Genomic DNA, 57671 nt, shown 5'->3' with positions numbered 1-57671 from the left:
CAGCAGCTTGCGGTCGGCCTCCGACGGGTCGTCGGCGGTCACGCGCAGCTCACCGGTCTGCTCGTCGATCAGCAGGCGCCACAGGCGCTGCAGGAAGCGGTGCGCGCCGACGACGTCCTTGGTCGCCCAGGGACGGGACATGTCCAGCGGGCCCATGGACATCTCGTACAGCCGGAAGGTGTCGGCGCCGTAGGTGTCCGACATCTCGTCGGGCGTCACGGCGTTCTTCAGGCTCTTGCCCATCTTCCCGTACTCCTGGGTGACCTCCTCGTCACCCAGGAAGAACTTGCCGTCGCGCTCCACAACCTCTTCGGCCGGCACGTGCACGCCGCGCTTGTCCTTGTAGGCGTACGCCTCGATGTAGCCCTGGTTGAACAGGCGCCGGTACGGCTCCTTCGACGACACGTGGCCCAGGTCGAACAGCACCTTGTGCCAGAAGCGCGAGTACAGCAGGTGCAGCACCGCATGCTCGACCCCGCCGACGTACAGGTCGACGCCGCCAGGGTCGTCCACGCCGTGCTCGGCCGGGCGCGGGCCCATCCAGTAGGCCTCGTTCTCCGGCGCGCAGAACACGTCGGGGCTGTCCGGGTCGACGTAGCGCAGCTGGTACCAGCACGAACCCGCCCACTGCGGCATCACGTTGGTGTCGCGGCGGTACTTCTTCGGCCCGTCGCCCAGGTCCAGTGTGACCTCGACCCACTCGGTCGCACGCGACAGCGGCGGCGACGGCTCGGAGTCGGCGTCGTCCGGGTCGAAGGTCTTCGGCGAGTAGTCGTCGACCTCCGGCAGCACCACGGGCAGCTGGTCCTCTGGCAGCGCGATCGGCATCCCGGTCTCGTCGTAGACGATGGGGAACGGCTCGCCCCAGTAGCGCTGGCGGGCGAACAGCCAGTCGCGCAGCTTGTACTGCACGGTGCCCTCGCCGGCGCCCTGCTCCTCCAGCCACGCGATGATCGTCTTCTTCGCGTCGGCGACACCCATGCCGTCCAGCGAGACGGTGTCGTTGGCCGAGTTGATCGCCGCGCCCTCGCCGGTGAACGCCTCACCGTCGAAGCCCTCGCCCGGGTCCACCGTGCGGACGATCTCCAGCTCGAACTTCTTGGCGAAATCCCAGTCGCGCTGGTCCTGCGCCGGCACGGCCATGATCGCGCCGGTGCCGTAGCCCATCAGCACGTAGTCGCCGATGAAGACCGGGATGTCCTTGCCGTTGACCGGGTTCACGGCATACGCGCCGGTGAAGACGCCGGTCTTCTCCTTGTTCTCCTGACGGTCCAGATCGGACTTGCGCGACGTCGCCAGCCGGTACTCCGCGACGGCGTCGGCCGGCGACTTCGCGCCGCCGGTCCACACCTGCGGGTGCTCGCCGGGCCACTCGGCCGGCGTCAGCTTGTCGACCAGCGGGTGCTCGGGCGCCAGCACCATGTAGGTGGCGCCGAACAGCGTGTCGGGCCGCGTGGTGAAGACCTCGATCTTCTCGCCCCCGGAAGCGCCGGCGGCGAACGCCACTCGCGCACCCTGCGAACGCCCGACCCAGTTGCGCTGCATGGACTTGACCTTTTCGGGCCAGTCCAGCAGGTCCAGGTCGTCGACCAGCCTGTCCGAGTACGCGGTGATCCGCATCATCCACTGGCGCAGGTTCTTGCGGAACACGGGGAAGTTGCCCCGGTCGCTGCGCCCGTCGGCGGTCACCTCTTCGTTGGCGACGACCGTGCCCAGGCCGGGCGCCCAGTTCACCGGCGCCTCGGAGATGTAGACCAGGCGGTGGTCGTCGATGACCTTGCGGCGCTCGACGTCGCTCAGCTCGCTCCACGCGCGCCCGTCGGGCGTCGGGCGCTCACCGGACGCGTACGCCTTCTCCAGGTGCTCGATCGGGCGCGCTTTGCCGGCCTGCTCGTCGTAGTAGGAGTTGAAGATCTGCAGGAAGATCCACTGGGTCCACTTGTAGTAGTCCGGGTCGATCGTCTCGATCGACCGGCGCTCGTCGTGGCCCAGGCCCAGGCGCTTCAGCTGGCTGCGCATCGTGGCGATGTTCGCCTCGGTGGTCGTGCGCGGGTGCGTGCCGGTCTGCACCGCGTACTGCTCGGCCGGCAGGCCGAACGCGTCGTACCCCAGCGTGTGCAGCACGTTGCGGCCGATCATGCGGTGGTAGCGCGCGTAGACGTCCGTGCCGATGTAGCCCAGCGGGTGCCCGACGTGCAGGCCCGAGCCGGACGGGTACGGGAACATGTCCTGCACGAACAGCTTGTCCGACGGCACCGGCTCGCCCTCGACCGCCAGCGCGCCCGTCGGGTTCGGCGCGTGGTAGGTGCCGTGGTCGGACCAGTAGTCCTGCCAGCGGCGCTCGATCTGCCCCGCGAGCTCCGCGGTGTAGCGGTGCGGCGGGGTGTTCTCGGCGCCGGGAGCGCCGTCACCCGTGGTCGGGGTGGGCGCCGTGGACTCTGTCATCGCCGTCTTCCTCCGTGATCGGACCACTCCAGAAACAACTCGACCCCTCAAGCCCGAAGGCATGAGGGGTCGCCGCGCCGGCCGGGCCAAGGGTTGGCCGAGTCAGCGCGGCAGGCCAAGGAGCAGCCGAGCCGTGTTCATGAGCTCATTTTAACGTGGTGGTCAAAGCTGTTCCGACGGGACTGCCAAAGCGATGACCTGCGTCACCTGGCTCGCGGAGAAGTTGTTGTCGCTCACGAAGACCAGGCTGCGCTCACCGTTCGGCAGCGCCGGGCCCCAGGCCATGCCTTCGACGTTGTCCACCGCGGAAACGTAGTCCGACAAGTCCGCGATCAGCTTCTTCTTCACCGGCTTCACGCCCTTCGCGCCGGCGAGCGATTTCACGTTCAGCACAGTGGTCGCGCCGGATGTGTCGATCTCGTACACCCGCACCTTGTTACCCACACCGGTGACGAACGAGCGCTCCATCATGAGGAACTTCGTCGGGTCAAGCTGGTTCACGGCGAGCATCGAGGACACGCCGGTGTCGGCGAACGCGTCGGCCGGCACCGGGGTCGCGAACAGCTTCTCCTGCGGGTACGCGTACTGCGCGAGCACCTGGCCCGTCCGCGCCTGCAGGGTGACTCGCGAAAGCGCGCCGGACGTCGGGGTCGGCGGCTGGCCGTCCTGCAGCAGCGGCGCCTCGACCTCGCTGGCCAGCAGCGCGCCGAAGCCGGTGTACGCGAGGCCTTCGAGCACGTAGTTGCGGCGCGGGCCGGCGTCGGCGGTCATCTTCTCGTCTGCCGGCAACGGCAGGTCACGCACGTAACGGCCGTCCCGGGTCGCCTCTCGGATGGAGGGCTGGATGAACGAGTCCGCCAGCCGGTCGCCTTCCTGCGACCAGGTGTACCCGCCGGTCCACGGGTCCACGCGCAGCTCTTCGGGGTCGATCGTCTGCTCGTTCTGCGGCGCAGTCGGGTCGTTCTGCGCGAGCGGCGGGTACGGCGTGCCGTCGGGACGCAGCAGCGGCTTCGTACCGGTGAACGTCACCGGGCCGAGGTGGTGGGCGTCGAGGGAGAACTTCGCCGTGTAGAAGCGGGCGGGGTTGATCGCGGAGCGGTCGTCGCAGATGAAGGCGTAACCGCCGGTGCGCGGGTCGAAGTCGATCGACGAGAGGCCGCCGACGGTGGTGCCCTGGAACTGGAGGGCGTTGGGCACGATCTGTTCGCCGATGAGCCGAACGGGGCGGGCGTGACTCTCCGAAAGAACCTCAGCGCTCGCGGCCGGAGCGGCGAGCAGGGAAAGGGGCAGTGCCCCGATCAAGGCAGCGGTGAGCACGCGGCGTCGCTGGGACGAAGACATGGCGTGTAGCACAACGGACGAGGGTATCCACCACGTTGCCGGGAGGTCACGCTTATCCTCAAGGGGTGTTCGCTATCGCGCTCGTCCCGATCGTGCTGGGTCTCGTCGTCGGCTGGGGTGGCTTCCTCGGCTTCCGCGAACGGCTGACCCGCGAAAGCGGTACTGGTGTCCGCACGGCGGCTTCGCTGCGCAGTGACGCCGCCTTCAAGCTGGCCAACCGCGTGGCGAGCGTCCCGACGCTCGCCGGCGGCGCTGTCGGCGTGATCGCCGGGCTGGCGGGCATCGCCACGGGCACCACGGCCGGGATCATCGCCGCGGCTTTCGTCGGTGTGCTGGGCCTGCTGGTGCTGGTCGTGGGTGGCGGGGTGCTCGGCGCCCGCGCCGCGTTGACCGTGCCCGCCCCGGCTCCGGCCGCCCCCGCGGGCTGCAGCGGCTGCGCGTGCGGCTCGGGTGGCTGCGGCGTGTTCCAGAAGGCCGACAGCTAGTTCCGCTGCAGGTCACCCGGGTGGGTGGCCAGCAACGCGATCGGCACGCCCTGGCGGCGCAGCACCTGGCCCCAGAGGTCACGGTTGGGCGAGGCCAGGATGTCGCTCGGCAGCGCGGGCACGATGACCCAGTCGTCGCGCTCGATCTCGCCCGCCAGCTGCCCGGAGTCCCAGCCCGCGTAGCCGGCGAAGACGCGTACGCCACGCACCTTCGGCACGAGCGCTTCCGGATCCGTGTCGAGGTCCACGAGCGCCACCGGCCCGCGCACCGCGATCACGCCGGGCACGCTCGCCGCCGTCTCGCCCGTGCGCAGCGCGGCTAGGCACAGAGCCGTTTTCTTCTCCACGGGACCGCCGACGAACACCGACTGCGGCTCCGCCACGTGCCCGCCCCAGTTGGGGAGCACGTCGTGCACGGGGACGTCGCTCGGGCGGTTCAGGACTACGCCCAGCGTGCCCTCGTCGCGGTGGTCGATGACGAACACCACGGTCCGCTTGAAGTTCGGGTCGAACATCGTGGGTGCGGCGACCAGGAGCGTTCCCGGTTCAACCTCGGCGTCCGCTGGCACGCCGCCAATCCTCCCACTTCCCGCCCCGAGAATTTCGTCGGCACGGGAACACCAACCACTGTGCCCCGTTGGGAACAGTAGGCCGGCGCACTCCGTGTCCCCCGGGCTCACTGAAGAACAGCCTTTGTGGAATACCAGTTCGGCTGGAGCCACACTGCGCCAAGCCGCCGAGAGGCGACCAAGTGCGCCGGCCCCCAACCCCTCAGCCGTGCCACGTCCGCGGCCGCAGCGGCAGGCCCGACGTACCTCCGTCCGGAGTCCGCACCGCCAGGACCTGGTTCACACCGATGTGGTTGCTCTCGAACGCGAGCGCCGAAGCCGCCATGTACAGCTGCCAGACGCGGGCGCGGCCGGCTCCGACGAGCCCCGCGGCCCGGTCCCAGTCGGCTTCCAGGTTGGCGACCCAGCGGCGCAGGGTCAGCGCGTAGTGCTCGCGCAGCGCTTCGACATCACGCACCTCGAACCCGGCGCGCTCCAGCTGCGTCACGGTCGTGCCGACCGGGGCGAGCTCGCCGTCGGGGAAGACGTAGGCGTCGATGAACCCGTCGAGCTGGTACTCGGATTCTTCCTCGCGCGGCCGGCGGCCGATCTGGTGGTTGAGCAGCTTGCCGCCCGGACGAAGCAAGGCGTATAGGTCGCGGGCGTACTCCAGGTAGCTCTCGGCGCCGACGTGCTCGGCCATGCCGATGGAGGAGATCGCGTCGTAGGGGCCGTCGGAGACGTCGCGGTAGTCCTGCACGCGGATCTCCACGCGGTCGGTCAGCCCCGCCTCCGCCACGCGCTTGCGGGCGTACGTCGCCTGCTCCTCCGAGAGCGTGACGCCGACGACGCGCACGCCGTGCTCGCGCGCCGCGTGCAGCGCCATCGAGCCCCAGCCGCAGCCGACGTCGAGCAGGCGCTGGCCCTCGCGCAGGCCGAGCTTCCGGCAGACGAGCTCGAGCTTGTCTCGCTGGGCCGTCTCCAGGGTGCTGCTTTCGGACCAGTACGCGCACGAATAGACCATCGACGGGCCGAGGACGAGCTCGTAGAAGTCGTTGCCCACGTCGTAGTGGTGGCTGATCGCCCGCTTGTCGCTGCGCCGGGTGTGCCGGTGGCGAGGCCGGCGCACCTCCTCGGGCGGCCTCGGGGGCGGCAACGGCGGTCCGGCGAGCTTCAGCAGCTCGCCGATGGCGCCCCGCACATCCGGGTCCCGCAGGGCGCTGAGGACGCTGCCGCCCTCCACCTCGTCGCGCTCCCAGATCAGCCCCGAAATGGCCCCGAGCGCGGTGTAGAGGTCCCCTTCGAGGCCGAGGTCGCCGGATACCCAGGCGCGGCCCAGGCCCAGCTCGCCCGGCTTGAACAGCAGGCGACGGAGGGCCCGGCGGTTGCGCACCACGAGCACGGGCGCGCCCTCCGGACCGGCCTGGGAACCGTCCCACGCTCGGATCTGCAGCGGGAGCTCAGCTCCGAGCAGCTTCTCAGCGGCACCCACCAGCCGCGACGCGGCGCCGGTCATGGCCACACCCCTCTCCCGTAGACGACAATCGGACGTCTGCCCTCTACGTAAAACGCTTTCACACCCTTTCGCAGTCCCCCATAGGCGTCACAGCTCAGTAAAATACCGCCGGTTCACTGGGCGAAGTGCGCTCATTAGGACCTTCTGGGCCGTTCACCCCGTAGCTACGCTGGCCCCCGTGACGATCAGCGCGACAACGGAGCGGATCGGGCCGAAGCTCCTGGTCCGTGATCGCGAGTTCCGCAGGCTGCTCTACACCCGGTTCGCCGCGCAGTGGGGCGACGGCGTGTACCGGGCGGGCCTCGCGGGCGCCGTGCTGTTCAACCCCGAGCGCGCCGCCGACCCGCTGGCCATCGCCGAGGGCTTCGCGGTGCTGCTGCTGCCGTACTCCGTGGTGGGACCGTTCGCGGGCGCGCTGCTCGACCGGTGGGACCGCCGGCGCGTGCTCGTGTTCGCGAACCTGTTGCGAGTGGTCGCCATCCTCGCGTCGGCCGCCGCCGTGGGCACGGGCCTCGGCGGACCGGGGCTGTTCTCGCTCGCGCTGCTGGCCGAAGGCTTGTCGCGCTTCATCGGCTCGGGTCTGTCGGCTTCGCTCCCGCACGTGGTCCCGGCGTCGAGCGTCGTGTCCGCCAACGCCTTCGCGACCACGCTCGGGTCGGCGCTGGCCGTGGTCGGCGGCGGGTGCGCCATCCTGCTGCGCGCGGTCTTCGGCGCGGACAACCTCGGCTCGGCCGAGACGACGGCGTTCGCCGCGCTGGGCGCGCTCGTCTCGGCGCTGATCGCCCGGCGGTTCACGCGCGGGGTGCTCGGGCCGACGGTCGTCGACGAGCCGCCGAACCCGTTCCTCGCCGTCGCCCGCGGTCTCGCGGACGGCGCCCGCCACGCCTGGCGCGCGCCGAGCGTGACGGCCGGGTTCATCGCGCTGTTCGCCCACCGCGCGGCCTACGGCATCTCGCTGCTGGTCACCGTGCTGCTGATGCGCAACTACTTCACCGACAGCGGGGTCTTCCGCGCCGGCCTGCCCGGCCTCGGGCAGATGGCCGCGCTCGCCGGCGCGGGCATCCTCGTGGCCGGACTGCTCACCGCGCGGCTGGTCCGCGGCTTCGGCCGGCTGCGCGCGATCCTCGGCGCGCTGCTGGTGGCCGCCGTCGCCCAGTCGGCACTAGGGCTGCCGATGGTGCTGCCGCTGGCGTTGCTGGCGTCGTTCCTCATCACCGGCGCGGGTCAGGTGCTCAAACTGTGTGTCGATTCATCGATCCAGCTCGACGTCGCCGACGAGGCTCGCGGCCGCGTGTTCGCCCTGTACGACACGCTGTTCAACATCACCCAGGTGGCCGCGGTGGCGATCGGCGCGGTGTTCATCCCGGACAACGGGTACTCGCCGGGCCTGATGATCACGGCCACGATCTGCTATTTCCTCGGCGCCGCCGGTTACCTCGTGGCGCGCCGCCGCGCGGTGCCGGACCGGCCGAACTGATTCGCTGCCGCAAACCGTTGGACCGAACGGGGTCAGTGATCGTCGCATTGGCATTAGAGTGACGCGTGACCCAGCCGGGTTAACTCCGGCGAGTGCAACCGACACGGGGGGCCACCGTGAGTACCGCAGGGGACGACCGCGCCCTGGAAGCCGCTCCTGCAGTGCTGACGTCTCCTGACGGGCTGGTCCGGGCCACCGTCGGCAGCGGCGGCACGCTGGGCCGGCTGGAGTTCGCCCCGGACACGTTCCAGCGCACCACTCCCGCCCAGCTCGCGTTCACCGTCCAGGCCCTGGTGCAGCAGCTCGCCGAGGCCCCGCTCACCGACGCCGCGCCGCAGCAGATGCCGTCCCCTCGTCCGACGCCGCGCCGCGTGCGCCCGCGTACGGCGTCGCAGAGCCCCGCCACGCAGGGCGCTGTGAAGCCGCAAGGACCGCTGCCTCCGCGAAGCGCCGTGCCACAGCACCGGCGCCGCGGCTACTAACGCCGCGCACCCGGATGTGCTGAGACCTGTGGAACCACCACTTTCCGAGTCCGACCAACACGGCCGGCTGGTCGAGATCGGGCGGCTGATCCGCGCCCACCAGCCCGACGAGGGCGCCCCCGCCGGCATCGGCTTCGCGCAGGTCGGCGACCACACCGAGGTCCAGCCGCGCAACACCGAGGCCGGTCCCGAGCTGGTCGAGATGTTCCACGCGCTGCGCGCCGGCATGTACCGCCAGGGCCGCGGCACGTGGCTGCAGGCGCGGTTCGTGCTCGCGTCCGACGGCACGTTCGACTTCGACTTCTTCGTCGACGGCGAACCCCAGTGGACGACCCCGCCCGACCCCGCTGCCTACCGCGACGAGCTCGAAACGTTCCCCCGCGAGGACGAGCACATCCCCGACTGGTGGCGGCTGCGCACCGGCCTGCCGCTCGGCGTCGAGTTCCGCCGCGCCCGCCCCGCCGAGGTGGGGGAGGAGCGCGAGCCGCTGGCCGACGAGGAGCTGCCGCTCGTGCTGCAGTACCTCGAACGCGAGGCGCTGGTCGGCGACGCGCACCGCACCGACGGCACCTGGCTGTGGCCCGAGACCGTGTCCCATCAGCTGCGCCGCCACGGCATCGCGCCGGAGCCGGAGCTCGTCGCGCACATCCGTGAGCTGGGGTTCCAGCCGCCGTACGTCGAACACCTCGTGCGCCGCACGGCGGAGGCCGACCTGCTCGGCCGTCCGCGGCCGCGCCCCGCCGCCGAGGACGGCCGGCGCACCGCGGGCGACGTCGCCGCCGAGCTGGAGACCAGCCCCGACCCGGAACTGGCCGACGAGCAGCTGCTAGCGGTCCTCGTGCAGCGGCTCGGCTCGTTCGGCGTGTGGCCGCAGGCCTACCGGATCGGCGCCATCGAGGCCGGCAAGTGGTGCCTGACCAGGGGTGACGACGGCTGGACCGTCACATCGGCCGCCGGCAACGGCCAGACCTTCGAGCATCTCGCCGACGCGGCCCAGCAGCTGCTCGGCGCGCTCCTGCTGCACCCGGCCCGGCGGACGGGCGGGCGCGAGACCCCGCTCGAGATGGCGAAGGAAGTGGACGACTGGCCCATCCAGCCGGCCGCGGGTGACCCGCCCCTCACCCTGCTGCGCAACAAGAGACTCACCCGACTGCCCGAAGGTACGGTCGTCCTGCGCTTCGGGGAGGAACCGGGCAACCTGGTCCACCACGGCGAGGTACGGTTCGCCACGACGTCACTGCCACTCGAACGGGAACGAATGGCGCACACTTACCGCCTACGACGGTCACTCTACGTGGTCACCGGGGTCACGGTGCCCTGGGCGAACCTGCCGGGCGGAGCAGTGGCGTACGTGTTGCCCAAGCCGATCGCGGAGCACGAGTCCGACGGAAGCCTGGAGAGGATCGAGTAGGTGGAAGCGGCGGAAGCGATGGAGAAGGTCGTGAACTGGCTACGCGCTGTGCACGGTCCCCAGATCGCCGGTCCTGGTGGGCTGCGGGTCGACCGCGACCGCGTGCTGCGCATCCCCGAAGGCTGGTCGATCCCGTACAACACCACCGCGTACCTCGACGACGGCCGGCCGGAAAAGGAGCTCTTCCCGCCGCCTTCGGTCGTCGTGCGTGAGCCGGACGGTGAGCTGCGCCAGGCTCCGCCGAACCCAGGAGGGCTGAGCATCCCCGTGGCGTTCCCCGGCCAGGAGAGCTGGCGCGAGGTCGTGGACCCCGAGTACGTCAAGGCCGGATTCGGCGAGCTCGGTGTGCCGCTGCAGGCCGTGGCCGGCTGGGTCAAGGTCGACAACGAGGGCCGCCAGACCGGCGACGAGCGCGAGAACCCCGAGTACAAGGCCGGCCCGATCCGCCGCGGCTACCCGAAGCCGGAGAACACGCTGGAGACGCTGCTCGCGTTCGCCAGCGTCGGCTGGCTCACGCGTGAGCAGCTGCTGATCGGCCTGCTGCGCTGCGACGTCTTCGTGCCGCTCGACCCCGAGACCGGCGCCACGGATCGCTTCTACTTCTCCGAAGAGCGCAACGAGCTGCGCGTCTTCAGCGCGACGCGCCACTTCCCGCCGCGCGAGCACTCCTGGTGGCGCGTGGACCTCGCGACGCTGGCCGAGTTCGAGCACCCGCCGAACCTCGTGATCAACGGCGGCCCGGCGACGTTCGAGGACGTATCCGGCGAGGATCTCACCACCATCGCCAAGCGCTTCCCGCGCCACGAGCCGCGCATCGACCGGCATGGCCGCGGCCCCGAGGCCGAGGAAGACCTCGAGCGGCTCACCCAGGACACCGCCACGCGCATGGGCCTGTCCGAGCCGGTGGCCGTGCCCCTGGTGGCGGCCGAAAACGCGCGTCGCCACGGCTTCGAGCTCACCGCCGAGGAGTGCCAGCGCACGGTGCTGGGCCAGTCGTGGCTCAACCGCCTCGCGATGGCCGAGCCGCCACGCAGCAAGCCGAACGACTGGCGCGCCAACGGTCTCGTGCCGGGCTGGGACAACCTCGGCCGCGTGATCCCGCGCCTGGACACGTTCGGCAAGTACCCCGACCGCGACCTCGAGAACTTCCGCTACGGCTGGCAGCGCGTCGCGGGCGCGTACGTGGGCTTCGCGCTCGGCGAGGCGCTCGGCATGGCCGTGGACCGGATGCGGCTCGACGAGATCGTCACGCAGTTCGGGTCCGAGGGCGTAACCGACCTGCCCGTCGCGTTCGACCAGGCGGGCCGCATCGGCTCGCTGACGCAGCGGCTGCTGTTCTACACCGAGGCCGTGATCCGCAGCCCGCACCGTGAGCAGCCGGAGTCGCGCGACGTCGAGCAGCAGTTCCCGTCCGTGGTGCGCGGCGCGTTGATGCGCTGGCTGCACACGCAGGGCGCGCCGTACGACGACGCCGACGGCTGGCTCGTGAAAGTGCCCGACCTCCACGTCCGCCGCACCGCCGACGACGCCGAGCTCAACGCCTACCACGCGGCGGTCACCGGATCTCCACAGGCAGTGCCGCTGACCGGCCCGACGTCGTTGATCGCCGCGCTGCCCGCCACGCTCATCGCCTCCGGCCCCGGCACGGGCTTCAGCGGCGGCGTGCGCCAGGCCGTGCGCGACCTCGTCGGCGTGACCCACCCGCACGAGGACGACCTGTCGGTGGCGACGTACCTGGCCTGGCTCTTCGAGCCGGTGCTCACGAAGGACGCGTTCAGTTACCCCGTATGGAACCTGTCGCGCGAGATCCTGACCGAGCACAACACCACGTTCGTCAACGGTCCCGAATGGGCGCCGGTGAAGGCGATGGTCGCCGAGTCGGTGCCGTTCTTCGGCGAACACGGGCTGCCGGATCTGCGGATGCCCGAGCTGATCGGCGACGGCCAAGGCACGCTTTCGGTGCTCGGGCGCGCGTTCGCCGCGTTGTCCGGGTTCGAGAACTACCCCGAGCAGGCCCTGCTGCGCGCGGTGAACCACTCCGGGCGCAGCGCGCTGACGGGGGCGATCACCGGTGCGTTGCTCGGCGCCCGCGTGGGCGTACCCGGGCTGCCGCAGAAGTGGATCGAGCAGCTCGAGCTGCGGCACCTGATCGAACAGGTCGTCACCGACGCGTTGTGGCACTTCGATCGCCGCTCCGCGCTGAGTTTCCTGGGCGAAGAGTGGGTGCAGCGCTACCCGCGGCACTGACGCCGCGAGGCTTCGAAAAGATGGGGTCATGGAGGCACAGCGGCTGAGGGGCTGCCTGCTCGCGGGCGCCATCGGCGACGCGCTCGGCGCGAAGACGGAGTTCGATTCGATCGAGCGGATCCGCGAGCTCACCGGGCCCGCCGGCATCACGGACTTCATCCCGGCGTACGGCGGCGAAGGGCGCTTCACCGACGACACGCAGATGACGCTCTTCACCCTCGAAGCGCTCATCCGGGCCCACGCGCAGCAGCGGAGAACCGGCAGCGCCGACGTCGTGCAGTCTGTGCAGCTGGCCTACCAGCGCTGGCTGCACACGCAAGGCGTGCCGTGGGAGCGGGCGCGCGGCCCGCACTCCGCGCTCGCGGCGCCCGACGGTGAGCTCGTGACGCACGCCGCGCTGTTCAGCCGCCGCGCGCCGGGGCTCACGTGCTTCGGCGAGCTGGAGGCGTACGGGCGCTCGGGCGTGCGCGGCAGCGTCTCGCGGCCGGTGAACAACTCGAAGGGCTGCGGCGGCGTGATGCGGGTGGCGCCCGTCGCGCTGTGGTCCGCCGACCCGGCCGAGGTGTTCCGGCTCGCCGCCGAGTTCGCGGCTCTGACCCACGGTCACCCGAGCGGGTATTTGTCGGCCGGCGCCTTCGCCGTGATCGTGCAGCAGTTGCTGGCCGGTTCGCCGCTGCTCGACGCCGTCGCTGTGTCCAGAGCCGAGCTGGTCCGCCACCCCGGTCACGAAGAGCAGGAAGCCGCGTTGGCGCAGGCCCTCGCGATGTCCGGCCCGCCGACGCCCGAGCGGCTGGCCGAGCTGGGTGAGGGCAACGTCGGCGAGACGGCGCTGTCGATGTCCGTGTACGTCGCGCTGACCACCGAAGATCCGGATTCCGCGTTGCTCGCGGCCGTGAACCACAGCGGCGACAGCGATTCCACGGGTTCGGTCTGCGGCAACCTCGTCGGCGCGATGTACGGCGAAGCGGCGCTGCGCGTCAGCTGGCTGGAGCGGCTCGAACTGCGGGAGTTGATCACCAGGCTGGCGGACGACGCGCTCGCCGAGTTCGGCCCCGACTCACCGAGTGACGAGGGTTGGTTCACGCGTTACCCGGTCGACTAAGTTCTTTCCCGGTCACCGGGGGGAATTGGGGAGGAACCTGACGTGCGCTACCGGGTAGAGGCGGGAGACCGCCCGGACGGTTTGTACGCGACGCTGGACGACCGTACGTTCGCGGCCGAGCGCTCGACCACCGACGGCACGCTGCTGCTGTCCGTCCCGCCGGACGAAGAGGCGCCCGACGGGTTCGACCGCGAGCACGAGGGCCGCCCGGCGCGCGTGGTGCTGGCCACCGAAGTGCCGGCGACGTTCACGCTGCGCACGTACTGCGAGTACGAAGACGAGCTGTTCGAGGTCGCGCCCGGAGAGGGCAAGGAGCTGACGCTGCGCTGGACGCAGCACGACCCGGTGCGCGCCGCGCAGCTCGGCCTCACCGACTTCTCGACGACGGCCGAGGCCAAGCGCGTCACGGGCCTGTGGCAGCTGCGCCGCGACCAGGGCGAGCCGCGCCCGGAGCTCGACGCCGACCACGGCGCCCTGCTGCGTGCGATCGGCCGCACGCTGCGCGCCGTGCCCGGCGGCTGGACGCGCGTCGCCGCGCAGTTCAGGCAGGTCGGGGACTACGCGGAGCTGGAGGTCCGCGCGGTCGGCGACGAGAACGGGCCGGTGTCCGTGTCGCTGCCCGCGCCGCCGAAGCTGAGCGCGTTGTTCGCGCGACTGCGCGCGGCGATGTACTCGCCGGACACCGGCACTTGGTTCCAGGGCACCTTCACGCTCGACACCGAGGCGCAGTTCGACTTCGACTTCGACTCCGAGCACGAGCCCACCTGGCGCGTCCCGCCGAACGACGGCGGCCGGCCCGCGCCCGAGTCGTACGCCGTGGAGTTCGCGCAGTACCCGCGCCCGCCCAAGGAACTGCCCGATTGGCTGGCCGCGAAGGCCCACCAGCCCCTCGACGTCGCCTTCCGCCACGCCCGCGTGGTCGACGCGCACAACGAGAACGAGCGCCCGGTCGTCAACCGGCCGCCGGTGCCGCCCGACCAGCTCCGCGGTGTGCTCGACTACCTGTTCCGCGCGCCCCTCGTCCTGCATCGCCCGCAGCCGCAGCACGACATCTTCGCCCCCGGCGCGCCGCCCGACGTGCCGCACGCCTTCCACACCGACGGCACCTGGGTGTGGCCCGCGGCCGTGCCGCACTACCTGCGCAAGTACGGCGTGCCGCCCGAGCCCGAGCTGGTGGACCACATTCGCGCCGCGGGCTTCCGTCCGCCGCTGGTGCGCGAACTGGTCCGCGCGACGGCCGAAGCCGAGATCCTCGGCACCCCGCGCCCGACGCGCTCGGAAGCCGATCTCCCCGACGACGGCCGCCTCGCCCGCGCCCTCCGCGGCGACGACCTGGGCCTCGACCTGCACGCCGCCGAGACCCTGACCTTGCTGCACCAGCGCCTGGTCGAACACGGCGTGCCTGCCAGCGCGTACCGGATCGGCGCCACCGAGGTACCGGTCGCCGAGGTCTGGACCCTGCGCCGCGCCGAGAACGGCTGGGAGGTCTCCCGCCCGCCGGCCGTCGCGCCCGTGGCCTTCGGCAGCCTGGCCGATGCCGCCCGCTTCCTCCTCGGCACGCTGCTCATGCTGCCCCCGCGCGCCGCCGACGAGTCCGACCAGCCCGCCGACTGGCCGATCCTGCCGCTGCGCGGTGAGCCGCCCCTGAGCTTCTTCCGCGGCAAACGCGTCGTCGTCCTCCCCGCCGGCACCACGGTCCTGCGCTTCGGCAACGACGCGGGCAACCTCGTCCACACCTCCGGCACACGCTTCGCCTCGACGTCGCTGTCCCCGGAACGCGAACGGGACCGGCACGAGTACCGGGTGCAGCGCACGCTGCGGGTGCTGACCGGCATCACGGCCCCGTGGGGCCCTCAACCGGGCGGCGCAACGGCTTTCTTGCTGCCGCGGCCGATCGCGCAGCATGTGGAGGCGGGGGCGCTATCCCGCGTATGACCCACGCGCGGTCCTGGCTTTCCTGTGGTCTACCCGATTCTGGGTTGTCCACGCCCGACTCCGTGCACCCCGGGTCTTCTACCGCCGGCGGCCCGCCCATCCATGGGTTGTCCACAGCGGCCCCGTCCAAACTGAGTTGTCCACAGATTCTCCGCTCGCCGGTTTCGGGCCCGTGACCTCGGTAAACTGGAACAGGGCAGCCCCCAGTGGAGGGCGGGGTTTGTCTGGCGGGGCGAGGGAGTGGCTGGGGCGAGATCGGCAGCGGTTCCAGGTGGAATCTTCGCGCTCGGCTGGGGCTCGTCAGCTCGCGCAGCATGTGGAGGCGGGGGCGCTATCCCGCGTGTGACCCACGCGCGGTGATCAGCACGGCGGGGGACCACCAGTAGTCCGCGAGCGGCTCCACCGCAACGTCGGTGAAGCCCGCGATTTCAAGCTGAGCCACCCACGCCAACGCAGGCTGCTCCCAGTTCGTCCGCTCCGCACCCGCGGCGACGCCGAGCAGAACGGGTATGAGAAAGCCTTGCGCGACAAGGGAAGCCTGAGCGCCGTACTCGGCGACGCCGCGCTCGTACCGCGTCACCAGCGACTCCAGAAACTCCGGCGACCCCTCGTCCAGCACGGGGATGTCGAACTCCGCCAACACCAGCGTTTCCGTGCGCGGCCGCAGTTCTCGCAGCACCGCCGCCCGCACCGGGGGCGTCATGGACTGCATCGCGAACGTCGACTGTGCAAGGTTCCACGTGGAACCGTTCGCCCCGAGGAAGCTCCGCGCCGTCACCCCGAAGCGGTTCGCGCCGGGCACGTCGACGTCCGCGAGCAGCGCCGCCGACGGCTCCACCAGGTCGATCCTCCCCGGCCGGAACGACGACTGCGCGAGCGCGGGCACCACGGCCAAGCCGTCGCCACAACCCAAGTCCAGCAACGATTCCGGGCGCAGCGCCGCATACCGAGCAGCCAGCGCAGCGCTCAGCCGCTCGTACAGCGAGACATTCCCGCCACCCCGGATGAACGCCGTGAACGCCGCCGGCTGGTCGTACACCGGCCCGGACCCGTCCGTCGCGAGGTACGCGGAAAGCTCCGCCCCCAACGGCGAATCAGCCCGCGAGGCGAGCTCGGACGCCCGAGAAACATCCCCGGCCCGGTAAGCGGCAAGCGCGTCGACAAGGATCACGCGCTCGTGTCTAGCACCTGACTCAGAACGGCACCCATAACGTCACCCGCGTGCCGCTGCCGGGCGTCGACTCCACCAGGGCCGTGCCGCCGACCTCGCCGAGGCGCGCGTTGATCGACTGGCTGATGCCGAACCCCGCGGGCCGCGCATCAGGACTGAACCCCTGCCCGTGGTCGCGCGTGATCACCGCGATTCCGCCGTCGCGTTCCTCCACGCGCACCACGACCTTGTCCGTGCCGGAGTGCTTCATCGTGTTGCGCAGCGACTCGCGCACGGCGTCGCGCAGCGCGATCTGGCGCACTTCCGACAGTGTGTCCTCGTCGAGCTCCGCGATCACCAGCTGCGCGCGCAGGCCGTCGCGCGCCATTTCCGCCGCCAGCGCCGCGAGCTTCTCGCCCAGAGGCCGCGACGCTTCTTCCTCGCGCTGCGCCGCCGCCGTCTCGATCGTCTGCCGCAGTTCCATCGCCTGGGCGCGGGCGAGCCGCTGCACCTCCACGAGCCGGTCGACCGACTCGCCGGTGCCGCCGAGCGAGATGGCTTCCAGAGTCTGCAGCACGGTGTCGTGCAGCATCCGGTGCTGCTGCGCGCGTTCGGCGAGGCGGCCGTTGCGGATGCCGTAGGCCAGCGCGAGCCGCGTGCCGAGGCCGAGCAGGATCAGCGCGCCGATGCCGGTGAACAGCACTCCGAATATCGTCGGGTACAGCGACCAGGCCTGCGCGAAGTTCGCCGAGCCGCTGTTGAGGAAATCGGACAGCAGCCGCACGGGCAAGCTCAGCGCCGCCAGCGCCAGCCCCGACGGGATACCGATCGCCAGCGTGAGCAAAGCGATGTCGCCCAGCAGGTGTTTGTCCGCGACCCCGAGCGCGTCGTGGAACACCGACGTCGGCTCGGTCAGGCCGATGACCAGCTGGAACGCCACCGTGATGATCAGGTCTGACACCAGCAGCCGCGCCGCGAGGTCGGAGCGGAAGGGTGACGAGCGCAGCATCCAGTAGATCCCGAACGCGCTCAACGCCATCGAGCACAACGCCACCAGCGCCACGGGCACCACACCGGTCGAACCGTGAGCCGACACGAACGCGCCGAACGCGCCCGGCACCGCGACGATCCGGTAGGCCAGCGGCACCAGCACCACGTACCGGGCCGCCCGCAGCAGCAGCCCGTCGTTGTACCTGGCGTCCACCGCGCCCGCCATGCGCGAGATCCGCTTGAACGCCCGCAGCGGCGTGGGGTCGGCGATTTCGTCGGTGAGCCCGGTCGTCGCCGTCGCGAGCGCGGGCGTGCCGCGTTTCAACAGGGTGACGAGGAAGCTCGACGTGCGGGGCGGCCGGCCGTCCTGGTCCTCAGTTGCCTGGGCCGTCATCGATCTCCCCGGTTCGGGGCGCGCCCCCTCCGGCAGCGCCCGGGGCAGCGAGTATTCCCGCTCGCCGGGCCGCGTTCCAGAGGCCAAAGGGGGATCTTGGCGGATTCGCGATCACGAATTCGACTCGTGTTCGTTCGAACGCCCCCACGGCGACCCCAGGGTGATCACCCGTGCCCGCAGTGCGAGATCACTCCGCGGGCGCGATGCCCTCCGACTCGGCCCACTTCTTGAGCTCGGCCACGGCCTCGTCGTGGTCGAGCGGACCGCGGTCCAGCCGCAGCTCCTTGAGGAACTTCCACGCCTTGCCGACCTGCGGACCCGGCTTGAGGCCGAGCAGCCGCATGATCTCGTTGCCGTCGAGGTCGGGGCGGACCCGGTTGAGGTCCTCCTGCTCCTTCAACGTCGCGATGCGCCGCTCGAGGTCGTCGTACGTCGCCTGCAGCGCGGCCGCCTTCTTGCGGTTGCGCGTGGTCGAGTCGGCGCGCACGAGCTTGTGCAGCCGCGTCAGCAAGTCGCCGGCGTCGGTGACGTACCGGCGCACGGCCGAATCGGTCCACTCGCCGTTGGCGTAGCCGTGGAAGCGCAGGTGGAGGAACACCAGCTGCGAGACCTGCTCCACGATCTCCTTGGAGAACTTGAGCGCCCGCAAACGCTTGCGCGCCATCCGCGCGCCCACGACCTCGTGGTGGTGGAAGCTCACGCCGCCGCCGGGCAGCAACTCTCGCGTCTCCGGCTTGCCGACGTCGTGCAGCAGCGCGGCCAGCCGCAGCACCAGGTCGGGCTCCGACGCCGGCTCGTGCGTGGTCTCCAGCTCGATCGCCTGCGCCAGCACGGTCAGCGAGTGCTGGTAGACGTCCTTGTGCTGGTGGTGCTCGTCGATCGCCAGGCGCATGCCGGGCAGCTCGGGCAGCACGTGATCGGCCAGGCCCGTGTCCACGAGCAGCTCCAGGCCCGGCCGCGGGTCGGGGGCGAGTATGAGCTTCGACAGCTCCGCCTGCACGCGCTCGGCCGTGATCCGCTCGATCTCGCTCGCCATCGACGTCATCGCCTCGACCACGCGCGGCGCGGCGACGAAGCCGAGCTGCGCGGAGAAGCGGGCGGCGCGCAGCATGCGCAGCGGGTCGTCGGCGAAGGACTCCTGCGGCGTCGCCGGGGTGTCGAGCACCTTCAGCCGCAGCGCGTCCATGCCGTCGTGGGGGTCGATGAACGTCTTCGCCACCAGGTCGATCGCCATCGCGTTGACCGTGAAGTCGCGGCGCAGCAGGTCGCCTTCGATGGTGTCGCCGAAGGTGACCTCGGGGTTGCGCCCGACGCGGTCGTAGCTGTCGGCGCGGAACGTGGTGATCTCGAGCGTGGTGCCCTTCTTGGTGACCCCGACCGTGCCGAACGCGATGCCGACGTCCCACACGGCGTCGCCCCAGTCGCTCACGATCTGCAGTACTCGGTCCGGCCTCGCGTCGGTGGTGAAGTCGAGGTCACTCGAGAGCCGGCCGAGCAGCGCGTCGCGCACGCTGCCACCGACTAGGTAGAGACTGTGGCCGGCTCGCGCGAACCGCTCCGCCAGCTCGTCGGCCAGGGGGGAAACTCGCATCAGTTCCGTCACCGCGTTCTGCTGGGCGACCAGGTTGTTCACTTCATCCCACCATTAGCTGACAACGGGTGTGGCGTCCACTACTACGGACGCCGTCGGACACGGACACGGAGAGCCAGCGTACCTGGGCAACCGTTTGCTCTAGCATCGCAGCATGCCTGGATCCGCCGGCCGCGCCGGAGCGCCGAAGCCGCGCAGAAGGCGCAGGCGGCAGCGGGGCAGGCGTCTGACCACGGTCGACGAGACGTCGGCCGGCGGACTGGTCGTCGACGTCGAGCGGGAACACGCGGTGCTGATCGGCCGCCTCGACCGGCACGGCAGACTGCTCTGGTCGTTGCCGAAGGGCCACATCGAGGACGGTGAGACGGTGGAGCAGACGGCGATGCGCGAGGTGAAGGAAGAGACGGGCATCTCCGCGCAGGTCCTGCGCCCACTGGGCACCATCGACTACTGGTTCGTGGCCGAACGACGCCGCGTGCACAAGACCGTGCACCACTTCCTGCTCGAGTCGACGGGTGGCGAGCTCTCTGACGAGGACGTCGAGGTCACCGAGGTCGCGTGGGTGCCGCTGGCCGAGCTGGAGACGACGCTGGCCTACGCGGACGAGCGCAAGCTGGTCCGCAAAGCCAAAGAACTTTTCGCGCACGACGAGCGCGCCTGAGAGGGAGCACCCGAGTGAAGCGGCCCGCCGCCTTCTTCCTGTCCCTGCTGGTCTTCGCAGCAGCCGCCCTCCTCGGCGCGCCCGCGCAGGCCCAGGACGCCCCCAGCCCCGAGCCCCCGCGCCTGCGGCTCGACGTCGACCAGCTCAACCCGCGCGTGATCACCACCTCCACGACGACGCTGACCGTGTCCGGCACCGTGGCGAACATCGGCGACCGCCGCATCGCCCGTCCGCAGGTGCGGCTTCAGGTCGGCGAGCACCTGACCGGTGACCGCGAGCTGAAGGGCGTGCTGGCCGGCGAGCCGATCCAGGACAGCCCGCTCACCGACTTCACCACGCTCACCGAGTCGCTGGAGCCGGGGCAGACCGCCAAGCTCGACGTCACCGTGCCGCTCACCGGCAAGAGCGCGCTCCAGCTCAGCCGGCCCGGCGTGTACCCGATGCTGGTCAACGTCAACGGCACGCCGGAGTTCGGCGGCCCCGCGCGGCTCGCGGCCGTGAGCGTGCTCATGCCGGTTCTGTCCGCGCCCGGGAAGTCGACGCCGCCGGGCAAGCACGCCGACGTCAGCGTGCTGTGGCCCATCACCGACAGCTCGCCGCACGTGCTGTCGTCCCCGTACGGCGGCCAGCTCACGCTTACCGACGACACCCTCGCGGCCGAACTGAGCCCCAACGGCCGGCTGCACTCCCTCGTCGCGGCCGCCCGCGCGGCCCAGCAGGCCGACCCGAGCGTCGGCGAGTCCATGTGCTTCGCCGTCGACCCCGACCTGCTGCGCACCGTCAACGCGATGACCGGCGGCTACGTCGTCGCCGGCGCGCCGGGCAAGGGGTCGCAGCTGGCGCAGGACTGGCTGGCGCAGCTGCGCACGCTCGTCAACGGCCACTGCGTGATCGCCCTGCCCTTCGCCGACGCCGACCTCACCACACTGGGCAAGGTCCGCTCGGCCACCGGCACGCCCGACACCGGCCTGCTGAGCACGGCACTCAGCGGCGAGGCGACGATCCGCGATCTCCTGCACACGCAGCCGCGCCAGGGCGTGCTCTGGCCTGACGGCACGCCTGACGACCAGGCGCTCACCGCGATGTCGGCGGCCGGCGTGCACACCGTGCTCACCGACGGGTCGAAGCTGCAGGCCGACGTGCCCGTCACCGGCCCCGTCTCGCTGCCGGGCGGACTGCGCGCCCAGCCGATCGACAGCGTCATCGCCGGCGCCATGACGAGTTCCGCGCCCAACCCGCAGACCGCGACCACCGTCGGCGCCGCGACGCAGCCCGCGATCGCGAGCCAGAACGGCCTCGCCGCCATCGCGTTCGAAGCCGGCCTCGGCCGCACCGGCATCGAGCCGGACGCGCAGCTGCTCGTCGCGCCGCCGCGGCGCTGGGACGTGCCGGTGGGCGAGCTCACCACGTTCCTCCAGCACGTGGGCCAGCTCCTCGGCCCCGGCGGCGTCGCCACCGCCACGCCGCTGTCCGACCTGCTCGACCAGGACACTTCGGGCACGGCGTCGTTCGCGGCCGGCACCCACGACCAGCCGCCGTCGGGGAACGGCGACGTCGCCGACGCGCTGACGGACCTCGACGGCCAGGCCGCCGGTCTGCTCTCGGCCATGCGGGTCGACTCCACGCACCGCGTGCCGCCGGAGGACATCGTCGCGCCGGTGCGCAACGCCCTCGTGCGCGGCGCGTCCACGGCCTACCGCACGCCCTCGGCCGGCACGGCCGGCGCCAACGCCGACGCCGAGCTCGCCGCGATCCGCGACCAGGTGACCGTGGAGCAGCCGAAGCAGACGATCGCGCTCGCGTCCGGTTCGTCACCACTGCCCGTGTTCGTGAGCAACGACCTGCCGGTGGGCATCACCGCGCAGATCGCGCTCAAGAACGAGGTCGGCATCCGCCCCGAGCAGGTGCAGAACTGGTTCTTCCCGGCCAAGGGCGGCAAGAACGAGCTGCTGCAGATCGAGGCCTTGCGCGCCGGCCGCCTCAGCGTCGATGTGTCCTTGACCACCCCGACGGGCACGCAGCTCGGCAGCACGGCGCGCTTCGAGCTGACCTCGACGGAGTACGGCCCGATCACGATCATCATCACCGTCGTCGCTGGTTGTGCCCTGCTCCTTCTGGCGTCGCGGCGGATCTACCGGCGGGTCAAGGAAGGCCGGGCCGCCAGGGCCGAATCGCGCTGAGTCCTCGGGGGACCGGGTATCAGAGGCCGTTCCCGATTACCCTGGGTCGACCGCTGCCACAATGGCAGGGACCCTGGCACCGAGGATTGGGCGCGCGTTGGACAGAGAGCCGGGCTTACCACCCGAGCGTGCGAGTCGTCCTCGGCGCGAGGGTGCGTCTCCTCGTCGCGGCGAACGCACCGAGCAGCCACGCCGCGCCCGCGAAGGCCGGCGCCAGCCGCCGCCCCAGGGCCAGGTGCCGCCCGAACGTCGCCAGCAGCCACCGCCGGCCAACGGCCGCACGCGCCACCTGCCGGTCCCCGCCGAAGAGCGCCCCCAGCGCCCGGCGCCCGAAGAGCGCACCGAGCGGCCGAAGCGCCGCGTACCCCCGCCGCCGCAGCAGCAGGGACAGCCGCGTCAGGCGTCTCGCGCGCAGGCGACCCCGCCGCCGCCCACGCGGCGGCAACCGTTGCCACCGCCCCCGCCGTCGGGTCGGCAACCTCTGCCGCAGCCGTCCGGACCACCCGTGCCCGCCGGACCACCGCCGTCCGGACCACCGCCGTCCGGACCACCGCCGTCCGGACCACCGCCGTCCGGACCACTGCCGCAGCCCTCGGGCCCGCCGTCCGGCCCGCAGCCGCTGCCGGGTCCTGCTTCCGGTCCTCAGCCGCTGCCCCCGGCCCCGGCGCCGCACCGCGGCCGTGGCCCGCGCCCCGGCACGCCGATCCGGCCGTGGCAGGAAGAGGCGCTGCGCGACCCCGAGGCCACCCGCTTCATCCCGCGCACCGCCGGCGTCCCCATGGCGGCTTCGCGCTGGCCCGTGGCCGACCCCGACTCGATGCGCCCGTACGACGCGCTGGCCACCCAGGTCATGCCGCGGATCGGCGACGCGCCACTGGTCCGGCCCACCGAACCGGGCTCCACCGGCGAGCAGCCCGTCGCGCCCGCCCAGGCGCCGTCGATCGCCAAGGCCAGCGGCCGGATGGCCATCGCGTCGCTGATCTCGCGCATCACCGGTTTCCTGTGGAAGCTGCTGCTCGCGGCGGCGATCGGCACGGGCATCGCCAACGACTCGTTCAACGTCGCCAACACGATGCCGAACATCATCTTCGAGCTGCTCATCGGCGGTGTGCTCACGAGTGTCGTGGTGCCGCTGTTGGTGCGCTCGCAGGACGATCCGGACCACGGCGCGGCCTACGCCCAGCGATTGCTCACCGTCGGCCTGACGTTGCTGCTGGTGGGCACCCTGATCGCGGTGATAGCGGCACCCGCGTTCACCTCGCTGTACGTCGATTCCTCCGGCCAGGCCAGCTCCGGGCTGACCACGGCGTTCGCCTACCTGCTGCTGCCCGAGATCTTCTTCTACGGCGTGTTCGCGCTGCTCTCGGCGATGCTGAACGCGAAGCAGATCTTCGGCCCGACGGCGTGGGCCCCGGTGATCAACAACCTGGTGGTCATCTTCACGATCCTGGTCGTGTGGGTGATGCCGGGCTCGATCGACACCGACCGCCCGTCGATCACCGACCCGAAGGTGCTCACGCTGGGCCTCGGCGTGACCGGCGGCATCGTCGCGCAGGCGATCATCCTCGTACCGCCGCTGCTGCGCTCGGGCTTCCGGCCGAAGTGGCGCTGGGGCATCGACAAGCGCATGAAGGAGTTCGGCGGTCTGGCGCTGTGGGTCATCGGGTACGTGGGCGTGAGCCAGGTCGGCTACACGATCACCACCCGCGTGCTCACCAACGGCGCACCCGGCGGTGTCACGGCTTACACGAACGCGTGGCTGCTGTTCCAGCTGCCCTACGGCGTCATCGGCGTCTCGCTGCTCACCGCGATCATGCCGCGGATGAGCCGCGCGGCCGCCGACGGCGACACCAAGAAGCTGATCGGCGACCTGTCCTACGCCTCGCGCATCTCGACCGTCACGCTGCTGCCGATCTCGGCCGTGATGACGATCGTCGGCTCGTCGATCGGGATCGCGCTGTTCACCTTCGGCAAGGGTTCGATCGAAGGCGCCACACGGCTGGGCGAAGCGCTGGCGGTGTCGTCGTTCGCGTTGCTGCCGTACGCGCTGGTCATGCTCCAGATGCGCGTGTTCTACGCGATGAAGGACGCCCGCACGCCGACGTTGATCATGATCGTGATGACGCTGGTCAAGGTGCCGCTGCTGTACCTGTGCCCCGTGCTGCTCTCGCCCGAAAACGTGGTGCTGGGCGTGATGATGGTCAACGCGCTCACCTACGTCGTCGGCGCGGTCCTCGGCCAGGTCTGGCTCTGGGTCACGCTGGGCAACCTGCGCAGCAAGCGCATCATCGGGGTGATCCTCTTCACCGTCGTCGCGTGCGTGCTCGGCGTGGCCGCCGCGTACGTCGCGGGGCTGATCGTGCCGTCGTCTTTAGGGCCGACTTTGCAGGCCTGGATCAAGCTCTTCCTGCAGGGGATCGTGGGCATCGGCGTCTCGTTCGGCGTGCTCATGGCCCTGAAGGTGGAGGAGCTGAAGCCGGCCACGTCGAGGATCACCCGATTGATCAAGCGCGGGTAACGATTGATTCACGACTGACGACGCTTCCTCCAGACCTGATCCGGGTACCCTCGGGGCGGGAGCGCGACGCGGGAGAGAAGCGGTGGACACGAGACGGAGCGAACAGGCAGGGGAGGCCAACCGTGCGGACATTCGTGCCCAGGGCGGTTCGCTGGCCCCGGGCCGGGTCGTCGGCGACGGCCGGTACCGCCTGCTCGCGCAGTTCGGGGTGGACGAACGAGCCGCCGCGCACCTGTGGCGGGCACGCGATGGGCAGCTCAAGCGCGATGTCGCGCTGACGCTGCTGGTCGGTGATCCGGCGGATCCGGAGGCCGCGAGGCTGGCCCGGCGAACGCTGGAGCGCGCGGCGCACGCGTCCAAATTCGGCCACGGCGGGGTCGCGCGGGTGCTCGACGTGCTGAGCCTCGGCAGTGGCGTGACCTCGAACGAGGGACTTCTCGGCGTTGTCGTCGCGGAGTGGACCAAGGGCAGCGACCTGGTGGACCTGGTCGCGCAACGGCCCGTGGCGCCGGCCGCGGCCGCGCGCATGGTGCAGGCGCTCGCCGAAGCGGTGGAACACGCGCACCAGAACGGCCTGGTCCTCGGTCTGGACCACCCCCAGCGGCTGCGCCTGACGCCCAACGGCGCGTTGAAGCTGGCGTTCCCCGGCCCGCTGCCGGACGCGACGCTGCGCGACGACGTCAAGGCCCTCGGCGCCGTCCTGTACCTCCTGCTCACCGGACGCTGGGCGCTGCCGGGCGGGCCGCCCGCGGTCCCCGCGGCGCCGTTGACCCCGCAGGGCCACGTCGTGCCGCCGCGGACGCTGGTCCCGGCCGTGCCGCCCGAGCTGTCCTCGCTGGCGGTACGAACGATTGAAGACGGTGGCAACGGCGGGATCCGCACGAGCTCGGCCATCCTCCGCGTGCTCGACCAGGCCGCCGAGGCCGAGGAGCGCACGCAGCTGATCAAGGCCGTCGGCGACGGCGCTCCCGCCGAGGCAGACGGCACGATCTGGACCACGAAGAAGCCGGTGAAGGACGTCGCGCGGCGGCGGAAGCTGGCGTTCGGCGTGACCGTGCTGGTGGTCGCCACCGTGCTGATCCTGGCGTGGGGCGGGTTGATGCTGATCAACCTGTTCCAGGGCGACTCCAAGGCGAGTGGTCCGACGATCAACGTCGCGGCGCCCACGTCGAGCGCCGCGCCGCCGCCCGCGAACTCGGCGGCGCCCCCGCCGTCGTCACCGGCCGCGCCGAAGCTCGGCCAGGCGGTGGAGCCGAAGGCGGCCACGATCTACAACCCCGAGGGCTCGGGCGACAACTCCAGCCGGGTGAAGAACACGATCGACGGCGACCCGGGCACGGTCTGGCGCACCGACCAGTACCAGCAGCAGCTGCCGACGCTGAAGCCCGGCGTCGGATTCGTGGTGCAGTTCGACGACCCGGTGAAGCTCGCGCAGGTGAAGATCGCGGCCGACAGCCCCGGCACGAAGATCGAGATCCGTTCGGCCGACAGCAAGAACCCGAAGCTGGACGACACCAAGGTGGTCGGCACCGGTGACCTCAACGGCACCGACACGACGATCGACCTCCAGACGCCGACGGAGAGCCAGTACTTCGTCGTGTGGATCACCCAGCTGGGCGACGACAGCGAGGGCGGCTTCATCAGCGAGATCGGAGACGTGAGCTTCCTGCCTGCGGGGTGATCGACATCTCCCACTCAGTAGGCTCTGCCGGGTGACGGCTGCAGCTCCCACGGACGCGGATCTCATAGCGGCGCACGCCGCCGGGGACCCGCATGCGTTCAGCGAACTCGTCCGGCGGCACCGTGATCGTCTGTGGGCGGTGGCCCTGCGGACACTGCGTGATCCGGAGGAAGCCGCCGACGCGTTGCAGGAGGCGTTCATCTCGGCCTTTCGTGCGGCGGGCAACTTCCGCGCCGAGTCGCAGGTGACCACGTGGCTGCACCGAATCGTCGTCAACGCGTGCCTCGACCGCATCCGGCGCAAGCAGGCGCGTCCCACCGTTCCCCTGCCCGAGGCCGGCTTCAACGAGCCGGCCTCACCGCGCGACTCGATGTCCGAGAAGGAGACGAGCCTGCTCGTGCGCGAGGCGCTGGAGCAGCTGCCCGAGGAGCAACGCGCGCCGATCCTGCTCGTCGACGTCGAGGGCTACTCCGTGGCCGAGACGGCGAAGATGCTCGGCATCGCGGAGGGCACGGTCAAGAGCCGCTGCGCGCGAGGAAGGGGCAAACTCGCGAAGGTTCTGGGGCACCTGCGGAACCCGGATGCGAATGCGAACGTCCCAACTCACGAAAGCAAACGCAGGAGCGCCACTTCGGACGGGTCCCGGAGTGCCGGGCGAGCCGACCGCTCGCCGGGGAACGGGGAGGCACGATGACGGACGAGAGTCGGGAGGTCGGCGGGACCGTCGGTCCGCCTTGGTCTGTCGACGTGCTGGCCGACCTCCACGCCGGCGTGCTGGACGAAGACGAGGCGGCACGGCTGTGGCCGCGGGTGCAGGCGGACCCCGAAGCGCGCGCGATCGTCGAAGCCCTCGAGGCGACCACGGCCGACCTGGCGGCTCTGGCTCACGAGCCGGCGCCGCCGATGCCGGCCGAGTTCGCCGCGCGGATCGACCAGGCGCTGGCCGCGGAAGCCGCGTCCCGGCAGGCCGCCCCCTTTCCGTCATCCGGCTCCGCTCCGGCACCGGCATCGGTTGAGCCCGGCGTGGCGCCCGTGGTGGGCCTCGCGGCAGCACGGCGGCGGCGGAACAAGCGGCTCGGCTGGGGCGCGGGGATCCTGACGGCGGCCGCGGCGGCGATCGTCGCGATCGCCGTGACGGTGCCCGGCCCGGCCCAGGAAACCGGTACCGGCGTGGCCGCTCCCGCGCCGGTGGGACCGTCGGTGGGCAGCGACGGCAGCGGGGCCGAAGCGTTGCTGGGCGGAGCCATGGGCGTACGCGACTTCGGCCCGCTTCAGGACGAGCAGCGCCTCGACGCGTGTGTCAGCGCGGCCGGTCTGGACCCGGACGTGCGGCCGGAGGGCATCCGGCCGGTGACCGTCGACGGCAAGCCGGGCGTGCTCGTCATCTACACGACGGGTCAGCTCGCGCAGTTCCGCCTGGTGGCCTTCGGGGCCGACTGCGGGCCGGGTCACGCCGACAAGCTGTTCGACAAGGTCGTCGGCAAGAAATAACCGCTGGTCGGGACGGGCGAGTAGCGGCCGTCACCGTCGGGAACACCGCCACCTACGATCGTGTTGAGACCAGAGCACAGGTCACTACGAGCGGAGGTTCACGGGTGGCTGCCGAGGAAATCAGGAACCTGATCATCGTCGGGTCGGGTCCCGCCGGTTACACGGCCGCGGTCTACGCGGCTCGCGCGCAGCTCGAACCGTTGGTGTTCGAGGGCACGCAGTTCGGTGGTGCGCTGATGACGACCACGGAGGTCGAGAACTTCCCCGGCTTCCGCGACGGCATCCAGGGCCCGGACCTGATGGAAGAGATGCGCAAGCAGGCCGAGCGTTTCGGCGCCGAGCTGCGCGCGGAGGACGTCGAGTCGCTGGAGCTGACGGGCGACGTCAAGTACGTGGTCGCGAACGGCAAGCGGTATGCCGCGCGCGCGGTCGTCCTCGCGATGGGCGCTGCGGCGCGCTATCTGAACGTGCCCGGTGAGCAGGACCTGCTCGGCCGCGGCGTGTCGGCCTGTGCGACCTGTGACGGCTTCTTCTTCCGCGACCACGACATCGCAGTGGCCGGCGGTGGTGACTCCGCGATGGAGGAGGCGACCTTCCTGACGAAGTTCGCCAAGTCCGTCACGATCGTGCACCGCCGTGACGAGTTCCGCGCGTCCAAGATCATGCTCGAGCGCGCCCGCGCGAACGACAAGATCAAGTGGCAGCTGAACTCCCAGATCACCGGGGTGGAAGGCGACGGCACCGTCAAGGGCCTGAAGGTCACGGACACCAAGACCGGCGACGAGAAGACACTGGACGTCACCGGTTTCTTCGTCGCGATCGGCCACGACCCGCGCAGCGCTCTCGTGCGCGGCCAGGTCGACCTCGACGAGGACGGCTACGTGGTGACGCAGGGGCGCACGTCCTACACGAACGTGCCGGGCGTCTTCGCGGCCGGTGACCTCGTGGACCGCACCTACCGTCAGGCCATCACGGCGGCGGGTTCCGGGTGCAGCGCTGCCATCGACGCGGAACGATGGCTGGCGGAGCACGGCGACGAGAACGCCCACGAGGCGTCCGAGCTGGTCGGCGGTGGCTACGGCGCCGGCACCCACTGACTTTCCGATACCGACCACCCGAAGGAGAAACCATGGGCAACAACACCGTCAAGGTGACCGACAAGTCGTTCGTGGACGACGTCCTGACCAGCGAGAAGCCGGTCCTCGTCGACTTCTGGGCGACCTGGTGCGGGCCTTGTAAGATGGTCGCCCCGGTACTCGAGGAGATCGCGGCCGAGAACGGCGAGAAGCTGACCGTCGCGAAGCTCGACATCGACGAGAACCCGAACACGGCGCGTGACTACCAGGTGATGTCCATCCCGACCCTGATCCTGTTCCAGGGTGGCAAGCCGGTGAAGCAGATCGTCGGCGCGAAGCCGAAGGCGGCTCTGCTGTCCGATCTGAAGGACGTCCTCTGATCGAGGCCGCGCTGTCCAGCTGCTGAGAACCCGGGCCTGCGAGAATCGCCTCGCGGGCCCGGGTTCTCGCACGTTCGGGCGAAGTGTCCGTGGCCATGATCACGCAGGTGCACGGGCGTGTCCGTCCTGCGGCGGCTTGCGCTCTCCCGGGGCACACCAACCGGGCCTGCGCGCTCACCGAGAGTTCACAGGGCACAATAGGTGCCTGGGCTTACCACCCACACAGGTTTTCTGTTTTCGCATCGAGCCGGTTTCGGTGCCCTAGGAAGAGCGAGGAGTGCATGCGGGTACTCCGCCGCGGTGACGCCGGTCCGGACGTCGCCGAGATCAGGTCGATCCTTGCCGGGATGGACCTGCTCCCGCCGGTGGCGGGGACCGAGCAGTACGGCACCTTCGACGCCGCCGTCGAGCACGCCGTGCGGGCCTTCCAGCAGCGTCGTGGGCTGATCACCGATGGTGTGGTCGGCCCCGCCACTTTCCAGGCGATGAAGGGCGCGAGCTTCCACCTGGGGAGCCGTCCGCTGCAGTACATGCTGTCCTCGCCCGTCCAGGGCGACGACGTCTTCGCGCTGCAGGAGCGCCTCACCGAACTCGGCTTCGACGCCGGCCGCCCCGACGGCTACTTCGGCCCCCAGACCGAACGCGCCCTGCGCACCTTCCAGCGCGACATGCGCCTCGAGCCCGACGGCATCTGCGGCCCGGCCACCATCCGCGAGCTGCACCGGCTTTCGTCGCCCCGCGCCCGCGGCGGCCGCCCCGTCTTCCTGCGCGAACAGGAACAGGTTCGCCAGGCCGGCCCCCGCCTGCGCGGCAAGCGCATCGTCATCGACCCCGGCCACGGCGGCGAAGACCTCGGCGTGGTCGCCGGCGGCCTGCGCGAAGCCGACATCGCCTGGGACCTCGCCCGGCGGCTGGAAGGCCGCATGCAGGCCACCGGCATGGAAGCCCTGATCTCGCGCGGCCCCAACCACAGCCCCACGGACTTCGAACGCGCCCGCTTCGCCAACGACGCCGGCGCGGACCTGTTCCTGTCGCTCCACAGCGACAGCAACCCCAGCCCCCGCGCCCAGGGCATCGCTAGCTTCCACTTCGGCACCGGCAACGGCACGACCTCGACGGTCGGCGAACTCCTCGCCGGCTTCATCCAGCGCGAGGTCGTGGCCCGCACGGGTCTGCGCGACTGCCGCACCCACTACAAGACGTGGGAAATCTTCACCCGCACGCGCTGCCCTGCCGTCCGCGTCGAGATCGGCTACCTCACCAACCCGGACGACAGCCGCAAACTCGCCGACCCCGCCTTCCGCGACATCGTCGCCGAGGGCATCCTCATCGCCGTCAAGCGCCTGTACCTGCTGGGCGAAGGCGACCAACCCACGGGCACCTTCACCTTCGCCGACGTGCTGGCGCACGAGCTGGCCAAGGCTGAGTAGCTCCGTTTTCTGCTTCACAACCCCCGCATCTTCGCGACTGAGCCGGGCCCTCCTTCCCGAGGCCCGGCTCACCTCTTTCCCTGCCACTCCGCCGGCAACGGCGGGATCTGGCGCTCGAACGCATCCGTACCGACCCCCGCGCAGCCCGCTGGTACGTCGGCTGGCCGTCCGACCTCAACGCCGCCCGAACCGTGTTCCGCGCGATCCCCAACCGCCGGGCAACCTCCTTGATCGGCACGCCCTCAGCCCGAGGCGGATCTCCGCCCGGTCTGTTCGACACCCTCCTGCCCCAGAGAGGGTCAACTTTCGGAGGCCTCGCGGTCTCAGTCTTCACGAGTCGTCGGCGCCCCAGGCCTCCCGTTCTCGATCCACAACCCATAGCTCCAGTCGGCTCGGGCGCTACCCGCCCTGTTCTCAACCACAACTCGTGATTCCCACTGGCTCGGTCGTCTCCCGTTGCCCTCGACCGCTGGCCGCTGGCCTCGCCAACGCCTTCCGACCTCGGGCCGTTGGCCCCGGGCCAGTAGCGTGGTCGCCGCTCGCCCCTCTGGTCACCGGTTCCAGCAGCCGGCACCGACGGCTTGCGTCGGCCGCGTGCCGCCGACCCGAGGCTGCCGGCCAGTTCTAGCCACCCGCCAGGACCCAGCCGCCGAGCCCCGATCTCCGGCTGAGTTCTGAACTACTACGACGGCGCCGTCACCGGTTGCGGCGAGTCGCGCCGGCGCGACGATGCTGATCGGCACGCCCGCGATGTGGTGGCTCGCGCTGCCGATTACCAATTACCAACCACTGATCGCGGCTTTCCTCGGCTCGCCACGAATCACCGAGGTGTGGGCTACCAAGCCAAGGTCCGATCGCTGGTCGCCGATCGCTGCCCGGCCAGTGGACTCAGCTCTCCGGACTCAGCCCCGGTCACCACCACCGGCCACGACCTCGGACGACAGAAGCCCTATCGCTTTCCACCGTCCAGGCCGCCGAGCTCTTGCGGCCGACCACGGGCGTCGGCCGCGATCGCTGCGGGCTGGGCACCGGTTCGCCGGGCAATCCCACCGATTTCTGCAACCAAGCCACTGTCGGGCCGACGCTGGGCACGTACTCTGCAGCGCCGGGCGTCGCCACCAAGGACTACACCCACTCACTACTGCGCCCAGGCGCAAGCCCTGCCATCGGACTAGTTCCCGCTCAACAGCCGGTGCACTGGGTCCGGCTTCCGTTCACCAGCCCTGAACTCTCGCCAATCCTCGATGCTCAGCAGTGCACCAATCGCAGACCGTCCGCTGCCGGGCCGCACCACTCATCGCCGAGGCCGGTCGCCGCTGGACAGAGACCCGGCCCTGGTTCCGTCCGCTGCCGGGCCGCTCCACTCGTCGCCGAGGCCAGTCGCCGCTGGACAGAGACCCGAGCCTGGCTCCGTCCGCTGCCCAGCGAGCTTCGATCAGCACTCGTTGGTCGATGGTCGCGCGGCCCGATCGGCTGCTCCGGCGCCCATTGCATACTGAGACCCAGCCGCGAGACCAGCTGCCCCAGGTTGGTAGCTGCATGCCCGTTGATCGTTGACCGTTGCTCGCTGGTTGCCAACTCAACACCGTCGCAGTCGACGGCTCCACAGGCCGCGAGGAGTCAGCCGTCAGAATGGGTCAGCGCCGTTCGGCAGCCCCTGGCTTGGTGCCGCAGTTCCACAGCCCCTGCGTTAATGCCGCCGTTGGGCCCCGGTCGGCGCAGCGAGGGCCTTTCACACTCGAAGTCGCCAAAGTCAGGTCATCCGGGAGCGGCCGAACGTCGCCGCCTCATGCCGCCGATCCGCTGCCGCTCCAGCCGAGGGCGCGCAGCCCACTTGAAGCTCATCGCCGATCCCGAGCTCTACCCACCACACCCGACCCGACCAACCCACCGCCACCGCAGCCTCGCGCCCCCGCGTCCGCCCAGCTCCGCTCCCGGCAGTAGCACCTTCGGTGGACTTACCCACAACCACTCTGGGTAGTCACTCACATCCATCGCAACCAGCCGCACTCAAGGCGTGACCCACCGCCCACCGTTGGCGCCCTGTGCACAACTGCGGCCCGAACCTCACCCCAAGCGGTGCACGGACCAACCCGGGTGGAGTAGTCCACCGCCAACCCCGCAACCGGAGCCACGCAACCGCTTCGACCGCCCCAGCCGACCGCCACAACCCATTGCGCCCGCCCCACCTGGGACACACCACACCTTGGGGCAGCCCCCGCCCTCCTCGGGGGGCGTCCCCAGACCCAGTCTACTCATCCACAGGTTTTCCACGGCGTCTATCAGGGATCTGTGGATAACTCGGGGTTTCTTCCACAGTTGTGCACAGCTGGGAAAATCGGGTATTTCGGGCTGGGTAACACCGTGGTAAGCGGGCGTCGCGAAGATCTTTCGGGGGTGTGTCGAAGGGGTGGGGTCGGTGGCGACGTTCGGGGTGACCGGACAAGGAGGGCTGCCATGGGTGGCACGAAGTTGACCTCGGACGATGCGGTGCGTACGGCAACCGGGCGAGGGTTCGGTGAGTGGGGTGAGGTGCTCGACGCGTGGGGAGCGCGTGGTCAGGGCCACGGGGAGATCGTCGGCCGGCTCGTCGAGGAGCACCGGTTGGGCAATTGGTGGGCACAGACAGTGACCGTCGAGTACGAGCGGTCCCGGGGATTGCGGCCGCGCAACGGGGGTCGGGACGGGCTGTTCACGGTGAATGCGAGCCGGACGATCAAGGCGAGTGTCGACGATGTCTACAAAACCGTGGCCGAGCCGGCCGCGAGGGAAGAGTGGCTCGACAGCGATCAGCTCACAATCAGAACGACGCAACGGAACAAGTCGGCGCGGTTCGACTGGGGCGACGGGACTACGCGGGTCAACGTCGGGTTTGTCGACAAAGGCACGAAGACTCAGATCGCCCTGGCGCACGAGCGCATTGTCGACGAAGAGACAGCCAACGACCTCAAGGCCTACTGGCGCGACAGCCTCACCAAGCTCAAGAAGCAGCTCGAGAGCAGCTGATCAGGCCCGCCCGAGACTCGGCTCCGCGGTCGTGATCGTCACCTGGCCGAGCAGCCGCTCCAACGCCGCCTCGACGTCTTCCTTCCAGGTGATCGCCGAACGCAGCTCCAGCCGCAGCCGCGGCCACTTCGAGTGCGGCCGCACCGTCTTGAAGCCGACGCTCTGCAGGAAAGCCGCCGGCAGCACGCACGTATGCTGGCCCATCGGGTCGACCTCGTCGGGCACGGCGTCGCCGAAAGCCTCGATGGCGCGGACGCCGCGTTTGGTCAGGTCCTTCGCCACGGCCTGCACGAGCATCCGGCCGAGGCCGCCGCCGCGGAACTCCGGCAGGACCTGGAACGCGGTGAGCAGCACGGCGTCGGCGCTGGGCGGCGACGTGGGGAAGGCCAAGGAGCGCGGCACGGCGTTCGGCGGCGCGTACAGCACGAAGCCGACCGGCAGCGTGTCGCTGTAGACGATGCGGCCGCAGGAGCCCCACTCCAGCAGCACGCTGGAGACCCAGGCTTCCTTCTCGACCTCGGTGGAGCCGAACTCCTCTGCCTGGGCCTTGAGGTGCGGCGCGAGCTCCCAGTAGACGCACCGACGGCAGCTCTTGGGCAGGTCTTCGAGGTTGTCGAGTGTGACGCCCACCACGCGACGTGACACCTGAACCTCCCCGAATCCCTCACGACCGGCATCCGTTCCCCGCAAGAGCGCAGGAACGACCGGAAGAGCCACTCGAAGAATAGGACGATGTGATGAGCGCCGGAAGAGCGGGGACCAGGAAGAGGCCCTGGTTACACTCGATGGATCTACCCGCAGGTACCACCGAGCCCTCAGGTGTGTCGATGACCGAGAACCGCCCCGTCAAGCCGCAAGCCGGCCGCCACAATCTCGACCCTCACCTCGACCGGTACGCAGCGCGCACCGCCGGGATGACAGCTTCGGAGATCCGGGCCCTCTTCGCGGTGGCGAGCCGGCCCGAGGTCGTGTCGCTCGCCGGAGGCATGCCGAACCTCGCCGCGCTGCCGCTGGACACGCTGGCGGCGCAGGTGGCGGAGATCATCGCCGACGAAGGTCTCGTGGCACTGCAGTACGGGTCGGCCCACGGCATCCCCACGCTGCGCGACCAGATCTGCGAAATCATGGCTCTCGAGGGCATCAAGGCGCACCCGGACGACGTCGTCGTCACCGTCGGTTCGCAGATGGGCCTCGACATGGTCACTCGCCTGTTCTGCGATCCCGGTGACATCGTGATCGCAGAAGGCCCTTCGTACGTCGGCGCGCTCGGCTCGTTCGCGGCGTACCAGGCGAAGGTCGTGCACGTCGCGATGGACGACCAGGGGCTCGTGCCCGACGGGCTGCGCGAGGCGCTGCGCCAGGCCGAGAAGACGGGCCGGCGCGTCAAGTTCCTTTACACCATCCCGAATTTCCACAACCCCGCCGGCGTCACGCTCGCTGTGGAACGTCGTGCGGAGATCGTGGAGATCTGCCGCGAGCACGGTGTGCTGATCGTCGAGGACAACCCGTACGGGCTGCTCGGCTTCGACGGCCAGACCTACCCGGCGCTGCGCTCGCTCGACCCCGACAACGTGGTGTACCTCGGCTCGTTCTCGAAGACATTCGCCTCCGGCCTGCGCGTCGGCTGGGTGCTCGCGCCGCACGCCGTGCGCGAAAAGCTCGTGCTGGCGGCAGAATCCGCGACGCTGTGCCCGCCCACGTTCAACCAGATGATCGTCTCGCGCTACCTCGCGACGCACGATTGGAAGGGCCAGATCAAGAAGTTCCGCGAGAACTACCGCGAGCGCCGCGACGCGATGATCTCGGCGCTGAACCAGTACCTGCCGCCGGGCTGCTCGTGGACGATGCCCGAAGGCGGCTTCTACGTGTGGGTCACCGTGCCGGAAGGTGTTGATACCAAAGCGATGTTGCCGCGCGCGGTCACCGCGCGCGTGGCGTACGCGTCGGGTACCGGCTTCTACGCCGACGGTTACGGCTCGCGCCAGATGCGCCTGTCGTACTGCTACCCGACGCCCGAACGGATCCGCGAAGGCGTGCGCCGGCTCGCGGCGGTGCTGGAGTCCGAAATGGATCTCAGCCGCACCTTCGGTAGCGTGAAGGCACGCACCATCTCGGGGCCCGAAACCCCGTCGCCGGACACGGTCTGACCGGTCCGCAGCAAAACCTAAGGAGTTCCCACGGTGGTCGACCGTACCGTTGCCGTGCTCGCAGGCGGGCTTTCCCACGAACGCGACGTCTCCCTCCGTTCGGGCCGCCGGCTTTCGGCCGCGCTGCGCTCCGAGGGGCTCACGGTGGAGGAGTGGGACACCGACGCCGGGCTGCTCGAGCGCCTGCGTACGCAGCGTCCAGACGCGGTCGTCGTTGCGCTGCACGGCGGTGAAGGTGAGAACGGCTCGGTGCAGACGGTGCTGGAAATGCTCGACGTGCCTTTCGTCGGCACGAGCTCGCAGGGCTGCCGTCGCGCGTGGGACAAGCCGACCGCGAAGGCATTCGTGCAGCAGGCCGGTTTCTCGACGCCGGACTGGATTGTGTTGCCCCACAGCACTTTCCGTGAACTCGGTGCGCAGTCGGTGCTCGACGCGATGGTGGAGCGCCTCGGCCTGCCGATGATCCTCAAGCCGGACCAGGGCGGCTCGGCGCTCGGCACGCAGGTCGTGCGCGAGGCGTCGGAACTGCCTGCGGCGATGGTCGGCTGCTTCGCGTACGGCGACACAGTGCTGGCGGAACGCTTCATCGACGGGGTCGAGGTGGCCGTGACCGTAATCGAAGGCGAGCACGGCGCCGAGGCGCTGCCGGCCGTCGAGATCGTGCCGGAGAGCGGCGTCTACGACTACACCGCCCGCTACACGGCCGGCCTCACCGACTTCTTCACGCCGGCGCGCATTTCCGAAGACGCGGCGAAGGCCGTCGGCGAGCTGGCCGTGGCGGCGCACCGCTGGCTCGGGCTGCGCGACATCTCGCGCACCGACGCGGTGATCACCGCCGACGGCACGGTGCACTTCCTCGAAGTGAACCTGTCGCCGGGTCTCACGGAGACGTCGACGGTGCCGATGGCCGTTGAGGCGGCAGGGAAGTCGCTCGGGTCAGTGTTCGCCGATCTCGTGGCGCGGGCCGTCGCGCGCTGATCACCGCGCTCGATAGAGATCGCGCAGCAACGCGATTTCGGCGCCGTGGTGCAGCACTTCCTGGTTGACCCACCACACAATCTCGAGGAACGGCTCGTCGGGATCACTGCCGTAGGGATAGGTGCACAGGCCCACGGTGTCGAGTGCTGCGTCGTCGACGCTCAGCAAAGCTTTCCGCCACGCGGCCGCGCCGATCTGGAACGCGGCGGTCGCGGTTGCGGCGTCGCCGGTGTCCGCGTAGTCGTCGCGGGTCAGCGTGTGGCTGCCTGACGTGTGGTCGGCGCGCTGGAGCAGCATTTCGCTCAGGTGGCTCAGCCGCCACGCGATCGTCGTGACGGGCGGCGGCGACGGGTGGGGGTGAGGTGCCGAGTCGCGGCCCCACTCGCCGCGGCCGGCGAGGAACGTCGCGTGCGGCCCCGGTCCATCGGAGCGCCGCCGCACCGACCAACAGTCCGGCGTCGGCTCCCACCGGAACTCGTCGTCGGTCATCGGTTCAAGGGAAACGGGAGTTCCGTCGCCGCTGTCGACCGCCGGCCCGTCGAGCCGATCGATTAGTCGATTGCACGCGAAGTCGAACTGACTCAGTAGCGGAGGCAAGCGCGGAGGGATCACGGAACGCTCCTTCGGGAGAGCTGGTTCCGCCAACTCTCCCGGATTCCGCGCCGCACGACCGCCGATTTTTCCCGCGCCCGAAGCGACCACCCAGAGTGCCGGTCACCGTCCCGGTGAGCAATCATCACCGTGACGAAACGACCCGGGGTGATCCCTAGTCGGTTTCTTCTGTCCGATTCGCCGTTTTTTCGTTCGAGTTCGCGTCGATGAGCGAGACGATGCGTTCAAGGTCGTCGACCGAGCCGAACTCGAGGACGATGCGGCCCTTGCGGCGACCGAGGTCGACTTTCACACGCGTGTCGAAACGATCGGAGAGGCGGTTGGCCAACTCCTGCAGACCCGGTGCCTGAATCGGCTTGCGGGGAGCGGCCTTCGGCTTCGCCGGCTTTTCGCTCTTCTTCAGCGTGACGGCTTCCTCGGTGGCGCGCACCGACATGCCCTCCGCGACGATCCGAGCCGCCAGCTCTTCCTGGCTCTCCGGATCTTCGAGCGACAGCAACGCCCGCGCGTGTCCGGCCGAAAGCACGCCCGCGGCCACGCGGCGCTGCACGGCCAGCGGCAGCTTGAGGAGGCGGATCGTGTTGGTGATGACCGGGCGGCTGCGGCCGATGCGGCTGGCGAGCTCTTCGTGCGTCACCGCGAACTCGTCGAGCAGCTGCTGGTACGCGGCCGCCTCTTCGAGCGGGTTCAGCTGGACGCGGTGGATGTTCTCCAGCAGCGCGTCGCGAAGCATGGACTCATCGGCGGTCTGCCGGACGATCGCGGGGATCGCCTCGAGCTCCGCCTGCTGCGACGCCCGCAAGCGCCGCTCGCCCATGACGAGCTCGTACTCGCCGTCGCCCAATTCGCGGACGACGATGGGCTGCATGAGCCCGAACTCGCGGATGGAGTGTTCGAGTTCGGCGAGCGCTTCTTCGTCGAAGACCTGGCGGGGCTGCTTCGGATTCGGCTTGACGGCGCTGACCGGGATCTCCCGGTAGACCGCGCCGGCGACCTCGCCGCTGACGGGAGTCGCCGCGCCGTTGGCCGCGAACCAGCCCTTCTCTTCACGCGCCACTTTGTCCGCGGGCGTGCCACCTTCGACGGCGGAGGGGACCGGGACGGCCGTGGTGGCCGGCCCGGTCGGGATCAAGGCCGCGAGCCCTCGCCCCAGCCCTCCTCTGCGCTCAGTCATGCGGTACTGCTCCTTCCTTCGGTCGCGCCACGCTCCGCGATCTCCTTGGCGGCGTCGAGGTAGCTCATGGCGCCACGTGAACCCGGGTCGTAGGAGAGCACGGTCTGACCGTAGCCAGGCGCCTCCGAGACCTTCACACTGCGCGGGATGACGGTCTTCAGGACAGTGTCGCCGAAGTGGTTGCGGACCTCGTTCGTGACCTGGTCCGCGAGCTTGGTGCGACCGTCGTACATCGTCAGCAGGATCGTCGAGACGCGAAGCTCGCGGTTGAGGTGCTGCTGCACGAGCTCGATGTTGCTCAGCAGCTGCCCCAGACCTTCCAGCGCGTAGTACTCGCACTGGATCGGGATGAGCACCTCTTGCGCGGCCACCATCGCGTTGACGGTGAGGAGGCCGAGCGACGGCGGGCAGTCGATGAAGACGTAGTCGACGCCGATCTGGTCGAGGATCTCGGACGAGAGCGCCTCCTTGAGCCGCGTCTCGCGGCTGGCCATGGAGACGAGCTCGATCTCCGCGCCGGCGAGGTCGATCGTCGCGGGCACGCAGAACAGATTCGGCGACTGCTCGCTGACAGCGGCCGCCTCGGCGAGCGACACCTCGCCGATGAGCACCTCATAGATCGAAGGCGTGCCCGAGCGGTGGTCGATGTCGAGCGCGGTGCTGGCGTTGCCCTGGGGGTCGAGGTCGATCACCAGAGTCTTGAGCCCGTGCACGGCAAGTGCGGCGGCCAGGTTGACGGTGCTCGTTGTCTTGCCGACGCCGCCCTTCTGATTGGCGACCGTCAGCACCCGGCGACGGGTCGGGCGGGGGAGCATGCCCTCCTTCGGGTGCAGGACGCTCGCGGCGCGGACGGCTTCTTCGGCGATCGGCGTCCAGCCCAAGTCGTGGCCGGTGCTCGCAGGGTCGGACGGGCGGGGATTCACCGGTCTCGACACCTCCTCTTGATAGACGACTCGTTGGCGTTCGGACCGCGGCGTTTCACGAGGAACGTCGCGGCCGCACTCGTACGCTTAGCTCCGCCTGCCGCGTGGCCGGGACGGCTTCGGTGGCAGGCGGCGGATCATTACGACCGTGCTGGGGACCTCGAGCACTGCCTTCCCGCACTCGGCGAGTTCTGGATCGGCACCGCCGGCCTTCCGCACAGCCACGCGGTCCCGCTCGATTTCCTCTCCCGCGCTGGCCCCCTTGAGCGCAACCAGACGACCTTCGGGGCGAACCAGTGGAAGACACCAGCCCGCGAGGCGAGCGAGTGGAGCAACAGCGCGAGCGGTGACGACGTCAGCGCCACCCAGCTGCTCACGCACAGACCGCTCCTCGGCGCGTCCACGCACGATGGTGATCGGGAGTTCCAGCTTCTCGGCGACCTCGGCCAGCCAGTCGACCCGGCGGGCCATGGGTTCGAGGAGAACGATAGCGAGGTCCGGCCGAGCGATCGCCAGCGGCACACCCGGAAGCCCAGCCCCCGACCCGACGTCCACAACGCGCGCCCCGTCGGGAATCTGCTCCCCGATCACAGCCGAGTTCAGCACGTGGCGCTCCCACAACCGCTCCACTTCACGCGGCCCGATCAGCCCCCGCTCGACCCCATGAGTAGCCAGCAACTCGACGTACCCAGCCGCCCGATCCACCCGCTCCCCGAACACCTCCGCCGCCGCGGTCCGCACCATCGCGGTGGCGCCCTCCAAGCTCACGAAACCCACTCCTCGGTCCGCGCGTTTCACGTGAAACGCGCTCGTTCGATTGTCCCCGATGCCGAGCCCAAATCGAGCCGACAGACCGCAACTGTGGACAACTCCACTCAGGGAGCCGAGTGTCCACAGCCGTGTTCCACGTGAAACCACGACGACGGGTGGCGCTCAGCGGGATGCGCCGTTTCACGTGAAACGCCACAGTTGTAATTCGTTCCAACAAGCCTCGGAGGTTCGGTCCACCCGAAGGATCAGGTCGAGGTGCACCAGACCGATCGGATCCGGCAACTCGTGCGGCACCGGAGCGGGGCGGCATCGGCGGGCGCCGAAAGGTGCCGCCGAGAAGCAGACATGGGAGCGATCGGGCAGTTGAACCGACAGGGGCCCGCCGGCCCACCAGCGGACCGACTGGCAGTCGAGCGAACACGCCGCCGCACGAGGCGATCGGCCGACCGATCCACGGACAGGGGAGTGGGCGAGCGCGGCAGCAGGTTCGGAATACAAACGGGCAAGCATGGAGGAGCGGCCGGAAAGACGCCTGCGCGGACACGCTTGCGAGCTGACGGACGAGCCGGGGAGCACGAAGGCGAGCCCGGATTCGAAGATCATGGGCCACCCTTCTTGCGCCCTCAGCCCGCCGCTTTCGCTTCGGTGCGCAAGCCGAGCGCCGTGCTCGCCGCAAGGTTTGGCGAGCACGGCGCGGGAGGGCGGTCGTGACGCTGGTTCTGGAGCGGCGATCTGCTGGGTCGAGCGGCGGTTCGCGGATGAGCCAGGGCACTCGGGCGCAGGACCTTCGAGTAGTCCGAGCGCGCGGCGGTGGATGAGCGCAGAGCAGCGGGCGAGTGGGGCCGGTGGATGAGTGCCGGGTCGCGGTCGGGCATCCGCGGTAGCAGCCGCCTTGCGCGGGGCACGTCCGGGCAATCGCGCGGCCACGCCGGCGGACGACCACCGCCCGAGACAAGGCCGGGCGAGCAAAGCGGTCGTTGAGGTGCGGGTCGTTGCGAGTGCGAGACCGCGGATCCGAGCTGTCGAGCAGCAGGCGACCGGGCGCCTCGATGAGCCGCATTGCCTGGCGCGGACTCCGTCGCCTCAACGGCCGATGCCGAGCGACACCGGCGGGTTCGGACGAGCTGACAGCGTGAGGGCTTTTGTGAATACAGGTCTCGCGGTGACGGCCCGCCCGACCGGATTTGTCTGAACTGACCCGGCCGGCCTACGCAGGCGGACACACGGCACCCGCGCCACTTCGAGGACACCGGCCGGATGGGAGGCAGCGGCGCTGCGGGCGGCGGTCCGCTGGGGTCGGATCCGCGTGCAGCGGGAGCATCCGAGAGACCCGCTAGGCAGCGGGACGAGTGGCAGGTTCCAGCGAGTGCGGGCTGAGGCGAGTTCAGTCGGGACCAGAAAGTCATGGAGACGTGCGCCGGGCAGCGCGTGCGGTCGGCAAGGACAACGCCGGAACGAGCACGGGCAGCTTGGCCGGGCAGCTTGGGCGGGCGCAGTCTCGGTGGATGCGGAGTCGCCGTGGAGACCTGCGGGTGGCCGAGCGGACTTCTCCGCGTGTGCGTGGGGCGGTGAGGCAGCCCAGCGCCTCAGCGGGCGGGGCGCGCGACCGTGAGAGCGTGTCCTGGCATGTGGTGAAGCGGCGTGCGCGGCAGCAGCGTGCGGCGCACTGCGACAAGTACGAAAGCCGAGCCGGGACACGGCCGCAGGGCGGCTCGTGTGAGGAGCCGTCCCGGACGCGGCGGTGAGGCCGCCAGGTGCGGGAGCCGGCGGGCTTGCGACCGTGGAGGACGGGCCCGGCACGTGATGATGCGATGAGCGCGGCAGCAGCGTGCGGCACGGCGGTAAGCGTGGAAGCCGAGCCGGCGCACGGCCGCAAGGGATGGTTTGGGAGCCGGTCCGGGGCACCGGCGGTGAGGCAGTCCAGCGCGGGAGCCGACGGGGGAGAGCGACCGTGGAGAGCGCGTCCTGGCATGTGATGAAGCGATGCGCACTGCGGCTGCGTGCGGGGCACGACAGCAGGGCCGGGGCGCGGCAGCAAGCCGAGCTGGGGCACGGCGGCAAAGGCGACCGGTGCGAGGAGCCCGCCCGGTGCAACGCGGTGAGGCCGCCCAACGCAAGAGCCGACGACGTGCACAGCACGGCGGAACGAGCAAGAGGAGACAAAGGAAGCGGCCCACCGGAAGTCCGGCGGGCCGCTTCTGCTCAGTGCTTCGCAATACTCAGTGATGCGTCCAGATCACCGCATCAAGCCGTGACGGCCGCAAGGATGGGGTCCAGGAGGCTCAGCCCTCCGGGAAGATCACCACGCGGCGCTTCGGGTCTTCGCCCTCGCTTTCGCTCGTGACGCCGTCCACGGTGGCGACCGCGTCGTGCACGACTTTGCGTTCGAAGGGGCTCATGGGCTGCAAGCGGACGCGCTCGCCGCTGGACAGGACGGACTCGGCGGTGGAGCGGCCGAGTTCGCGGAGCTCTTCGCGGCGGTCGGCACGCCAGCCGGCGATGTCGAGCATGAGGCGGCTGCGGGAGCCCGTCTCCTGCTGGACGGCGAGGCGGGTGAGTTCCTGCAGGGCCTCGAGCACGGTGCCGCGGGGGCCGACGAGCTTTTCGAGGTCCTCGCCGCCGTCGATGCTGATGATGGCGCGGCCGGCTTCGACGTCGAGGTCGATGTCGCCGTCGTAGTCGAGCAGGTCGAGCAGGCGCTCGAGGTAGTCGCCGGCGATGTCGCCTTCCTGCACGAGCAGGTCGTCGCCGCCCTGCTTCTCGTCGGCGGCCTCAGCGGGGGCACCCGCGGCGGGTGCGGCCGAGGCCGTGGTCTCTTCGTCCTGATCGGCGTCGATCGTGTCGACCGTCTCCGACATCATTCGTCTCCTCTCCGAACCGGACGCGTCAGCGACGCTTCCGGCCCGACTTCCTGGTCGAGTCCTTGAGGAGCCCCGGAACCCCGGTTCCGTTCTCCTTGTTCGATCCGTTCTGGGCCGGCTGCTGCGCCGGCTTCGACGGGGTCGCGTTGGTGTCCGGCTCGGACGGCGTGGACTGCGCGGCAGCCTCGGACGAGGCGTTCTTCTTGCTCTCCACGCCACCCGAGGAAGACGGGGACTTCGTCTGCGCGAAACCGTGCGCCGAACCCGCCTTGGTCACCTTGCCCTGCTGGCCACCGTTGCCGGACGGGTTGTTCTTCTTCTGCTGCACAGGCTTCTGCCCGACCTTCGGAGCCGTCGGCTTCTGCCCGGGCTTCGGTCCGAGCGACGCTCGCTTCTCCGCGGCCTCCGCCTTGCGCGCGGCCTCTTCCTTGTCGATGCGCGTGTACACGAGCCGCTGCTGCATCAGCGTCCAGCCGTTGTTCGCCAGCCAGTAGAAGAGCAGGCCGAGCGGGAACAGGGCACCGAACACGAGCACGCCGAGCGGGAAGATGTACATCGTCAGCTTGTTCATGATCGCGGTCTGCGAGGTGGCCGACGCGGCGTTCTGCCGGGCCACGGAGTGCCGCGCGGTGAGGTGCGTGGCGATGGACGCGATGATCATCAGGGGCAGCGCGACCGGGAGCACGTTCCAGTGGAACCCAGGAGCCGCGACACTGCCGCTGACCACCCCGACGCCGTTGTAGACCGCTTCACCCAGGTTGACGCCGAAGAGCTTCGCCGTGACGTACGACTGGACATCGTGCTGGTTGAAGAAGTAGTTCTCCGTCTTCACGCCACCGCCGGGCGGCAGGATCGTGAACGCGCGCAGCACGTGGTTCAGACCGATGAACACCGGGATCTGAAGAATCATCGGCAGACAGCTGCCCAGCGGGTTGACGCCGTGCTCGCGCTGGAGCTTCTGCATCTCCTGCGCCTGGCGCTGCTTGTCGTTCGCGTACTTCTTCTGGAGCTTCTTCATCTCCGGCGCGAAGTCTTGCATCTTCTTCATCGACCGGACCTGGTTCACGAACGGCTTGAACATGATGCCGCGGACCGTGAACGTCAGGAAGATGATCGCGAGGATCCAGGAAATCGCCGATGCTTCCCCGAACGCGAACCCGAATACCTTGTGCCAACACCACAAGATGAAGGACACGGGGTAGTAGATGAAATCGAGCACTGAGCTACTCCTCGATCGGTGTTTCAGGCAGGTGGTGGCGCCACGAGAACTTCTCGGGTACCGGATCGCGGCCCGGCGGTGTCCACGGGCCGCACCGCCCCAGCCGGCGCAGCGCGAGGTAGGAGCCGCGGCCGGCACCGTGCCGGGTCAGGGCTTCGACTGCGTACGCGCTGCAGCTCGGGTAGAAGCGGCAGGCCGGCGGCAGGAAAGGCGAGATCGCCTTGCGATAGAACTTGATGGGGAGGAGCAGCACCCACGCGACCGGCCCGGGGCGGCGCGGGGCCGTCTCCCCGGTGACTTCGGTGCCGCCGTGGGTGTGCTCGGGAGTGGCTTGCATAGCCGTTACACCGCTGATCCGTGGTCGGGGGCCGCGTCCTGCTGACGCGGTTGCCGGGGAGCACCTTCCCCGGCGGTGCGGCGGGACGAGGTGAGTCCGAGCCGGCGCAACGCCGCGTCGAGATCGGCGCCGAGCTCCGCGCTCGAAGCGGACGCCGCCGGAGGTAATGCCCGTACGACCAACGAGCTGCCCGGGGGCAGTGTTCCGAGCCGGGCCGAAACGAGATGACGCAGTTGCCGGGTCACTCGGTGGCGCACCACCGAGTTCCCGACGGCCTTGCTCACCACAAAACCCGCCCTGGCCGCATCGGGTGCGGCCGCGGACGGGTCCGTGGTCAACGCGTGGACGACGAGGCGACGCCTGCCTGCCCGGGAGCCCCGGCGGAGAACGACCCGGAAGTCTTCACTCCGCCGTAGACGTGCGGCTGCGGGCAGCACGGCGCGCCTCGACGAGCCGGATCAGGCGGACAGCGCGGCGCGGCCCTTGCGACGACGAGCCCCCAAGATGGCCCGGCCGGCACGGGTCCGCATGCGGAGGCGGAAACCGTGGGTCCGCGCGCGTCGGCGGTTGTTCGGCTGGAAGGTGCGCTTACCCTTGCTCACTGCTACTCCTGTGTCTCGGCCGTCGGGCGACGGATTTTCGGCCGTCTACCGGCATGTCGTGCGGTCGCACGGCAGTCTCTGGTGTCTCCTACCAACGTGTGGCCTCGTCACGACGAGCGACGACATACGTGGGCACGCGAAACGCACCCGTCGCTTACGGGAGACCTTACGAGGGTACGCACCCCGGTCGGGAGCCGTGTAGGCACCCCCTCCGCCACGCTCGGCGACCGGGCCGTGACCTCGCCTTCGCCCACGCCGGGGCACCGAATGGCAACACGCCGTACACCGTGAAATGCTTGCGCGCAATGATGCCTTGTGGCAGCGGGCGAGGCTTGTTAGCGTGCCTCTTCCGGGTCGCCCGGTCTCGAGGCGCGCGGCGGTATCGCCACCGGGGTGTGGAGGCGCCCACGGCGAACGCCGAGCCCGCAGGTGGCGTGGCTGCGGGCAGCCGTACATTAGTGCACAGCTGTGGACAACTATGTGGATATTCGCTGTGCCCACGCGCAGGTCGGTCCAAGATGACGTCCAGGGGAGAGTTTCGCGGGCGTGCTTGGGGTGATTCCGCCGTTCACGCCGACGAGGGGAGGGGAGCCAGACAGGTGTCCGAGCACCAGCACAATCTGGGCGTCATCTGGGAGCAGGTGGTACGGGAGCTGTCCGACGGCACCCTCTCGCCGCAGCAACGAGCCTGGATGCGGGTGACGAGGCCCATCGGCCTGCTCGATGGCACCGCCCTGCTGGCTGCCCCCAGTGACTTCGCGAAGGAAGCGATCGAACGCGCGCTGCGGGGCGCGATCACCGACGCCCTCTCCCGCCGGCTCGGCCGCGCCGTGTCGCTCGCCGTGAAGGTCGACAGCGCCGAGGCCATCGCGCCCGCGCCGCGCTACGTGCCCTCACCACCTCGGGTGGAAAACGGGCACCCCGACAACGGCCGTGTCGACAACGGGCACCTGGAACCCGGTCACCTCGACCCCACGCACGTGGAGAACGGCCGGCCCGACAACGGGCGTCTTGAGAACGGCCGCCTCGACAACGGTTCCGTCGCGCAGCAGCGTCCGCCGATCGACGGCGCCTCCATGGCCGCCGCGCGCGCCGCCCGGCCCGAGCCGCCGCGCCAGCGCCCGGTGCCGCAGCCGGCCCCGCTCGAGGAGTCCGACGACCCGAACGAAGAAGTGGACGAGGAAGGCGAAGCGCTCGCCGCCGTCCACGAGATCTGGCCGACGTTCTCCGGCCAGCCGATCGCCGGGCAGCCCTACACCGCGCCCGCGCAGCCGCAGACGTCGAAGACGAAGCTCAACGAGAAGTACACCTTCGACACGTTCGTGATCGGCGCGTCCAACCGGTTCGCCCACGCGGCCGCGGTGGCCGTGGCCGAGGCGCCGGCCCGCGCGTACAACCCGCTGTTCATCTGGGGTGAGTCCGGGCTCGGCAAGACGCACCTGCTGCACGCCGTGGGCCACTACGCGCAACGGCTGTTCCCCGGCATGCGCGTGCGCTACGTCTCGACCGAAGAGTTCACCAACGACTTCATCAACTCGCTGCGAGACGACCGCAAGGTCGCCTTCCAGCGGCGCTACCGCGACATCGACATCCTGCTCGTCGACGACATCCAGTTCCTGGAAGGCAAAGAAGGTACGCAGGAAGAGTTCTTCCACACCTTCAACACCCTCCACAACGCGAACAAGCAGATCGTCGTCAGCTCCGACCGCCCACCCAAGCGCCTCGAGACGCTGGAGGACCGGCTGCGGACGCGGTTCGAGTGGGGCCTGATCACCGACATCCAGCCGCCCGAGCTCGAAACCCGCATCGCCATCCTGCGCAAGAAGGCCGCGCAGGACCGGCTGGCGGTGCCGGGCGAAGTACTGGAGTTCATCGCGTCGCGCGTGGAGGCGAACATCCGCGAGCTCGAGGGCGCGCTGATCCGCGTGACCGCGTTCGCGTCGCTCAACCAGCAGGCCGTGGACGTCGGGCTCGCCGAGATCGTGCTGCGCGACCTGATCCCCGACTCACACGCACCGGAGATCACCGCGCCGACGATCATGGGCGTCACCGCGGAGTTCTTCGACGTCACGCTCGACGACCTCTGCGGGCCCGGCAAGACGAAGGCACTCGCCACGGCGCGCCAGATCGCGATGTACCTGTGCCGCGAGCTCACCGACATGTCGCTGCCGAAGATCGGGCAGACGTTCGGCGGCCGCGACCACACGACCGTGATGCACGCGGACAAGAAGATCCGCAAGGAGATGGCCGAGCGCCGGCGCATCTACGACCAGGTGCAGGAGCTCACGTCGCGGATCAAGCAGCGGGCTCGGCAGTAGCTTCGGAGCTTCAAGGAGGGCGTCGCCTACGGGCGGCGCCCTCCTTTTCCATGGGCGGCGTGAGGACGTAACTCACGACGGCGCTCAGCGAGGCCCGCGGTCCGGCACTGAGGCCCGCTGTCCGTCCACAGAGACTCGTCCACCCCGCACCCCGCACGCTCGACCGAGACCCCCGCGAGCCCCGGTTTCCCCTACCACACAACACCTTCCACAACGCCCCGGGTCCAACGTGGACGAAGCACCCGTGCACAGGCGAAGCAGCGAAGCAAGCGGCGTGTGCCGTCGCCCACGTACGCACGCGTACGCAACCATCCCCAAACCCATTGATACACAAGGAGTTTTCCCCACCCTGTGCGCAGTCTGTGCACAACTCCAGCAGATCCCCCAGCTGCGGTGACGCCGAATCGGTCCACATCCCGCCCACACGGAATCCACAGACTTTCCACAGGGCTGTCCACGGGGATTCCACAGGTTGCCCACACGTGATCCACAACGGGAGCCCGTCACTCTCCAGGGCGATTCGGGCCGGTTTCCACACCCACAGAACCTGGGTACAACTCCCCTCACACCTGGGGACAACCATGGGGACAACCGGCCCGAGATGTGGATGGATCGCGGCCGGGACGAAACCATCCACGGATCGCCCGAACCATCCACCGATCCACCACCAGGACTCTCCACACCCCGCCGCGCCCTCCGACCTGGGCGAACGAGCTCTGTCCACACAACCCACAGCCCCTATTACTGCTACTGCTCTTAGATCTTTTGAAAGAAAGAACAAAACAAAAACAGGCGATGGACGAAGTTGGGGACAAGCCGTCGAGCCTGTCTCCTTGTCGACAAAGTCAAGGGGAGGCCGAGGTGACGGGACCCCCGGCGACGGCCTAACGTGGATGCCTGCACCTGGTCCGTTCCTGTGCGCCGATCCCGGCACGCCGAAACGGGCCGGCCCGGTGGGGACTCGGTCGCGGCGTACTCGGCGCAGTACTCGTGAACCGCCAGCCGCCGACCCTTCACGAGCCGAGGGGCTCGGCTGTCGAAAGGATGCGCGCATGAAGATCCGCGTGGAGCGCGACGGGCTTGCCGACGCCGTCGCCTGGGTGGCCAGGAGCCTCCCGTCCCGGCCTCCGGTGCCGGTGCTGGGCGGTGTGCTGCTCGACGCGGGTGCGGACGGGGAGTCCGACGCGCTCACGGTGTCCGGGTTCGACTACGAGGTCTCCGCCACGGTGGGCGTCCCCGCGACGATCGCCGACGGTGGCCGCCTCTTGGTCTCCGGCCGCCTCCTCGCCGACATCACCAAGGCACTGCCCGCGCAGCCGGTGGAGATCTCCGTCGACGGCGCCCGCGCCACCATCACGTGCGGCAGCGCGCGCTTCTCCCTGCCGACCATGCCCGTCGAGGACTACCCGCAGCTGCCGTCCCAGCCCGCCTTCGCGGGTGAGCTCACCGGCGACACGTTCGGCCAGGCCGTGACCCAGGTCGTCACCGCCGCAGGCAAGGACGACACGCTCCCGATGCTCACCGGCATGCGGCTGGAGATCTCGGGCGAGACCCTCACGCTCGTGGCCACCGACCGCTTCCGCCTCGCCATGCGCGAGTTCACGTGGAAGCCGGCCGAGGGCCTGGCCGACGCCGCGGTGCTCGTGCCCGCGCGCACGCTCGCCGAAGCCGCGAAGACGCTCGGCGGCGCCGGCAGCACCGTGCGCCTCGCGCTCGCCAGCGGCGAAGGTCTGCTCGGCCTCTCGGGCAACGGCCGCTACACCACCACCCGCCTGCTCGACGCGGAGTTCCCGCCCTACCGGCAGCTGCTGCCGGCGACCCACACGTCTCGTGCCGTGATCGAGGTGTCGGCGCTCGCCGAGTCGATCAAGCGCGTTTCCCTGGTCGCCGAGCGGGGTACGCAGGTGCGGTTGGAGTTCGCCGACGGGTCGCTGCGGCTGTCCGCCGGCGGCGACGACGAGGGCAGCGCCGAGGAAGAGCTGCAGGTCGACTACGAGGGGGAACCGGTCACCATCGCCTTCAACCCCGGCTACCTCGTCGACGGGCTCGGCGCGCTGCACAGCGACCGCGCGGAACTCACCTTCACCACCCCCAACCGGCCGGCGCTCATCAAGCCCGCCGACGCCGAGGGCAACGTCGTCCCCGGTTATCTCTACCTGCTGATGCCGGTCCGGCTCCCGGGCTGACCGGCGCGTCACAACCGCGGATTTTCGTTCCTACCTAAGGGGATCTCATGGTTCAGCTCGGTCTCGTGGGCCTGGGCAAGATGGGCTTCAACATGCGCGAGCGGCTGCGCGCCGCCGGGCACGAGGTCGTGGGCTACGACCGCAACCCGGCCGTCACCGACTCCGAGTCGCTCGCCGATCTGGTGTCCAAACTGGACGCACCGCGCATCGTCTGGATCATGGTCCCCGCCGGCGAGCCGACGCGGCAGACCGTGGTGGAGCTCAGCCAGTCGCTGTCCGAGGGCGACCTCGTGATCGACGGCGGGAACTCGAAGTTCACCGACGACAAGCTGAACGCGGATCTGCTGGCGGCCAAGGGCATCGGCTACCTCGACTGCGGTGTCTCCGGTGGCGTGTGGGGCAAGGACAACGGCTACGGCCTCATGGTCGGCGGCGCCGGCTCCGACGTCGCCCGTGCGATGCCGATCTTCGACACGCTGCGTCCGGAAGGCCCGCGTGAAGAAGGCTTCTCGCACGCCGGCGAGGTCGGCGCCGGCCACTACGCGAAGATGATCCACAACGGCATCGAGTACGGCATCATGCAGGCCTACGCCGAGGGCTTCGAGCTGCTCGAGGCCGCGCACGTCGTGAAGAACGTGCCCGAGGTGATCAAGGGCTGGCAGCGCGGCACGGTCGTGCGCTCCTGGCTGCTCGACCTGCTGGTGCGCGCGCTGGAGGAGGACCCGGAGCTCGACGACCTCGAGGGTTACGTCGAAGACTCGGGCGAGGGCCGGTGGACGCTGGAGGAGGCCGTGAACAACGCGGTGCCGGCGCCGGTGCTCTCGGCCGCGCTGTTCGCCCGGTTCTCCTCGCGGCAGAAGGACTCCGCCGCGATGCGCGCCGTCGCCGCGCTGCGCAACCAGTTCGGTGGCCACGCTGTGAAGAAGGCCGGGAGCTAGCCTCCCTCCGCTCGTGTATCTGCGACATCTCCAGGTCACCGACTTCCGGTCCTGGCCGCAAGCCGACCTCGCCCTCGAACCGGGCCCGGCCGTGCTCGTCGGTCAGAACGGCCGGGGGAAGACGAACCTGCTCGAAGCGATCGGCTACGTCGCGACCCTGAGTTCCCACCGGGTCGCGACGGACGCCCCGCTGATCCGGCACGGGTGCGAGCGCGCGCTCGTGCGCGTCGCCGTGGTCAACGACGACCGCGAGCTCACCGTCGAGCTCGAGATCACGGCGGGACGAGCCAACCGCGCTCGTGTGAACCGAGGCGCGGTCGGCAAACCGCGTGACGTGCTCGGGATCCTGCGCACGGTGCTGTTCTCCCCGGAGGACCTGGCGCTCGTACGCGGGGATCCGAGCGAGCGCCGCCGGTTCATGGACGAGCTGCTGGTGCTGCGCGCACCTCGGTACGCGGGCGTGCGCGCGGACTACGAGAAGGTGCTCAAGCAGCGCAACGCCCTGCTCAAGACCGCGGGCAAGCGCCGCACCGGCAAGGAGGACCCGTACGCGCTCTCGACGCTCGACGTCTGGGACGACCACCTGTCGGTGGCCGGCGCCCAGCTGCTGGCTGCGCGGCTGAACCTCATCGCCGACCTCGGGCCGTACACGGCGGAGGCCTACCTGGGCGTCGCGCCGGATTCGCGGCCGGCGTCGATCGCGTATAAGTCGTCGCTCGGCGAAGCGCTGCCACCGGGCTACGGCGTGGCCGGCGGCGAGCGGGCGGACACGGAAGTGCTGCGCGAGCTGCTGCTCAAGGCGCTGGCCGACGTCCGGCGCAACGAGCTGGAGCGCGGCATCAGCCTCGTCGGCCCGCACCGCGACGAGCTGGAGCTGATTCTGGGCGAGGCACCGGCGAAGGGGTACGCGAGCCACGGCGAGTCGTGGTCGTTCGCGCTGGCCCTGCGGCTCGGCAGCTACGAGCTCCTGCGTGGCGAAGCGGGCGAACCGGTGCTGCTGCTGGATGATGTGTTTGCCGAGCTCGACCGCAAACGGCGGGCGCGGCTCGCGGAGGTCGCCGCGGGTGCCGAGCAGGTGCTCATCACGGCGGCGGTGGACGAGGACGTGCCGTCGGAGCTGGCCGGGAGCCGGTTCGTGGTGGCGGATGGCGAGGTCAATCGTGCCTGAGTCCTCGGCCCCAAGATCAAGTCGGCCACGGCGGGTGACCGCGGTCACAGAAGTTACCCACCGATCTGGGGACAAACCTGTGGACAGTGTGGATAAACCCGTGAACCGGTTATCGCCGCGCGTGACGAAACGGCCTGATGAGGGCCTTGACACGCCCCAAACGGGCAATCACCCACGTGGGACGCGTGATTCCGGTACCGAGCGTGATGTGTCCGCTGGGCCGAACGGGAAGCCCTCCGGACGGGACTTGGCGCACGCCGCGCTCGAGGCCGCGAAGGCCAAGGCGAAGGAACGCGGTGCTCCGCCGAACCTGCGCCGCGGCCGGATCACGGGCGGCGGGGGCCAGAACCTGCGCCGTCGTCGCTGGTCGGGGCCCGGAGCCGACGCGCGCGACCCGCAGCCGCTCGGCCGGCTCGTCTCGCGGCTGGTCTCCGACAGCGGCTGGCAGGACACGATGACCAACGCGCGCGTGTTCGGGCAGTGGGCCCGGCTCGTGGGCGAGGACGTCGCCGAACACGCTCAGCCGGTGAGCCTCAAGGATGGCGAGCTGACCGTTCGCGCGAGCTCCACGGCGTGGGCCACGCAGCTGCGGCTGCTGCAGAGCAAGCTCATCGCGAAGATCGCCGCGGGTGTCGGCAACGGCGTCGTGAAGCGCATGCGGATCCAGGGTCCGACGGCGCCGAGCTGGCGGAAAGGACCACGGGTCGTGCCGGGTCGCGGGCCTCGTGACACGTACGGCTGACTCCGGTTGCGCGTCGGCGGGTGAGTTCCCCGAGAACCGCTTGACAACCCGCGAGCTACGACCTGACTCGCCTTCGAGCGATTTCGCGGCTCTGTGACGCAGTGAGGGGTGTCCTTGCCGCATGTCAGCACGCGCGGGCAAGTACACTGGAGGAGTAGCGAGCGTCCGCTCGGGCGAGACGAGGAGAAACAACGCCGGTGACCGAGAACAAGAGCGAGTACAACGCGTCGTCCATCACCGTGCTCGAAGGCCTCGAAGCGGTCCGCAAGCGCCCCGGTATGTACATCGGTTCCACCGGTGAGCGCGGTCTCCACCACCTGGTCCAGGAGGTCGTGGACAACTCCGTGGACGAGGCGATGGCCGGCTTCGCCACCAAGGTCGAGGTTACTCTCCTCGCCGACGGCGGGGTACGAGTCGTCGACGACGGACGCGGCATCCCCGTGGACATGCACCCCAAGGAGAAGAAGCCGACCCTCGAGGTCGTGCTCACCATCCTGCACGCGGGCGGCAAGTTCGACAGCGACTCCTACGCGGTGTCCGGCGGCCTGCACGGCGTCGGCGTCTCGGTGGTGAACGCGCTGTCGACGAAGCTGCTCGCGGAGATCAAGGTCGGCGGCCGCAGCTGGCGTCAGCTCTACACGGACCAGGTCGCCGGCCCGCTGGAGGACCTCGGCCCCGCCGAGGACACCGGCACCACGATCACCTTCTGGGCCGACTCGAACATCTTCGAGACCACCACGTACAACTTCGAGACGATCTCGCGTCGCCTGCAGGAGATGGCCTTCCTCAACAAGGGCCTCACCCTGTCGCTGCGCGACGAGCGCGTGGCCGACGAGGAGACCGAAGCGGACGCGGAGGGCAAGCAGGCCCGCGTCAAGGAGAAGGTCTACTGCTACCCCGGCGGGCTCGAGGACTTCGTCCGTCACATCAACGGCAGCAAGGACCCGATCCACGAGAGCGTGATCTCCTTCGACGCGAAGGGCGTCGGCCTCGAGGTCGAGGTCGCGATGCAGTGGAACAACGGGTTCACGCCGTCGGTGTACACGTTCGCGAACACGATCAACACCCACGAGGGCGGCACTCACGAAGAGGGCTTCCGCGCGGCGCTCACGCGCGTGGTCAACGCGTACGCGCGCGAGAAGAAGCTGCTCAAGGAGAAGGACGCGAACCTCACTGGCGATGACGTGCGCGAGGGTCTCGCCGCGATCGTCTCGATCAAGCTGTCCGAGCCGCAGTTCGAGGGTCAGACGAAGACGAAGCTGGGCAACAGCGAAGCGAAGACGTTCGTGCAGCAGCAGTCGAACGAGTGGCTGGGCGACTGGTTCGAGCGCAACCCCAACGAGGCGAAGACGATCATCAACAAGTCGATCTCCTCGGCGCAGGCGCGCATGGCCGCCCGCAAGGCGCGGGACCTGGTGCGCCGCAAGGGCGCGTTGGAGATCGGCGGCCTGCCGGGCAAGCTCAAGGACTGCCGCTCCAACGACCCGGGCGAGTGTGAGCTCTACATCGTGGAGGGTGACTCGGCCGGCGGCTCGGCCAAGGAAGGCCGCGACTCGATGTACCAGGCGATCTTGCCCATCCGGGGCAAGATCATCAATGTGGAGAAGGCGCGCATCGACCGCGTGCTCAAGAACACCGAGGTCCAGTCGCTGATCACGGCGCTGGGCACCGGCATCCACGACGACTTCGACCTCTCGAAGCTGCGCTACCACAAGATCGTGCTGATGGCCGACGCCGACGTCGACGGCCAGCACATCACCACGCTGCTGCTCACCCTGCTGTTCCGCTTCATGAGCCCGCTGATCGAGCACGGCCACGTGTTCCTTTCGCGGCCGCCGCTGTACAAGATCAAGTGGCCGCGGCAGGACCCGGAGTACGCGTACTCCGACAAGGAGCGCGACGCCGTGATCCAGGCGGGTGTCGAGGCCGGCCGCCGGCTGCCGAAGGACGACGCGATCCAGCGCTACAAGGGTCTCGGCGAGATGAACGCCGAAGAGCTGTGGGAGACCACGATGGACCCGGCCAACCGCCTGCTGGGCCAGGTCACCCTCGACGACGCCGCGCAGGCCGACGACCTGTTCTCCGTTCTCATGGGCGAGGACGTGGAGGCCCGGCGCTCGTTCATCACGCGTAACGCCAAGGACGTGCGCTTCCTGGACGTGTAGTCGTCCGCCTTCCCCCGACTGCCCTGACCTTTCCCCGAGAAGGAACCCATGACGGAAACCTTGCCGCCGGAACACGACCGCATCGAGCCGGTCGACATCCAGCAGGAGATGCAGCGTTCCTACATCGACTACGCCATGAGCGTGATCGTGGCGCGGGCGCTGCCGGATGTGCGCGACGGTCTCAAGCCGGTGCACCGGCGCGTGCTCTACTCGATGTTCGACTCCGGTTTCCGGCCGGACCGCGGGTACAACAAGTGCTCCCGCGTCGTCGGCGACGTCATGGGCAACTACCACCCGCACGGTGACTCGGCGATCTACGACGCCCTCGTGCGCCTGGCCCAGCCGTGGTCGATGCGCTATCCGCTCATCGACGGGCAGGGCAACTTCGGTTCGCCGGGCAACGACCCCGCCGCCGCCATGCGGTACACGGAGTCGCGCCTCGCGCCGCTGGCGATGCAGATGCTGGCGGACATCGAAGAGGACACCGTCGACTTCCGCGACAACTACGACGGCCGCACGCAAGAGCCCAACGTGCTGCCGGCGCGGTTCCCGAACCTGCTGGTCAACGGCAGTTCCGGCATCGCGGTCGGCATGGCGACCAACATCCCGCCGCACAACCTACGCGAGGTTGCGGACGGCGTCGTGTGGGCGCTGGAGAACTACGAGGCGTCCGACGACGAGCTGCTGGCCGCGCTGCTCACGCGCATCAAGGGCCCGGACTTCCCGACCAAGGCGATGATCCTCGGCACCTCCGGGATCGAGGACGCGTACCGCACGGGCCGCGGTTCCGTGCGCATGCGTGCGGTCGTCGAGGTGGAGGAGGACGCGAAGGGGCGCACCACGCTCGTCGTGTCCGAGCTGCCGTACCAGGTGAACCCGGACAACCTCGTCGAGAACATCGCGCACCTGGTGCGCGACGGCAAGCTCACGGGCATCGCCGACATCGCCGACGAGTCCAACAGCCGCTCCGGCATGCGGATCGTGGTCACGCTCAAGCGCGACGCCGTGGCGAAGGTGGTGCTGAACAACCTGTTCAAGCACACCCAGCTGCAGCAGAACTTCGGCGTGAACATGCTGGCGATCGTCGACGACGTGCCGCGCACCCTGCGGCTCGACCAAATGATCCGGCACTACGTGAAGCACCAGGTCGAGGTCATCGTCCGGCGGACCAAGTTCCGCCTGCAGAAGGCCGAGGAGCGCGCGCACATCTTGCGCGGTCTGGTCAAGGCGCTGGATCTGCTCGACGAGGTCATCGCTCTGATCCGCCGTTCGCCCTCGGCCGACGAGGCGCGGCCGGCGCTGATGGAACTGCTGGACGTCGACGAGATCCAGGCCACGGCTATCCTCGACATGCAGCTGCGCCGGCTGGCCGCTCTGGAGCGGCAGCGCATCATCGACACGTTGGCCGACATCGAGCTGGAGATCGCGGACCTCAAGGACATCCTCGAGAAGCCGGAGCGCCAGCGTTCGATCATCCGCGACGAGCTCATGGAGATCGTCGACAAGTACGGCGACGACCGGCGCACGAAGATCATCCCGTTCGACGGCGAGGTGTCGGTCGAGGACCTCATCGCGGTCGAGGACGTGGTGGTCACCATCACGCGCACCGGCTACGCGAAGCGCACGAAGACCGACCTGTACCGCTCACAGAAGCGCGGCGGCAAGGGCGTGCAGGGCGCCACGCTGAAGCAGGACGACATCGTGCAGCACTTCTTCGTGTGCTCCACGCACGACTGGATCCTGTTCTTCACGAACAAGGGCCGCGTCTACCGAACCAAGGCGTACGACCTGCCCGAGGCCAACCGCAACGCGCGCGGCCAGCACGTGGCCAACCTGATGGCGTTCCAGCCCGACGAGCAGATCGCCCAGGTCATCGAGATCCCGAACTACGAGGTGGCGCCGTACCTGGTGTTGGCCACGCAGAAGGGGCTCGTGAAGAAGACCAAGCTCACCGACTTCGACTCCAACCGCGCGGGCGGCCTCATCGCCGTCAACCTGCGGGAAGGCGACGAGCTGGTGGGCGCCGTGCTGGCGGCGGCGGAGGACGACCTGCTGCTCGTGTCGGCCGGCGGCCAGTCGATCCGCTTCCACGCGACCGACGAGGCGCTGCGCCCGATGGGCCGCGCGACGTCCGGCGTGCTCGGCATGCGGTTCAACGACGGCGACGAACTGCTCGGCATCAGCGTGGTCAAGCCCGACAAGTTCCTGCTGGTCGCGACCGACGGCGCGTACGCCAAGCGCACGCCGATCGAGGACTACCCGGTGCAGGGCCGCGGCGGGAAGGGTGTGCTGACCATCCAGCACGACACGAAACGTGGGAGGCTGGTGGGAGCACTCATCGTCGACGAGGACGACGAGCTGTTCGCCATCACCTCGAGCGGCGGGGTCATCCGCACGCCGGCGCGCGACGTGCGCAAGGCCGGTCGCCAGACCAAGGGCGTGCGGCTGATGAATCTGGCGGACGGCACAACTCTTCTCGCGGTCGCACGCAACGCGGACGAGGGTTCGGACGTCGCCAATGGTGGCGAGGACACCGCGGAGACCACGGACGCTTCGGATACTTCGGAAGCTTCGGTGGACGAGGCTGTGGAGACCCCCGCCGTCGACGGCGAGGTGACCACCGCGCCCGAGGAAAGCACGGAAGAAGACGGCACGGCGCCGGAGCAGTGAGCGGCGCCCCACGCACGGGTAAGGACTGACTCTTCGTGACACCATCCGAGAAGGCAGACGGCACGTCGTCGAGCCCACCCTGGCAGCGCACCGCCAAGGACGGCGGCGGCGATTCGGAGGCGACGGTCTCGACCGGGATCGCCACCGAAGATGTGGTCTACTCGGATCATGAGCAGGACGGACCGCGCGTGAGCGAGAGCGACTACCCCGCGGTGAGCGGCACGGCCGCGCCGGTGCGCACGGCCCCGACGCCGAGGGCTGGTTCCGCACCGGCGACGTCGGCTACCTCGACCTCGACGGCGACCTGCACCTGGTCGACCGCG

Annotated in this window: 45 protein-coding genes and 1 pseudogene (1 of these 46 running past the window's edge); 26 read left to right on the top strand and 20 right to left on the bottom strand. The window is 69.8% G+C overall.

Going from position 1 to position 57671, the window contains the following annotated elements; translation table 11 throughout:
* Together leuS and AB0M56_RS00225 are read right to left on the bottom strand one after the other, a co-directional pair.
* Positions 1-2445, bottom strand: the 5' portion of a protein-coding gene (gene leuS / locus AB0M56_RS00230) for a leucine--tRNA ligase (RefSeq protein WP_364169123.1). It extends 453 nt beyond the left edge of the window; the window shows 2445 of its 2898 coding nt (coding positions 1-2445); it begins with the start codon at positions 2443-2445; its stop codon lies off the left edge, out of view.
* A 162-nt stretch (positions 2446-2607) separates the two neighbouring features.
* Positions 2608-3786 carry an esterase-like activity of phytase family protein gene (locus AB0M56_RS00225; RefSeq protein WP_364169120.1) on the bottom strand — a complete coding sequence of 393 codons (1179 nt, stop codon included), beginning with the start codon at positions 3784-3786 and terminating at the stop codon, positions 2608-2610.
* 65 nt (positions 3787-3851) lie between these two features.
* On the opposite strand from AB0M56_RS00225, the gene AB0M56_RS00220 reads away from it, so the two are divergent.
* Positions 3852-4271, top strand: coding sequence for an SdpI family protein (locus AB0M56_RS00220; RefSeq protein ID WP_364169117.1), 420 nt, complete (start codon positions 3852-3854; stop codon positions 4269-4271).
* Here the strand turns inward: AB0M56_RS00220 and AB0M56_RS00215 are convergent.
* Both AB0M56_RS00215 and AB0M56_RS00210 read right to left on the bottom strand, forming a co-directional pair.
* Positions 4268-4849 carry a YqgE/AlgH family protein gene (locus AB0M56_RS00215; protein WP_285974395.1) on the bottom strand — a complete coding sequence of 194 codons (582 nt, stop codon included), beginning with the start codon at positions 4847-4849 and terminating at the stop codon, positions 4268-4270. The two genes, AB0M56_RS00220 and AB0M56_RS00215, sit on opposite strands and share 4 nt — an antisense overlap.
* A gap of 193 nt (positions 4850-5042) precedes the next feature.
* On the bottom strand, positions 5043-6335 hold the full coding sequence (locus AB0M56_RS00210; RefSeq protein WP_364169114.1) for a class I SAM-dependent methyltransferase: 1293 nt from the start codon (positions 6333-6335) through the stop codon (positions 5043-5045).
* Positions 6336-6513: 178 nt separating this feature from the next.
* On the opposite strand from AB0M56_RS00210, the gene AB0M56_RS00205 reads away from it, so the two are divergent.
* From AB0M56_RS00205 to AB0M56_RS00180, 6 genes are all read left to right on the top strand, one after another.
* Positions 6514-7812, top strand: a complete 1299-nt coding sequence (locus AB0M56_RS00205; protein WP_364169112.1) for an MFS transporter — start codon at positions 6514-6516, stop codon at positions 7810-7812.
* A 116-nt stretch (positions 7813-7928) separates the two neighbouring features.
* Complete coding sequence (locus tag AB0M56_RS00200) at positions 7929-8294, top strand: hypothetical protein (protein WP_364169109.1); 366 nt, start codon at positions 7929-7931, stop codon at positions 8292-8294.
* A gap of 28 nt (positions 8295-8322) precedes the next feature.
* Entirely contained in the window at positions 8323-9705 is a 1383-nt protein-coding gene (locus AB0M56_RS00195) for a TNT domain-containing protein (protein WP_364169107.1), read from the top strand.
* Complete coding sequence (locus AB0M56_RS00190; RefSeq protein ID WP_364169104.1) at positions 9706-11952, top strand: ADP-ribosylglycohydrolase family protein; 2247 nt, start codon at positions 9706-9708, stop codon at positions 11950-11952.
* A 28-nt stretch (positions 11953-11980) separates the two neighbouring features.
* Positions 11981-13054 carry an ADP-ribosylglycohydrolase family protein gene (locus AB0M56_RS00185; protein ID WP_364169101.1) on the top strand — a complete coding sequence of 358 codons (1074 nt, stop codon included), beginning with the start codon at positions 11981-11983 and terminating at the stop codon, positions 13052-13054.
* 42 nt (positions 13055-13096) lie between these two features.
* A complete protein-coding gene (locus AB0M56_RS00180; protein ID WP_364169098.1) occupies positions 13097-14989 on the top strand; it encodes a TNT domain-containing protein in 1893 nt (630 codons plus the stop codon).
* A gap of 331 nt (positions 14990-15320) precedes the next feature.
* Here the strand turns inward: AB0M56_RS00180 and AB0M56_RS00175 are convergent, their stop codons facing one another.
* From AB0M56_RS00175 to AB0M56_RS00165, 3 genes are all read right to left on the bottom strand, one after another.
* A complete protein-coding gene (locus tag AB0M56_RS00175) occupies positions 15321-16160 on the bottom strand; it encodes a class I SAM-dependent methyltransferase (protein WP_364169095.1) in 840 nt (279 codons plus the stop codon).
* 22 nt (positions 16161-16182) lie between these two features.
* Positions 16183-17523, bottom strand: coding sequence for an ATP-binding protein (locus tag AB0M56_RS00170; RefSeq protein ID WP_364169093.1), 1341 nt, complete (start codon positions 17521-17523; stop codon positions 16183-16185).
* Positions 17524-17710: 187 nt separating this feature from the next.
* Positions 17711-19156: a CCA tRNA nucleotidyltransferase gene (locus AB0M56_RS00165; RefSeq protein ID WP_364169090.1), complete on the bottom strand. Its 1446-nt coding sequence runs from the start codon at positions 19154-19156 to the stop codon at positions 17711-17713.
* A 112-nt stretch (positions 19157-19268) separates the two neighbouring features.
* Between AB0M56_RS00165 and AB0M56_RS00160 the strand changes: the two genes are divergently transcribed.
* Both AB0M56_RS00160 and AB0M56_RS00155 read left to right on the top strand, forming a co-directional pair.
* A complete protein-coding gene (locus tag AB0M56_RS00160; protein ID WP_364169087.1) occupies positions 19269-19775 on the top strand; it encodes an NUDIX hydrolase in 507 nt (168 codons plus the stop codon).
* Between the two features lie 14 nt (positions 19776-19789).
* On the top strand, positions 19790-21955 hold the full coding sequence (locus AB0M56_RS00155; protein ID WP_364169084.1) for a DUF6049 family protein: 2166 nt from the start codon (positions 19790-19792) through the stop codon (positions 21953-21955).
* A gap of 115 nt (positions 21956-22070) precedes the next feature.
* On the opposite strand, the gene AB0M56_RS00150 is transcribed toward AB0M56_RS00155, so the two are convergent.
* Positions 22071-22400 carry a hypothetical protein gene (locus AB0M56_RS00150; protein WP_364169081.1) on the bottom strand — a complete coding sequence of 110 codons (330 nt, stop codon included), beginning with the start codon at positions 22398-22400 and terminating at the stop codon, positions 22071-22073.
* Between the two features lie 333 nt (positions 22401-22733).
* On the opposite strand from AB0M56_RS00150, the gene murJ reads away from it, so the two are divergent.
* The 7 genes from murJ (at position 22734) to AB0M56_RS00115 (ending at position 30531) form a co-directional block, all read left to right on the top strand.
* Complete coding sequence (gene murJ / locus AB0M56_RS00145) at positions 22734-24473, top strand: murein biosynthesis integral membrane protein MurJ (protein ID WP_364170686.1); 1740 nt, start codon at positions 22734-22736, stop codon at positions 24471-24473.
* A gap of 82 nt (positions 24474-24555) precedes the next feature.
* Complete coding sequence (locus AB0M56_RS00140; RefSeq protein ID WP_364169078.1) at positions 24556-26154, top strand: protein kinase family protein; 1599 nt, start codon at positions 24556-24558, stop codon at positions 26152-26154.
* 31 nt (positions 26155-26185) lie between these two features.
* Positions 26186-26848, top strand: coding sequence for an RNA polymerase sigma factor SigM (gene sigM / locus AB0M56_RS00135; RefSeq protein ID WP_220245388.1), 663 nt, complete (start codon positions 26186-26188; stop codon positions 26846-26848).
* Positions 26845-27645 carry a hypothetical protein gene (locus AB0M56_RS00130; RefSeq protein WP_364169074.1) on the top strand — a complete coding sequence of 267 codons (801 nt, stop codon included), beginning with the start codon at positions 26845-26847 and terminating at the stop codon, positions 27643-27645. The genes sigM and AB0M56_RS00130 overlap by 4 nt, the downstream gene beginning before the upstream one ends.
* A gap of 104 nt (positions 27646-27749) precedes the next feature.
* The gene (gene trxB, locus AB0M56_RS00125) at positions 27750-28742 is read left to right on the top strand and encodes a thioredoxin-disulfide reductase (RefSeq protein ID WP_364169071.1); all 993 of its coding nucleotides are present in this window, start codon (positions 27750-27752) and stop codon (positions 28740-28742) included.
* A gap of 32 nt (positions 28743-28774) precedes the next feature.
* On the top strand, positions 28775-29101 hold the full coding sequence (gene trxA, locus AB0M56_RS00120; protein ID WP_220240252.1) for a thioredoxin: 327 nt from the start codon (positions 28775-28777) through the stop codon (positions 29099-29101).
* Between the two features lie 281 nt (positions 29102-29382).
* On the top strand, positions 29383-30531 hold the full coding sequence (locus tag AB0M56_RS00115; protein ID WP_360609046.1) for an N-acetylmuramoyl-L-alanine amidase: 1149 nt from the start codon (positions 29383-29385) through the stop codon (positions 30529-30531).
* Between the two features lie 127 nt (positions 30532-30658).
* Here AB0M56_RS00115 and AB0M56_RS00110 read toward each other — a convergent pair.
* A pseudogene (locus AB0M56_RS00110) lies at positions 30659-30834 on the bottom strand (helix-turn-helix domain-containing protein); the annotation flags it as partial.
* Between the two features lie 2154 nt (positions 30835-32988).
* On the opposite strand from AB0M56_RS00110, the gene AB0M56_RS00105 reads away from it, so the two are divergent.
* Positions 32989-33537 (top strand): DUF4287 domain-containing protein, encoded by a 549-nt coding sequence (locus AB0M56_RS00105; protein ID WP_364169068.1) that lies wholly within the window; start codon positions 32989-32991, stop codon positions 33535-33537.
* On the opposite strand, the gene AB0M56_RS00100 is transcribed toward AB0M56_RS00105, so the two are convergent.
* Complete coding sequence (locus AB0M56_RS00100; protein ID WP_364169065.1) at positions 33538-34182, bottom strand: GNAT family N-acetyltransferase; 645 nt, start codon at positions 34180-34182, stop codon at positions 33538-33540.
* Between the two features lie 182 nt (positions 34183-34364).
* On the opposite strand from AB0M56_RS00100, the gene AB0M56_RS00095 reads away from it, so the two are divergent.
* Together AB0M56_RS00095 and AB0M56_RS00090 are read left to right on the top strand one after the other, a co-directional pair.
* Positions 34365-35684: a PLP-dependent aminotransferase family protein gene (locus AB0M56_RS00095; protein WP_364169062.1), complete on the top strand. Its 1320-nt coding sequence runs from the start codon at positions 34365-34367 to the stop codon at positions 35682-35684.
* A gap of 33 nt (positions 35685-35717) precedes the next feature.
* The gene (locus AB0M56_RS00090; RefSeq protein WP_364169059.1) at positions 35718-36662 is read left to right on the top strand and encodes a D-alanine--D-alanine ligase; all 945 of its coding nucleotides are present in this window, start codon (positions 35718-35720) and stop codon (positions 36660-36662) included.
* Here the strand turns inward: AB0M56_RS00090 and AB0M56_RS00085 are convergent, their stop codons facing one another.
* The 10 genes from AB0M56_RS00085 to rpmH all read right to left on the bottom strand — a co-directional run bounded on the left by AB0M56_RS00085 (position 36663) and on the right by rpmH (position 45161).
* The gene (locus AB0M56_RS00085; protein ID WP_364169057.1) at positions 36663-37151 is read right to left on the bottom strand and encodes a DinB family protein; all 489 of its coding nucleotides are present in this window, start codon (positions 37149-37151) and stop codon (positions 36663-36665) included.
* Between the two features lie 277 nt (positions 37152-37428).
* On the bottom strand, positions 37429-38448 hold the full coding sequence (locus AB0M56_RS00080; protein WP_364169054.1) for a ParB/RepB/Spo0J family partition protein: 1020 nt from the start codon (positions 38446-38448) through the stop codon (positions 37429-37431).
* The gene (locus tag AB0M56_RS00075; protein WP_364169051.1) at positions 38445-39371 is read right to left on the bottom strand and encodes a ParA family protein; all 927 of its coding nucleotides are present in this window, start codon (positions 39369-39371) and stop codon (positions 38445-38447) included. The genes AB0M56_RS00080 and AB0M56_RS00075 overlap by 4 nt, the downstream gene beginning before the upstream one ends.
* Positions 39372-39458: 87 nt before the next feature.
* Positions 39459-40139 carry a 16S rRNA (guanine(527)-N(7))-methyltransferase RsmG gene (gene rsmG, locus AB0M56_RS00070; RefSeq protein ID WP_364169048.1) on the bottom strand — a complete coding sequence of 227 codons (681 nt, stop codon included), beginning with the start codon at positions 40137-40139 and terminating at the stop codon, positions 39459-39461.
* Between the two features lie 183 nt (positions 40140-40322).
* On the bottom strand, positions 40323-40745 hold the full coding sequence (locus AB0M56_RS00065; protein ID WP_364169045.1) for a hypothetical protein: 423 nt from the start codon (positions 40743-40745) through the stop codon (positions 40323-40325).
* A 1679-nt stretch (positions 40746-42424) separates the two neighbouring features.
* Entirely contained in the window at positions 42425-43000 is a 576-nt protein-coding gene (locus AB0M56_RS00060) for a R3H domain-containing nucleic acid-binding protein (RefSeq protein WP_220245400.1), read from the bottom strand.
* A 28-nt stretch (positions 43001-43028) separates the two neighbouring features.
* Complete coding sequence (gene yidC, locus AB0M56_RS00055; protein ID WP_364169042.1) at positions 43029-44222, bottom strand: membrane protein insertase YidC; 1194 nt, start codon at positions 44220-44222, stop codon at positions 43029-43031.
* 4 nt (positions 44223-44226) lie between these two features.
* Positions 44227-44559 (bottom strand): membrane protein insertion efficiency factor YidD, encoded by a 333-nt coding sequence (yidD, locus tag AB0M56_RS00050; RefSeq protein WP_364053925.1) that lies wholly within the window; start codon positions 44557-44559, stop codon positions 44227-44229.
* A gap of 5 nt (positions 44560-44564) precedes the next feature.
* Positions 44565-44996 (bottom strand): ribonuclease P protein component, encoded by a 432-nt coding sequence (gene rnpA / locus AB0M56_RS00045; protein ID WP_285971342.1) that lies wholly within the window; start codon positions 44994-44996, stop codon positions 44565-44567.
* A 21-nt stretch (positions 44997-45017) separates the two neighbouring features.
* Positions 45018-45161 carry a 50S ribosomal protein L34 gene (rpmH, locus tag AB0M56_RS00040; RefSeq protein WP_285971341.1) on the bottom strand — a complete coding sequence of 48 codons (144 nt, stop codon included), beginning with the start codon at positions 45159-45161 and terminating at the stop codon, positions 45018-45020.
* A gap of 599 nt (positions 45162-45760) precedes the next feature.
* Here rpmH and dnaA point away from each other — a divergent pair.
* From dnaA to gyrA, 7 genes are all read left to right on the top strand, one after another.
* The gene (gene dnaA, locus AB0M56_RS00035; RefSeq protein ID WP_364169039.1) at positions 45761-47479 is read left to right on the top strand and encodes a chromosomal replication initiator protein DnaA; all 1719 of its coding nucleotides are present in this window, start codon (positions 45761-45763) and stop codon (positions 47477-47479) included.
* A 1052-nt stretch (positions 47480-48531) separates the two neighbouring features.
* The gene (gene dnaN / locus AB0M56_RS00030; protein ID WP_220245406.1) at positions 48532-49665 is read left to right on the top strand and encodes a DNA polymerase III subunit beta; all 1134 of its coding nucleotides are present in this window, start codon (positions 48532-48534) and stop codon (positions 49663-49665) included.
* A 47-nt stretch (positions 49666-49712) separates the two neighbouring features.
* Complete coding sequence (gene gnd, locus AB0M56_RS00025; protein WP_364169035.1) at positions 49713-50603, top strand: phosphogluconate dehydrogenase (NAD(+)-dependent, decarboxylating); 891 nt, start codon at positions 49713-49715, stop codon at positions 50601-50603.
* A 13-nt stretch (positions 50604-50616) separates the two neighbouring features.
* Complete coding sequence (recF, locus tag AB0M56_RS00020; RefSeq protein ID WP_364169032.1) at positions 50617-51771, top strand: DNA replication/repair protein RecF; 1155 nt, start codon at positions 50617-50619, stop codon at positions 51769-51771.
* A gap of 208 nt (positions 51772-51979) precedes the next feature.
* Positions 51980-52513 carry a DciA family protein gene (locus tag AB0M56_RS00015; protein WP_364169029.1) on the top strand — a complete coding sequence of 178 codons (534 nt, stop codon included), beginning with the start codon at positions 51980-51982 and terminating at the stop codon, positions 52511-52513.
* A 197-nt stretch (positions 52514-52710) separates the two neighbouring features.
* The gene (gene gyrB, locus AB0M56_RS00010) at positions 52711-54678 is read left to right on the top strand and encodes a DNA topoisomerase (ATP-hydrolyzing) subunit B (protein ID WP_364169026.1); all 1968 of its coding nucleotides are present in this window, start codon (positions 52711-52713) and stop codon (positions 54676-54678) included.
* A gap of 48 nt (positions 54679-54726) precedes the next feature.
* Positions 54727-57348: a DNA gyrase subunit A gene (gyrA, locus tag AB0M56_RS00005; RefSeq protein WP_364169023.1), complete on the top strand. Its 2622-nt coding sequence runs from the start codon at positions 54727-54729 to the stop codon at positions 57346-57348.
* The last annotated feature ends 323 nt before the right edge of the window (positions 57349-57671 follow it).

This window comes from Amycolatopsis sp. NPDC051372, assembly GCF_040682095.1.
GTDB lineage: Bacteria > Actinomycetota > Actinomycetes > Mycobacteriales > Pseudonocardiaceae > Amycolatopsis.
The sequence above is the reverse complement of the archived record's forward strand: the minus strand, read 5'-3'. Positions and strand labels throughout refer to the sequence as shown.

What these genes read in the sequence shown, in the direction of transcription:
- AB0M56_RS00225 (WP_364169120.1), bottom strand. Translation starts at nt 3,786, where the DNA reads ATGTCTTCGTCCCAGCGACGCCGCGTGCTCACCGCTGCCTTGATCGGG.
- AB0M56_RS00210 (WP_364169114.1), bottom strand. Translation starts at nt 6,335, where the DNA reads ATGACCGGCGCCGCGTCGCGGCTGGTGGGTGCCGCTGAGAAGCTGCTC.
- AB0M56_RS00185 (WP_364169101.1), top strand. Translation starts at nt 11,981, where the DNA reads ATGGAGGCACAGCGGCTGAGGGGCTGCCTGCTCGCGGGCGCCATCGGC.
- AB0M56_RS00170 (WP_364169093.1), bottom strand. Translation starts at nt 17,523, where the DNA reads ATGACGGCCCAGGCAACTGAGGACCAGGACGGCCGGCCGCCCCGCACG.
- AB0M56_RS00160 (WP_364169087.1), top strand. Translation starts at nt 19,269, where the DNA reads ATGCCTGGATCCGCCGGCCGCGCCGGAGCGCCGAAGCCGCGCAGAAGG.
- murJ (WP_364170686.1), top strand. Translation starts at nt 22,734, where the DNA reads ATGGCGGCTTCGCGCTGGCCCGTGGCCGACCCCGACTCGATGCGCCCG.
- AB0M56_RS00130 (WP_364169074.1), top strand. Translation starts at nt 26,845, where the DNA reads ATGACGGACGAGAGTCGGGAGGTCGGCGGGACCGTCGGTCCGCCTTGG.
- trxA (WP_220240252.1), top strand. Translation starts at nt 28,775, where the DNA reads ATGGGCAACAACACCGTCAAGGTGACCGACAAGTCGTTCGTGGACGAC.
- AB0M56_RS00115 (WP_360609046.1), top strand. Translation starts at nt 29,383, where the DNA reads ATGCGGGTACTCCGCCGCGGTGACGCCGGTCCGGACGTCGCCGAGATC.
- AB0M56_RS00105 (WP_364169068.1), top strand. Translation starts at nt 32,989, where the DNA reads ATGGGTGGCACGAAGTTGACCTCGGACGATGCGGTGCGTACGGCAACC.
- AB0M56_RS00095 (WP_364169062.1), top strand. Translation starts at nt 34,365, where the DNA reads ATGACCGAGAACCGCCCCGTCAAGCCGCAAGCCGGCCGCCACAATCTC.
- AB0M56_RS00085 (WP_364169057.1), bottom strand. Translation starts at nt 37,151, where the DNA reads ATGACCGACGACGAGTTCCGGTGGGAGCCGACGCCGGACTGTTGGTCG.
- AB0M56_RS00080 (WP_364169054.1), bottom strand. Translation starts at nt 38,448, where the DNA reads ATGACTGAGCGCAGAGGAGGGCTGGGGCGAGGGCTCGCGGCCTTGATC.
- AB0M56_RS00065 (WP_364169045.1), bottom strand. Translation starts at nt 40,745, where the DNA reads ATGATCTTCGAATCCGGGCTCGCCTTCGTGCTCCCCGGCTCGTCCGTC.
- AB0M56_RS00060 (WP_220245400.1), bottom strand. Translation starts at nt 43,000, where the DNA reads ATGTCGGAGACGGTCGACACGATCGACGCCGATCAGGACGAAGAGACC.
- yidD (WP_364053925.1), bottom strand. Translation starts at nt 44,559, where the DNA reads ATGCAAGCCACTCCCGAGCACACCCACGGCGGCACCGAAGTCACCGGG.
- dnaN (WP_220245406.1), top strand. Translation starts at nt 48,532, where the DNA reads ATGAAGATCCGCGTGGAGCGCGACGGGCTTGCCGACGCCGTCGCCTGG.
- gnd (WP_364169035.1), top strand. Translation starts at nt 49,713, where the DNA reads ATGGTTCAGCTCGGTCTCGTGGGCCTGGGCAAGATGGGCTTCAACATG.
- gyrA (WP_364169023.1), top strand. Translation starts at nt 54,727, where the DNA reads ATGACGGAAACCTTGCCGCCGGAACACGACCGCATCGAGCCGGTCGAC.